Consider the following 57,671-nt stretch of genomic DNA (forward strand, 5'->3'; position numbering starts at 1 on the left):
AGGAATTCTCGTTCTTCGGGCTGGTCATCGAAGAATTCCTCCGCGTACTCGAAGTCTTCCGCGGCCAGGTCATAATCCTCATTCAGTTCTCGTTTCAGGAGGTACCGTTCAAATGCAGCTTGTTCATTGCTCCCAGCGTTGCGGAGGAGCGGGTTCTTGCTCGTGTCGTCGAGTTCATTGACGTCATCAATTTCACGGGAATTCTGGAGCGAATCCCCAATCTCGTCCACCTGCAATTCTCCAATCGTCTTCTCTGTGTCCACACCTGTCTTTTCGAGAATCTGGTCTTCGTTCGGATCGAGGATGTTATTCTCCTTCCCGACGATGAGCGCGATATCGTTGATCTTTGCTTGCAGGCGTTTCAACAGCTTAATCGCTGCTTCGATGTCGCCATCCGGGTAGAAGTTGTGGACGTGTTTTTCAGCGGTACTACCGATCCGGTCGACTCGCCCGACACGCTGTACAATCCGCATCGGGTTCCACGGCAGGTCGTAATTGACCACCACATGGACGTCCTGAAGATTAACCCCTTCACTCAGCGTGTCAGTGGCCACTACGTACTGTAGCTCTGAGTCCCCCGACTCCGAGAGCGTTTGCTGGTAGCCCGACGCCTCGGGGGCAAACCGCTGGATGATGTCCTGCTTGTTCTCATCGCCCCCTTTGACAACTGCGCTGTTCGCTTCAGTGAGCGGTGCGTCCGCGTTGTCACAGAGAGTTCGATAGACGTAGTCTGCAGTTGCCCGATACTGAGTAAAGATGAGCACTTTTTGATCGTGACTAGTGAGGACATCTGCAAGCCGGTCGATCTTCGGATCGCGGAATTCGCGCAGTGAGAAAATAGCCTCGTAAAAGTCACGTGTGACGGAATCTACATCGCTCAGGTCACTCTGTGGATAGAGAACCGGATTCGTTTCTTCTTCAGGTACGTCTGGGAGGATGCCAGCATCGTGTTCAGCGAGCCATTGGCGCGTGGAGACCGCGTAATCGCTCACATTGCCCGCATCACGGGCGACATCACCGATAAACTGCGAGAGGAAGTATGAGAGAAGGGTGAGGTCCTCCCGAATGTACATCTTCACCTCGCCGATGGTGGCCTCTGCCAGTTCGTCTCCTTCTGTATCAGCTCCTTCTTCCGCTTGAATAGCGGTGGTATCGAAACCGAATTCTTCGAGTGTTTGTTCGAGATCTTCAGCAGCGTCCGCCCCTTCGACAAAGTCACCAAGTTCAGAGTCATCCCCCCTCTGAATAGTTCGGAGCCTATCGATGTCTTCGTCCTCGGGGAGTTCATCAAGAAGGCCGAGAAGCTGTCGTTCGCTCTGATGTAGCGTCTCTATCGACTGGACAAAAGCGTACGTTGATGATTCAAGCCGTTTAAGCAGATTCAGCTTGTAGAGAGCTTTCAACGTGCCCCCTGCTTTCGGGTTTTTGACTGTTATGTGGGGAAGGTGGAGAGCGTCCATCACGTCGGGGAGCATCCGATATACTGGCTGATAGGCCGCCGGAAGAGAGTACTGTTGCTTGTTGAGTTTCGGCGGCTTGAAGCTCATCTCGAAGTCCTCCGTGTCCTGAATCTGGTCTTTGACGTGCTTGCGCGTCCGAAGAACCATCACTTCGTTCAGAATATTCGAAATCTCAGAGGAGTGACGCTGAAGCTGTTCAGTGATTTCCTGCTGTTCGTCGTCACCAACCTCCTCTTTCCCGGCAGCGATGCGTTTTCGCGTCTCAGAGAGCTCGATGTATTCGTCGAACGCATCAAAGTCCAGTGATGCTTTGTTCCGGAGTTCTTCCGGGCTGGTGAACAGACTGATGAGATTCTTCAGATCGGTGGCGCTGTTGTTGATCGGAGTCGCAGTCAGCATAATCATCGTCTTTCCGCGCAGCTGTCTGAGATTCGCGTGTCTTCGCGTCCCCTTGTAGTCGTCATCGTGGTCTGGGTTCGGTCGCCACTTCCCGTAGTTCCGGAACCGATGAGCCTCGTCGATAAGTAGGACGTCGAACTCATCCTTGAGGTCCTGGACCTCGCCGTAGGAGAGATTCTGGAACTTGCTGATACTCATTACATCAAGATGCGTGCCGTCTGCCTCCAATCCGAAGTACGGGTTGCCATCTTCGTCAGTATCGTCTTGGAGGAGGTCTCTCCACTGATCAGTCAAATTTGCCGGGACGATGAGGAGACAGTGGTCACCCCGTTGACGGTAGTCGTGGAGGAGCTCTCCGCCGATGAATGATTTTCCGAGACCGACGGAGTCGGAGACTATACACCCGTTGAACTGGGATAGTTTCTCTTTCGCGCTCTCGTAGCCGAGTTTTTGGAAGTAGTACAGAGGACTATCCCGAATGTTGACGTTCCCATTCAGTTCGTCATAGGCAAGTAGTTTGTAGAGTTCAAACGGTTCGAGATAGGTGCCCAACTCATTGGTCGACAGCACCTCATCGGACTCATCCTCCTGCTGTTCCTTCCAGTCCTGGTACTTACTGCTATTCTCGATGATTCGAATAATCTCCTCACTGAAATCCTCAGCGTTCGCCCACTGGTTGTCATACCAGTCTTCGAAAGCCTCTGCTTCGGGACGGTCCTGGCTTGTGAGGTTCAGTTCGATGTTGTTCTGGTGTCCACTGGCGGTGAAGTTTGAGGACCCAACGATTGTTGCGCAGGGACGTGTGTCGCGGTCGTTGTCAGTTGCCCAGTCGTCATCGTCGTGGGGTGCTCTGAAGGAGGCTCCTTTAGCGTGGAAGTAGCCGTTTTCTGGATTTCGCACACGGACGCTAACCTTGTCTTCTGCTATGAAATCTCGGAGCCGATCAAGGCGACCCAACTGCGCGTTGTTGAGTTCTTCAATACTTTGTTTAACCTCATTTTTGAGTTCGTTTCGTAGACTTTGACCCTCCCCGATTTCATCTGCTGTGCTGCGATTCGTTTGCCGACCCATCAAGATGCGAATCGGCGCATGACCGAGTTCGTCTGGGTCAGCTAGTTGTTCAAGATCGTCCCGATATAGATCAAAACCAGAGAGATAGAAGTACCCAGTGGCGATTCTAGCCTCTTCGATTTGAGGGATGATTTTTTTGTAGACATCTTCGACTGTCCGGTTGGCGTTATCGACGAGAGGAGGGAGGGAAATCATCGTGCTATCAGTTGTAAATTGTACTGAGGCTTAACTATCAGGGAAGAATTAAGCAAGCTGAATTATTAAGCTCCAGTTCAGACTGGAAGGTTCGTGACAGCGTTTGGAGCGGCTGTGATCGCAGTCCCGCAACTGTAAAACCGGAGTTAATCGGTGTTCTGGTAGAGCCGGTAGCCGCTGACAGTGCAGCCAAGAAAGGCGATTCCCTCCCAGACCAAGATCTCGATTAGTCCGGTGGTGACAGCACGCCGGACAGAGGTGATTCCCCAGAGAGCAGTAGTTCGGCGGAGACTCATCGCTCCAACTGTTTTGATCGCTTCTACCGGTGAGACGCCGAGGAGAGCTGATCCGGTGAGGGTCAGCACTATGAGGAGAGCGATTTGCTGCCGGCCGAACTCAAAGAAGTTTCCGACAGCACTACTGAGATAGGTGTTGATGACGTACCGAATAGAACTCAAGACACCGACCATTTCTTACCCAGATGATTTCAGACGATAATGAATAAACTTTCTCACGGATACAGGGTTCTATTAGCCGCCGACCCCTTTCTTACTTGCAATCCAGAGGATCAGTGCTTCGGGTGGGTACTGGATTCGGAGGCGAATCTTGTGAAGGAGGCCAGCACTTGATTCTTCCTTGACCTCATCGAGTACAGATCGGTACTGGGCCCGGCCGATCTTGGAAATGGTAAACAATTCGGCCAGTGTTTCGTCAATCCAACAAATTGCCACGAATGGAAGTATCGCAGCGATGGTCGTTCCGATTCCTACGACCAGATATACAGGAAGCATCACTGTAGAGGGAGCTGACTGAAAGGCTGTAACGAGTGTGCGTGGGAAGGCGATTATCCCGGCAAAGAAGAGCAGACCGAATGTCAAATAAAACGACCAGAATAGAGTTCTCCCGATGAATCCCATTTGGTCGTGGCCGACTTCGTGGAGGAATACGTAGTCGACAACGTCTTCTGAGAAGTCCTCCTTGGCCTGTTCGTTTATTAATAGGGTGCCGAGCGGAGAGTAGTCGCCCATCCGTTTGCTCTCGTCGTGGAACCAGTACACGGTCCGCGAGATCCCGCCGGCAGTGTATTCTCCGGTCTCGGTGACACCTCCCCGGTTCTTTGCGTATAGTCGAGTCAGTACGGACTGTATTTTCCCGAACATGGCCACGTAGCACCGTCTTAGGGAATATATATGAAAAGCTAGTATTTAAGCGAACTGTCGGGTGATATCCGGAGTCCTAAGTTCTCGTCTACAGGAGTTGACCACCGTTGACGTAGAGATATTTGGATGGATGACCGAATTTCGCTACGAACGGAGTTGATCTGAGTTGGTAGCCGATTCGGAGGATGTCTACTATCGGCATGACGGCGTTGATATGGTGGTCCTGTCCTATCCGGAGGTGACCGTGCGCTGTTCGGTTTCTCAGGTTGCCGTCGGCAGTTTCTCCCGTTTTCTCGTTGTACGCGTATTCGAGGTATTCCTGGAATTCATCTCCTGCGTGGGTATCGATCTGGGAAATGAGTGGTGTAAGTGTTCTTGTTCCGGTGCCACCGGCCATTTGCCGGACCACGTCGTCTCCGAGATCGTTCAAGAGTTCGTAAAGGGTTGATTCGAGTCGAGGGATGCTGATGTGGATGGAGGCGGCGTATTCTTTGTCGAAAAGGTAGCTGACGGCGTCCGTAAGGTACCAGATGGTGTGGTTGGAGAGTCCAAGGATCGTGTTTAGTAGTCGGAAGAAGTCCTCTTCTCGAAGCCATCCTTCTTCAATCAGTCTGATGACCGCTCCGGAGATCACTACGTGGGATTCGAGTAGGTCTTGAGCGTAGTCCTGAGTGATGTCGTCGTCAGGACCGACCTGAGTGAGGTGGCCTGACAGCTCCGGATGAAGGTTGTCTACGTGGTTGATGAGCGAGAAATGTTCCGAATCCTGTTCACCAAACGGTGGGAGCAGCTCGAATTCGTTTACAAGCCAGTAGAGTGCCTTCGTGGTATTGTCGTGTACTGCGATATTTTTGAAGATGTCCTGAAGGGTCTCGGACTGTGCTTTCAGCGTTCCTGGAGCGGGTTTCTGAATTTTCTTCCCGGAGTTCTTCAGCTCTCGTCCGCCTTCCCGGATTGAGTCCTGCATCTCGTTCTTCCACTCTACCTTTTCTTCGTCGTCCAGAGTTGTGGATACGATCGGATCGCGAAGGGCCTTGTCGATTATATTGCCTTTCAGCAAGGCGTCTCGCTCGCCTTGTGTTTCAACATATCGCCAATACTCTTCTGTGTATCTCCGTTTGAGGCCGGAGTCATCGATATCGAGTTCTCTTCCGATTTCGATAGCTTTTCCCAAGAAATCGCGGCAAGCATCCTGATCGGTGACATTCTCACCCAGTTCGTGGTCTTCATGTCTATACCGGTTCGCACGGACGATGCAGATCACGAAGAGCCGTTGTAGTAGACCTCTATCGAAGGATTTGCCTGGGTCCGTATGTTCGAGTACGAGGTCTATTGTTTCCTCGAATCCGCTTCTTGTGCCTTTCTCTTCTTCGTAGTATCTGTCGTCCAAGAAGTCAACGGCAGTGGAGAGTTCAGATGAATTGTCGTGGGAGAGTTTGGCTTGGAGGGCGACCAGTTCTTGGAGAGACCGGACGATGATCGAATCGTGTCCTCGCTTCCATCCCAGATGGAAGGATTTACTGAGGAGGTGTTTCGCGGCCCGTGCGTGGTCATAGGATCCGTTGTTAATCTTCCACTGGCGTAGGGCTTCGATTGCTGCTATCAGTGGGTGGAGATGAGAGATCGGGCCCAAGATTTCGGGGATTTTCTCGTTCGCTGTTTCAGAGTTGTCGTCGATGAATCCGATAAATATCTCCAAGTCGGTGGTGAAGCTGAAGGCTTCTCTGGGGTCATCTTCTGCATTCTCCCAGTGCTCCTGTATCGTGTCTATAGAAGGCACATAGACGTACATCAGCGGTTGATTGTCGTTATATCTTTTGTAGGTACGGTTCGAGATTTTCTCGGTATGACCTTCTGTTTTTAAAGAGCTGCTATTCCTGCTCCCCAGAGTCAGTATCCCCCGGTAGTCGAGTCCCAAGCGACCGCTGTTTATCTTCCTGTACGTCTGGTTCTTGCACTAGTTCGTTCATGCTCTTGCTGCCATATTCCGAGGCAACTTTCCGAACTCGGTCGCGCGTACTCTGGAACGAATCATCCAGATAGGACTTGGTACGTTCGAATCCACTCACGTATCGCTCTCCCTTCTCCGTTTCTTCAACATCACGGGACTGGCCCTCTTCATCGACCTTGACGATTCCCATGTCGATGTATCGCTTAATCGTTCGCGAAAGCCCCTCGTCAAATGGGCCTCGCTCTTTGAGGATAGTGTCGACGTCAGTCTCCCCAGGCTCACGCCGATAGCGATCTATCAGTTTGTGATACTTTCCCCGGCCTTCGATCTCCCCGCCAGTCTCGTGCAGGAGGAGCAACTCTGGGTGATGATCATCGTCGCTCATAGGTATTCATCAAGAGTCGTCGCTTCAGTTCTGATACGATTCAACTGAATTATCTGTGACTGATCATCTTGGAAATGAGATTGAATCCGATCAAGCGGAGACGTCATAATGCACTGAATCTCTGCATCTCGAAGATACCGAGCAGCGGCGTCCTGAATGTCTGATTCGAGGTTCGTAAGCGGTTCGTCAAGCACCAACACCTCCCAGTTGTGGGCATCCTCATTTTCTTGGGCAAACTGCGCTACAGTGAGTCCGAATGCAAGATTGACCAGCCGTTTTTCACCACTGCTGAGCCGGTCATAGGGGCGGATACCCTCAGACCCCGTCCCAGGGAATTCCAGTTCCCCATCCGGTGTGAGACCGACTTCAGTGCCGAGACCCGGTGCGATTTCTTGATAAACCTCCGACAGTCGGTCTGTGAAGGTTTCTCGAATCTCTTCAAATGCTTCTTGCTTCAATTCCTCTATCTGAGCCTCCGCAGCAGATATCGATTCATCAATCGCGTTGAGGAGCTCTTGTCGTTTTTCGAGTTGCGTACTGAGCTCTTCTTTCCGAGATTTGAACTCCTCTAAGTCCTCTCGCTTCTGCGCGAGTTCAGTGTCAGTTCTTTCCTGAAGTTGGTCGATATCGTATCCTGCCTGCTTGAGTGCAGTCCTGACAAACTGGTTGAGGTCCTGCAGTTCGGGCTCTGATTCCTTGAGTTCGGTAATTTCGGCCTTGACCTCCGAGAGTTCTTTTTCCAGCTCTCCGATCTCCTCTTTCAGACCCTCAATTCGGTCGTCTGCACTGTCTACTTTCTCTCGAAGCTGCTCCCGGAGTTCGCTAAGATCACGGTCACGCCCACATTGAGGGCACCTGTTTGGGAGGCGATTCCGTGCGGTCTCCTCTTCAACTAGCCGTCCACACACGGGACAGGTAAATTCCTGAATGGCGTCAATGATGAGGTCATTGACCTTTTGTGTATATCGGGACGTGTCACTGAGTTCCCGCCGTTTCTGTTTGAGTTGATCCTCAAGAGACCGTCGCCGGTCATAGAGTTCGTCAAGTCGCTCTGCGACCTCGTCTTTCGCCTGAAGTCGAGCACTGATACTTTCAATCTCCCCAGACTCAATCAGCTCTCTGAGCTCCTCGATTTCTACAATCCGGTTCTGCGTACTAGAAATAGGAAGAGAATTCAGATTCTCTTCTAGTTGTCTGATACTCGGCCTCTCCTGCCCCCGTCTTCGAATCTCTCGAAGGTGGACTAAATCATGCTTTGCACGGCGATGTCGCTTGATTTTTGTCTGGTTCTCCGCACTGAGGAGCGCCCTGATTCGATTCAGTAGATCTTCCCCAGAGAGTGCACTGATTGGCTGGTTTGCCGGATTTGCGGTAATGAACTGAAGACTAACATTCTCCTCGGCTCCAATGTATGATTTTACACCCTCACCGGCGTTGAGGGATTGACCATCTTGTTCGTATGTATGTTTCCTATCCCGTAGCACTGCATCTGTGTTATCGAAGTGAACGTTCACCGTACTGTGTTGGCCGGATGTAACTCCGAACGTCCCAGACCGTCCGTACAACGCGTAGAGTATGGCATTGAACGTAAGCGTCTTTCCGGATCTGTTCCCGCCGGACAACAACAAGTCGTCGCCGGAAATCGTGTCTTCGGTGATTGTCGGGCTCTCATCAATAGCGAAGTTCTCGATTTCGAGTCTACTGATTTTCATAGTGTTCTTCGTAGGGGACAGACATCTGTTTTGCAAGCCGGTTCAGTTCGCGGAACGAGCGGACAGAGAACACACGTAGTATGATGGCAGCAAGCCCAACCCCGATAAGCAGGCCAAGAAGGTCGTTGATCACGTATCCCGTGGTTGGTACTGCTATTGCGAGAATAATCCCAGCAAGAATGGAGACGTGATGGCTGTAACCCTTCTCATCAAAGTCGTCTATTGCGTCTTTTACTTCTTGCTGGGCCGAGTCAAAGAAATCGCTTCCTCCGGTAATCCTCAGAATTGTTTCTGTGGATCGCTTCAGATTCCCTCCCGCCCAGAAGTCGTTGAGCCAATCATTAGCAACGACAACTGTGAACATCACAACTATTGACGGAACAGCGGCCGCCACGAGTGCTATTCGATCTGTCGAAATTAGGGGTACATCCCAGTATAGCAAGATGAGCAGAGAATACACGTATATCGCTAGTGCACCCCATCCTCCGTTCTTTATTTGAGAAGCAAGCCCCATTATGACACTGTTCTATCAAACAAAGCCACAGACAATAAAATGAATGGTAGTTGGTAGACAAGTCATCTGAGTCTAATAATAGTTCGTAAATACAAATCGTCTACATCTCTGTTGTTTCTACTCTGGTGTACTCGGGGGCAATCCACTGGGCACTTCTGATCGTGATTATCTCAGCAGGCTCAATTGAATAGACCGGCGATCTATACGGAAGACGCCTCTGGAGGGATTCGAGCTATTTGAATATTGTCAGGTAACCCGTGCAAGATACAAAGAATGTATGCAGCAGAGCAGATCAATTATTATCGTATTTGGTGAAGGCTTCCACCGGAGCAGGCTGGGTACTGAGATGTGTATTCTTGAATCCCGATTCGAATTTTAAACCATGCCCATGTGACGGTCAGATCCGATATGTCCAGCCCAAATCAGAGCGATAAAGAGAGCCCTTCGGATGTCAGCCCAGAAGCCGGGGCTACCGAGAGCAAGCAGCAGTGTGTAAGTGCCAGCCCGAAACCGTTGTGCGCTTGATTCGGTCTTTTTCAATCAGTTTCTGCAGACGTTTCTCGGCGGTGTGCCAGTCGACGCCCAGCTCCTTGCCGACATCCTGGGTGGTCACCGGAACGTCGACCCGGTCGACCACCCTGAAAGCTACTTCCGACATATGGGAGTACGGTAATCTAATCTTTAAATACGTATCCGACACGTCGGAATCACTGATCGCGTCTCACCAGGAGAAACTACCTCAAAGAAACGTGGAGTACCGTGACTAGTTTCGATTCAGTAAGGGTCTGGCTTCTCGTCGTCGGGATTGTTGGTGGAGTTGGACTATTCATCTCTTGGGAGCTGAGCCACCTCTGGGAACACCTCTTCGGTTACTCCTCGATAATGACCGTACTGACAACGATTACCGTTCTCTTGCTCTCCTATTTCTGCCTGAGTTACCTTGTCTCATCTGTTCTCTACAATCAAGAACTGAGTGCGAATTAGGTAGGCACGCCTACCGACCGGCTGTTTCAGCCAGTTTGATGAATAAAGAAATCGCGTTCACAACAACTGCTATGACAGTCTAAATGTTGTTTATAGCAATTCTATCGTCTGAGATAGGCTCTCAGAGTGTTAATTGATCCACCACTTCTGATTCATTATCTGAGTTGATTTTGTAACGCTCCCCAGCGTTGGATAGTATCATCATATGGACTGAATAATAATCGTAACTGTTCCATTGTGTAATTTATATACTCAATTGCTTCCATATCCCCTTTTGTTCTCTTGATAATCCAAACTAATTGAGGTAATATTCCTTGGTTTGTTCTTGAATCTATGTCACTCTCCATCCACGCGTCAAAGACAATCTCAAGAGCTCTATCTCCTTCTAATTCAATAAGTACTTCTGCTAATTCTTCGAATCGACCTGGACCATACCAAGAAATCAACAATCGTCTATGGGCGATAGTCTTTTTTAACAAGGATACTGCTGAATCATGTTCACCACGTTGTGCGAGTGACTTTGCGACGGGTGCTGCCACGGAAGGGCGGTAATCACGATATGTTATTATAAACTGTCTTGCTTCCAATAATTCATCTGTTTCGTATTCTTCAAACTCAGTTACGGAAGCAGGTTCCTCAAAAGAGTGAATCAATAGAACTTGATGGAGATCCTCACTGATCGGCTCCGGTTTTGGATCTGGATCTGATGAATAGTCATCCGAATCTTCTTCTTCTGTAATCGTATCCGGAATCGCAGTGCTATATTCCTCTGAAAGTAACTCTATCTTTACCGCTTGTTCTTTTGACAGACCTTCTTTCACATATTCTCCATAGTGCATAAGTTCCAATGCGTATCTCACTAGATCTCCCCAACCATGCTGATCAGCGATTATCGCCGCCCTTCCCAAATATTCAGTATTTTTTGACGAATGAGATCGGGATCGTCGCCATTTCTCATACAAATATAATAACCCTTGGAGCTCTGAATGGTATATCCCTTCAGGGTTTCTTAGTCTCCATTTTCTTAATCGTCGCGACGTACCGAGATTGTGAACGGTTCGAGGTACAGTCTCGTACTCAACCGCGCCATTTTCGAGCAGTATTGACAAAAATTTGAATTCTAAGTGGCTTACACTATCGCCATCAGTAATAGTGTGTAAGAGGTCAGCCCAGTTAACCAGTTGAATTGCTTTTCCAAGATGCCCTTCCCAATCGCCATCAACGGCTTCATCAAGCCCATCCCAAACATCAGAGAGGAACGTATCTTTATGGTAACCGTATCGATACGACCTCTCAATAGCTTTATTGAAGTACTTTTCCGCAAGTTGTCTCTGATCTTGGTGGGCCGCTCTATGAGCTAAATCAAGGAGCTCACGGCTAATTGGCTCATCGGGTACTGCCTGAATTAGATCTTGATATTGTGCTTCCCAGATAGCTGGTAATTCATCTGTTGATTGGAGGTGGTCATGATGATTCAGAAACCCCCTAGCAAGCGTGTCTACGAGACGATTTTCGTAATTATTTGTATCTGCGATTTCTAAAACACCGTCTATTTTATCTTCAGAACCTGATTGTGATACATTCGAGAAATCTTTAATTAAATCTTGTAAAACTGACCGGTATAACATATAATTCGGGTGATTGTCTTCAGGACGCTTGAGTTCCTCGTTCTCCAATATTTGCCGTACTTCGTCAAGCGCATGATTAACCCAGAATGATTCTTCCTCTGAAGAGGAACGAGTGACTGCTGCTCCACCAATGGCTGTAAATTGGTGGAGTCGTGGTCGTTGCTCCGACATTTCTTCGACAAGCTCCAAGATTTCGTCCGGTTCATGATTAGTATCAGCTAACACTGCACCAACATAGAACGCCTCACTGTGCTGTGGATAATCCTCACGGTGGTCCTTTGGTTTAGCAAATTTCCGGTCTTGAATCTCAGCGAGGATCTCCTCTTCATCGTATCCACACAGTAGGAGTGTACGTAAAGCAGAACATGATAGCCCCTCAATGGACGGTACATCATCCACAAGTTCTGTTTGCCATTCTTCTGGAATTCGATGCCAAATCAATTCACAAGCCTCAAGTGTTTTTGAAAGATCATCAAATAACCATCCAGGTGGGTCCGGTCTCTCTTTTAATACATCGGTATTGTAGCTTATTGCCCGAAAAATCTGATACGTGAAGTGTTCATTACTTTTTTCGGTAACAAACACTCGTGCGTGTTCCCAGAACTGGTCAGGATCTAGGTTTTTCACAGCCACTTCGAAATATGCTTCAGGATTCCAGTCACGCGGCTTATCAGCCGCTTCCCAGTTCTCATACCAATCTTGAAGCCAAGATTTGTCCAGCTCCTCAGGCCACTCTTTGGTAATTTCTTGCATTGCTTCCAGCGAAGCTTCACTCCCAGGGGCCTCATCTCTCAACTGATTAGTGAACTTGAACGCTCTCCTCTTATCGCCAATTGCTCGAAAGTATTCTAACCGATTGTCAGCATAAATATCCAGCATGCCGTGAGTTGTTGCCCCAAGGATTGTACAATTGAGGGCAGTTTCATAGTCGATCACACTCTGTGCGCCCTCAAGCGCCAGATTCAAACTTGAGGTTATTTTATTGATGTGAACACCCTCCCGCCACCAATGAAATACATGCTCAACGGTTGCTAACTCACGGAGTGATTCAAGCCCAGGACCCCGTTCGGCATGGAATCGCAATGCGTCCGTATTAGATGCGGATTCTATTTGTTCAGCTAAGTAGTAGTCATATAGAGATTTGTGAATCTCTTCTTCTTGACCCGAATCCAATTTCTCTAGAATAAATTCTCGAAAACTCTCGTGGAAGATCCGATAATGGTCTTTTTCGGCTTCCTCAAGGGTGTGTGAAAGCACATTTTCATCTAGTTTGCTTTTACTTTTCATCCAAGGTAGACTAAGAACATCCACAACGACGTCAGCATGTATCGCAGTTGACCTCGCCGCTTGTAATGAGAGAACATCGCGCAGATGAGGATTTATTGGAGACCAGATCTCCTCATAGTATTCTTCTAAATCACCGCTCACATTTGGTGCTTCTTCGATAGCATTCCGAAGTCCTTCATCTAGATCTCCCCCGGAAGTTTCAGCTTCACTGAGAAGATGGGACAATATCACAGGGAGCCCTCCAGAAACATCTTCGACAGAAGATATTAGAGACTCATCGACCGAAATTCCATTTTGAGTGTAGTATCTTTCAATTTCTTCACTTCCCCACGTGGAAATCGTCCGGGTTTGATCTATCCTCAGAACTGTATACACCTCATCCGATAGTGGTCTCCCGACAAAAATTGGGATAAGTGGATCCGGAAATTCCAGTTGTCCGAGCTCTTCTATGACTGTTCCTTCTGTGTCAGATTTGGTGTTGCTACCAGCAGGTTCTGGTAGGGCATGGTCAATCCCATCTATAATAATCACCACGTTATGGTTGTTAGAAGAGCACCATTCCGTTACCTTGTCCAAATGCGATTGAAGATTGTCTATTCCAGTCCAAATAGGCGCGTTATTTTCGCTGAATACTTCAGGAAGTTTCCGGTGTAACTCTCCAGCTAATTGATCTCGGAACCAACTTGGATCAATTCGATCTTCAGCCTGTGACGGATTATCGTCCGGATCGTAAAGATTGTATCTGACTACCTTAGTACTCTTTAATCCATCAACCGAATTGTGTAGTAATTCCAGTCCAGTTGATTTCCCGCTGCCCGCGACTCCCTGAATGACCGTCCGGCCATCAATATCGACTAAAGATTCTTCCAATTGCTGAAACCAAAACGGTAGGATGCAACCTTCGTCAATGGATAACGATTGAGGATACCTCTTGAGAGACGGAGCAATATTGATCTCTTCCGAGATCGACTTTCGTGTTAGTTTGTGTCCCGGATCTTCTCTTGCTCTTGTACTCAACGTTATAGCTCTCAAAATCAGATCTGATGGAGTATTCACGCGAGGATTCTCTTTTGTCGCGTGGATTGGGGAGACATTTTCTAATATTTGTAAGAATACCTCAGTTTGCTCTAAACCGTGGAACGGGTCACTTCGATGTATCTCATCGATTCCTGGTGCATCAAAGATGAATTCAATATCAATATCCTCATCTGCCGATCCCAAATCCCCTTCTAATTTTTTAGTTTCAAACTCCAAATCTCCAAACAATACCAAATCGCTTGACGTATCGGCTAACTGTATATCTGATTGGCGAGGAGGATTATAGGATGTAAATACAATGAATCGAGATCCCTCATTGATCTCATTTTTGCTTTTAGCGCACTCAACTAATTCTTCAAGATTAAGCCGACCAGAACTGCTATCATCTAAATCTGTCCCGGAAAAGGTATAATCAGGCCCATTTTTGACTTGGAAACAAATTGTCTCCTCATTTCTGTGTAAAATAACGTCATCGAATTTATCATTTCGATCTATGGGGCTCGGACTCTCGATCTCAACTGCTTCTGCTTCATCAAACAATGCAGATAGGAGACACATCCCCCCAACAATATCTTGATAGAGATAGCCTCGCTCCAGACCCGCCAATCCTTTTGAACTCCCGACCATCCTGAATTCCTGAGATTGACTATAATCTTGATTCGTATGGTCATAAATGCAAGTGTCTCTAATACCGACCTCACCTGCCCCTAGGTAGTTGTCCCCCTCAGAACTATCAAAATTGTAGACTATTTTGGGGAGTATAATTTGCGCCCTATACAATCCGAAATTTTAGATAGTAGTTTTACAACTTCCCGTGAATAAAGATATCGTATTCACAACAACTGTTATCGGTGTAATTCTTGTAAATTATCTCTGTGATAACTGCCTTTTGACTCTGGATCTGCGTCATTCGATTTCCGTGCGTGCGTCTCGATTAAGAGCCAGTGGCTCTCTCTAAAGAGCTCCAAAGACAGGCTGGTCGTGATTATCGCCGGAATCAGTGCGAAAAAGCGACTGACTCTTCTGACGGAGAAAGCTGCTTTGCGTAGAGTGAGCGCCGTTAGCCCTTTCTCTCAATGTCGCCCTGGCGTTCTACTACATCAGCGAACGCGACGTTTTCTCTTACATTCGTAATCTCCACGGTCACTTCCTCACCGAGAGAGGTGTCACTCACAATGACGACAAATCCACGCTCGACGCGAGTAATACCGTCGCCTTGGTCGCCAATACTCTCAATCTCGACAGTCCGTCGTTCACCCTCTTCAACCGGCGGGTCCGACTGGGCTGGACGACTGTCCGAATCTGACACGGTAGCATCGTCACTATCGCCGTTGGCCAGTCCCGGTAGTAATGCTACGCGATAGGTTTCACAGCCTTGGACATCGCCAGTATCGACTTCGCCTCTCGGAACCTCAATAACGAAGTTCCCATCGTGCTGCTCAATCTGAGCCGAAAAGAGAGTAAGTAGTTCAGTCGGAATCTCCATACGTAGGTTCTGTAATTTCTTTCTTCGGTATACTTGACTCTACGGTTCGAGATTTGTCGAGAAGCGCTTTATGAAAATACCCGGACAGGCGATACGAGTGTCGCCACTGTGGCCAGACACTTCGGACGAGGCAAACTCATTGTCCGACCTGCCAGACGGACGAGGATCTATGTAGAGCAGTTCGGGAGTTGGAACCGAGCCTTAGAGGCAACCAAATATGACTCGAATCCCGTCTACTCTGCCAATTCGTGCGAATCTGCGGGGATGAACTTTCTGTAAGAACACTACTCTCTCGGATTGACCGGAGCAATATATTCATTCTTCCAGGAGTCACCCTCTCTCCATTGCCAGTAGTAATATCTATAATTTGCATCATTTGTCTTCTTCGTGGTCTTCACCGTGATGTAGGCTCCACCCGGAACATCGCTGTAGTCCTCGGGATCGGTCGAGATATCTCGTTCACTAAGCTCTTTAAGCTCCTCCTCGTCTACTTCTTCCTCAGCTCGACGTTGTTCCAGTTCTGCCTCTCGCTGTCCTCGTTTCCACTCGGCAAGCTCACTTGCGTAGGCCGCTACCGTTTCCAGCCGTTCCGGGGACTGTTTCTCGAGTGGCTCGCGAAGATACTTCGGGAGGTCCGGAGTCGGGGGCCTCTCTTCCATAGTTACCCCACGAGGCGAATACACTTTGAATTTGTGGGGTAACTCGGGCTCACTCTCGTTGTACAGGCACTCTTGCGACTCACAGTAGAGAATATCAATGACTCCCCCTCCCCTTTTGCAACTTGAGCTAGGGTGAGAGAGTGAGAAGAAGTAATGGAGTATAGAGACGCAATCTGGCTCATACAGCGAATTTAGGAAGTTGAAGAGCTTTACTAGCTGATTTTAGTGTTGTTTCTTATTTGGAAAAGATTTAAATATACTAGACTTAAACAATTCCGTAGCATTCAGAAATAACATCACAAACAACAAACAAGTTGTTGTTTTTGGAGAGTCTCTCTAGTTTTATTTACTGTATCAGTATGCATCCGTACCTCCTGTTTTTACTGGTCTAAAACTCTCTAAGTGCCCAAACAACTTTCTTGGCACCTCACTGTATACCTCGCAACTGCTCACTAGCTCAAGTTGCAAAAGGGGGGAGGGGGTTGGACTTTCCTTCTCATCTTGTACGCACTCTCTACTTGCACATGGTGGGAAAGCTTCTTGCAATATGCGCCGTTACCAGATAGTAACATGGTTGAGGAACTTGGAGAACAAAGCGAGCGGCCGTTGTCGATAACGGACCAACTCACAAGTGAGTATAATACTGTCTTCAACAACAAGGACCTCATTGAGCCGGACACGATCGTCGACGAGGACCGCATCGTCGGCCGTGACGAACAACTTAACAGGGTCATCAATATCATCAAGCCAGCACTCCATGGTGACCAACCTGAAGATATGTTGTTGCGAGGCCCGTCTGGAACCGGGAAGACGCTCATCGCAGGGACTGTTGCGACGAAGGCAATTAAAATCGGAGCCTCTCGCGATGTTCAGATGGAATTCGTCGAGGTAAACGGTAAACACAAAAAATCCGAGCACGAAGCTATCCATCAAATCACTCACGCTTTCGAGCGTGAACTTGACCTGGAGTATACTTCCAAGACAGGTGTCTCGACGAGTTCACGTTACGACCGTCTGTTCGACATCGTCGACGAGTATCTCGATTTTGGCATCGTCATCCTTGACGAACTGGACCTCCTCGTTGGCGACAGCCGCAATAAAGACGAACCTCCTGCCTTCTCCGATATTCTCTACAAATTGTCTCGTGCCAAGCGTATCGGAAAGATGGACAGCTCATTTACGCTCATTGTGACCACCAATAGTCCGAATAGCCTCATGAGTGGCCTTAATTCACGGACGGATAGCACGTTCAATCCTACTGAAGTTTCCTTCGCAGATTACAACGCCAACGAACTCCGAGAAATTCTCAGCCACCGCCGCGACGCCTTCTACGAGGATGCTCTCGATGATGATGTTATTCCATACGTCGCAGCGGTTGCCGCCCAGGGAGAGGGCGATGCCCGATTTGCAATCGATTTGCTCCGAGAAGCAGGGAACATTGCGAACCGCCGCGAGATGCAGACTGTCCACAAATCTCACGTCGAGGAAGCGAAAAACCAGGTCGAAAAGAACTATGTCGTTGATGTCATTGAGAACGTCTCCTTCCAGAAGCAGGTGTCACTCTTTGCTGCGGCCGTAGTGAACCTCTACGGACAGACCGAACTTGGACGGTCTGACTATCTCACCGAAATGTCGGCGCCAGCAACTGTGGCGCACACGTTGTACAACTGGATCACTGACCACGAAGACATCGAACAGCGCTCGAAACACAGCTTCCTGCGGTGGATGCGTGAACTCGACACCTACGAGGTCATTGAGCTCAATCGAAAAGGCCGTGGCAACGAGATGGGTGTCTTCGCTGAATATATTTTCCATAACCTCTCTGCAGAGGCAATGGTTGAGACGCTCGCTGACAAGGACAAACGGTTTGCGAACGTCTTGGAAGATGAGGAACTACTGAAATCTGTTGTTCAAACGAATCTCAAAAACTTCTGAAACCGGTTTCGCGTTTCTCTTCTATCTCAATGCCTCATTCATTCTCTGTCTCAAATATCACTGACCGGCTCAATTTGCAAACGGGGTGTGATCGGAAACACCTCTAACTGAGAAGCCACTCACACCACTCGAAAATCGACTTTCATCTCCTAGTCACTCAACTTGCAAACGGGGTGGGTGGGTACTTTGATACTCATCGTGAGAACTGCTATGCTCAATTTGCACATCGGGTGTGTAACTGATTGCAGAAATCGATTGGCACCTCAAGTTGCAGACGGGGTGGATTGGTACTTCGGCCTCTAATGAAAATCACCAATCGCTCAATTTGCAAATGGGGTTACGACCGATCTTGCGATCACGTAGTAGCTCAAGTTGCAGATGGGGTGGGTGGTGACTTTGAGATTCAACGATTTTACATATCCGCTCAGTTTGCAAACGGACCCCCCTACTGTATACTGATCAACAGACTCAACTTGCAAATGGGGGGTGTGTACTGTGTAGTATCTAACAACCTCATCTTGCAAACGGGGTGTCCTCATGGTTGATCGGATCTTCATCAGTGACCTATTATCTAAGTTACCCCACTTATCAAAGTCTGATCGGTTTTGTGGGGTAACTAACCGCAATGGATCTCTCTTTTCCCCGACTAAATCTCACTGGAACCCGACGGCAGAATCGTCGTCTGAAGCAGAGCCAGTCCAGTCGGTATCGCCAGAACGGACATCGGGAGTTCGGTTAGAGGAGGATGACCCACTGGTCACATCGAGGTCCTCGACGCTTGGGAAGTCTCGTAGAGAAATCCTGTCGGCATCTCGCGTTGCCGCATTCCGCTTCGCTTTCGTGACTACTTCTTCGATATCTGCACCACTGAGACCGCGACTCCGCCTTGCGAGATCTGCAAAACCATCTCCCGAGAGTTCGTGTGGAACCCCCTGCAGTTTTGACTGAAAAATCGCGTGACGACTCTCCTCCTCGGGCAGACCAATATCGATATGCGTGGCTAATCGTCCTGGGCGAAGAATCGCTGGGTCGATGTCTTCGGGGCGATTCGTTGCTCCGACAACGATGGCCGTTCGATCGTCTGCAGTGAGGTGAACCAGAAGTTCGCTCGTAATCTTCCGGTCTTCAGCGTGAGCTCCGCCGGCGCCGACATCGCGACCGCCAAGGAGATGTTCGGCCTCGTCGAGGAAGATTAAGCACGGGCCAACCGACTCAGCTTCTTCGAACAACTGACGAACTCGTTGTGGGCCCTCGTTGATCCACTTACTCGTGATGTCTGCAGGACCCAGCTCGACAAATGGGACAGCAAGTTCTCCAGCTAGTGCCCTAGCAAACAGTGTTTTCCCCGTTCCTGGTGGACCATGGAGCAGAACCCCTCTTGACGGCTCGATTCCGAAACGGTCGAAGCGTTCGTCACCTTGAATTGCTGCCTGAATCGGCTGGAGTACCTCATCTGTGAGTCGCTGCTTGACTTCGTAGTACCCCCCGACGTCGTCGAAGCCAATTTCTGAGTTCGCCCAATCGTACTCGAAAGCTTCGCAGTTAGCTGCTTTCGCTGGTGCTCTGGACGGGTGAGAGTGGTGCAGACTCTCGTCTGAACCCGTAGCATTCGATGAGCCAGCTTCATCCTGAGCGGTCTCATTCTCTTGCTGGATTTGTCTGAACTTTTCGTAATCGACGCTCGGTGTTATATGGCGGCCCATAGCATAGTAGTACCCGTTTTTTCCACGCGGATTGTAGTATATCACTGAGACAATCGAGGCGGCAACAACGAAGCCGAGAGCCGCTTGGATCCGAACGTCTGTTGGAACAATAGCTGTGAGGTAGCCAAACTCTGGAACTGGGAGAGAGGAGGTGGCCCACGAAACTGCCTCGACAAAGAGCAACAGTATCGCGAACATCTGATAGACCATTGCGAATGGGTAAAGTCCGATGGCATCCACTGATTTGAACACAGGCAGGCCAATTCCGCCTGCAATAAAGACGATTATAATCCCGAGCCCGAGTGCAATTACAGCGGTCGGTGGAAGATTGAGCCAAGGAGCGACTACCCACATGTGAATAAGCGCTAACGCCGACCACCCGATAATAAAGAACAGCCGGTAAATGCTCCGTTTCTCGTGATCTCGCTCCATGAATCGGTAGGTCACGTACTCAACAGTGACAAATATACCGAGGAAGATGACGACGGAAAGTACGGTGTTGAGGAGTTTCATCGGCTCATGGGGATTATAGATATGTACGTTGAGCGCGTTTATCGAACGACGCGCTCACGGGTTCTACACACACTCTATGCCGTTACTACGCTATAACGTCTTGCTCTATAGGGGTGACCAAGATCGAACCGCCGTAGCTCCAGATATGCTTTCATTGCGTCTCTGATTGCTCACCTCCATCGTCCTTCTCCCATGGGGGGTCAGAAGCCTGGATCGATCCCTCTCTTTGGGTTGCCCAGTCAATGTCGTCTTCGTCTGCTGAATCAGCCAGTTTGTCGTTTCCAGGACCGATGAGATGTGTACCGCCACGCTTTCCCATATTGTACGCTGCGTAGGGGCTTTGAGTCATCGCTCCTGCAAAGACGATTCCCCCGACCTTTCCAGCCTTGAGTCCTGTCTTCCCGACTTGTTTGGTTGCTCGCCCGGTCGTGATCGCAGCTCGTCCTGGAGCCTTTGCCGCAGTCTGTGCGGTCCTAATCTGTTTTACACTCTTAGCCGACTTGGAGGCATCATCTCTGAGTGTCACAGCCTGTTGACCAAAGCTTTGAGCTCTGTCGTTAAGATCAATCGTAACTTCCCCACCAGATGTGCCCTCGTAGGTCACTTTCCCTTCCGCGTCTGGAGTCAGAGTTGAGACTCCTTTCGCTGGCTCTTCAGCTCCCGTGAGAATTCCCCGACTGGATGCCTCAGCGATATCGAATTCACCGTTTTGGTACGCCTCAGTCAGGAAGTCGCGGTTTGCATCTGCCTCGTCGGCGGCAGCAAGATTCTGGTTAATTGCTCTTCGATGATTATCGATACTCTCCGATCCAATTGCTCTCCGAGCGCCACCCAGTCCACTACTCTTCGCCTTCGAACCTAATTTCTTCGCGGCTGAACCAGCTTCCTTCGCGTGTGAACGTGCCGCGTTCACGCCCGGGGCACCAGAAATCATCCCGGCGACGGATCCCTTTCCTTTAGATATGAATCCGGGTGCGGAATCGACACTGTCCTCGACAGCCGATTCACGCGTCCCTAGCGCATCCGAGATACTACTTCGCATCGTGCCACCGATGGTAGAGTTCCCAGTCGAGGCGGATGGATCAGACGCGGTACCACTGCTGCTGGCGGTACCGGCTCCGCCACCACTACCACCACTCGCCGCTCCAGTTCCAGAACTGGAGGCACTGCTAACAGCCGCTGAACCAGCGCCGGCACCGACAGCAACTGTTCCGACGCCAGTGGCTGCGATTGCGGCGGCCACTGTCATGGTGAACGCTGCGTCAATACCGAGTGGCTGGCCGGCCCAGCCGATTGTCTTCCAGATCACGACGAACAGGATGATCGGGAAAATCAATGCGAGCGCTGCTGAGACATAGAACTCAGCAAGGTCTCCGCTCGGAGCCAATCCACCTGTTGCAATCACGTTGAATACGCGCATTACGAGTGCGATTATCGGTCCCACCAGCAACGCGTAGACACCCATGCGGAGCCACGTCGAAGCAAAGCCACTCACAGATCTCATCGGGCCCCAGTTAGCATACCAGAGGACGGCGAAGAAGGGTGCTCCCACAGCAACTGTAACGATGATGAACTGCCGAAGTACCAGTAGCAGGGAGGCGACAATCGTTCCGATGAACATCAGCGGGACAGCTGCCAGTAGCGCCATCGTTTCGACCCCCATCCCAAACGTCGACCCCCATTCTCCTCCGACATCTGCGTTGAAGCTAAGCAGAAATGAGTCGGGAGCGAGTGCATCAGTGATGACGTTCGATGCCTCGATGAGGAATCCAAATAGTGGCTGCGAGATTGCGATGAAAAACAACACCGCGACTAAACGGGCAACCATGTTCCAGAGGGACGCTTCCGAGTCTTGACTGAACGGCATCGCAATCAACCCAGCGGCGATAAGAATCGGCAGTAACGCTATCGAGAGTTCAAAGACACTATCCCAAGCGCCCGTGACTGCCTCACTCGTCATGATTGCTGGATCTATATTCAACAGCGGAATCATGCCGTAATCGAACATGGCATTGAGCGTGTTCAGCAGACTCGTGTGGAAGAACTCGACGACCGCTCGGACGATCGCGTCGGGCAGCCAGCCCAAATCCAGCACATCAGCCATTGTACCCCTCCCTTGGAATCGGTGTATTTCCGGTTGACAGGCGATCTCCCGTCCACTGTCGGAACATCTGGCTCATCACGCCTCCGACGCCATATCGTCGTCATCTGCGTCTTTCGGCTTTTCTGGATATTGGCTATCAGGGTCGCCGATATTGGGTTCCATTTCCACTGTCAGTTCCTCCTGATAGTCCGCTTCCATCGCCATCTGAAGGTCCATATCCCGATTCATCACGTGTGGAAGGTCGGTCATATCGAGGTCGTCGTGAAGGTCGATGTTACGGGCATGACTCTCCCCCTCGGCGATGTCGACGCCCTCGACGCCCGCGAGCCAGTCCCACGGGTCGAGCGCGTCATCGAGGACCGTGTGTTCGAACGGTCCGCTCCGAATTTCGAGCCGTCGGCGACCGTGAACACTCGTCGCGAGCAGACACTCCGAGTAGTCGGAGTCCTGTCCACGGGCCGCTGTCTGGATGAAGCGAATCTCGTCAGCAGATAGCCCATAGTACTCGGCGGTTTCCTCCGAGACGGATTCAGCGTAGAACAGACACTTCACGTCGCAGTTCTCGTACACCTCGCGGCGCTCAGGCGTCCGAACGAACTCGTGGGCTGTCTGGCTCATCAGCGTCAGTCCTGCCTCGTAGTGGCGGGCGTGTCGGATGTAGAGGTTGATCAGGTCTCGTGCAGCTGGTCGTCCCAGAAGGTAGTGTGCCTCGTCAAAGGTCACATCCACCTTGTACGGCGAGCGCTTGGCCTCGAGGTACGCCCACGAGAGCATCGCATGCAGGATGAGCGGCATCTCGCCTGTGTCGGCGAACGAACTCATGTCCATCACGACTAGCCGCGAGGAGAGGTCGAGGTTCGTCTGCCCGTTCAGATTGTGGTTGATACCGCCGGGTTTGAACGACTCAAACTTTGGCTGGAGTGAGGTCGCAAGCGCGACGTGGTGTTCGGTCGGGGAGACGATCGTGTCCGAGAACGGGACACCCTTCGCAGCCGTATTACTGTCGGATTCCTCATCGAGTTCGTCGTCGAACACACCGAGGGCTCGGAAGTGTTCGACCTCTTCGTCGTCGATGACGCCGGCCTCGGTTGCGGCTTCGATACCGCCGGTCGCGATGACGTTAACACCCCGAATCAGGTCGTCGATGATTGGTGACTCGTTGCCGTACGTGTCGAACTCTCCGAGGATGATGCCCTTCGAGAGATAGGCGTAGTGGGCTGCCTGAATCAGGATGCCCTCCTCGCCAGCAGACATCCCGTCACGCTGTTCGAGGTGCGTGTTCAGCATCTCGATGACAGACCGGATCGTGAGAGCATATGTGTCCTCTCCGCCTTCGTACTCGGCCTCAGCAGGCGGCGAGATGTCCAGCGGATTCACCGTGTAGTTCCCACCGAAACGGATTACCTCGCCGCCCAGCGACTGAGCGAAGCGCGGATAGTCGTCGCCGGCGGGGTCGAACAGAATGCACTGGACGTTCGGATCGCCGAGCAAGCGACGGTAGATCTCCATCTTCCGGAAGTAGCTCTTACCCGACCCGGTCTTACCCGAAATTGCCATTGAGTGTCCCGATAGAGCGTACCGGTCGAGGATGACCGGCCGCTTCGTATCGTCGAACCCGAACAGGACACCCTCTGGGTCGTAGATAGAGGGTTCGACTAGATTGAAGAACGTCCCCAGCGCTTCGAGCTGGATCGGATGGCTGTTGTTGATCGTGTCGGTGGCGAGTGGTGCGACGGAGCCCATCGCATCCAATTGTTGGTGTTTCACCGGACTGAGGTCGACGTCCTGTTCTGCGAGGATGGCTTCGACGCGGTCGAGCATCTCGTCCAGTTCGTCCTGGGTATCTGCGACGAGTTCGAGATAGATCGAGACATCGTAGAGCTTGGTCGTCCCTCGGATGGTACTCTGCAGGAGTCGCTCGAGGTCCTGTCGTTCGAGTTCGTCCTGGTAGGTATCCGTCCGGCCGCGTTTCTGCTTCACCGCGACCGAAGTAACGGCTTGCGTGTACCGTTTCTGGAGTTGCCGACGAACGTCCTTTGCGGCCCGTGGCCGAACGTGCAAAGAGAGTCGCAGATCGACATCTGCGAGCGTGAGTGGGACGAGCCACCCCAGTCCAACCTTTCGGGGGAACGAGGTGACCGTCAGAATCTGTGAGATTCGGTCATCACGGATTTGGAACTCCGGATAGTCCTGTATGACTCGCGGTGCGATGAGTCGCTTGTCGAGTTCGCCACGCTCTTTCATTGTCTCCATCGGCGTCGCGAGGTCGACATCGTCGGCCTGGAGCTGATAGGCCGCCCATTCGATGTTCTCGGTCGTCGTCTCCTTGCCGAGGAGATTCAGGTAGTCGAGAGCGTGTTGTGTTCCTTCACCCGACAGGCCATCTATCGGGAGCCGTTCGTCACCGTCTTCCGGTGCATCGTTACTGAACGCGTGCGTGATTCGATTGATCATCTCTTACCCTCCGGCTCCGGTAGAGCCAGAGTAACCGCCTCCCGGTGAAGCCCGGGTAGCTCAGACATCTGCCTCCTCCGTCGGAGATTCGTTTTCCTGACTGTCGTCTATTGTCCCATCCAGATCCTCGAAGTGTTCGAGAACGCTTCTGCGACCGCGCACAGCGAGCGCAACACCGACGACGAGGAGTAACAACCCAACTGCATAGACCTCGATTACGAACGCCGTCGACGCCGTCGGCGTACTATCCCACTGAGAGGGGTACGCCTGACTGAACAGGTAGACTGCAACAGCGGTCACGCCGACACCGACGAATCCAACAATGGTCGCTCGCTGGCTCGATGGAAGTAGGACAGCAAGGCTCAGCAGGAAGGTTGGAAGGCTTCCCGCTGCGAGACCGAAGGAGGCCTCGCGGACGGCCCAGTAGGACTCAGACCCAGGTTGTCCGCTCCCGAGGAATACTCCGAGTGCTGTCACTGCGAATAGGAGGCTCGCAGTGAACAGCCCAACACCAGCGTACACCGATAGCGGCGAGTGATAGTTCGTTCCGCGACCGATGGGACCGACGGCTCTCGCGTACCAGGCGAGAATTCGTGAGTTGTCGACCTGTTCGACGTACTCTGTCTGGACCCGCCCCTCATATGGGAGGTCGCCTGTCGTCTCCGGTCGCGCCTCGGGATCCTCGTCTGGTTCAAGCAGTGTCGCTTCTCGATCAGCGCTGTCGAACGCTTCTTCGAGATCCAACTGTTCGCCCGTCGCTGGATCACTCAGTGTCTTCTCATCGGGCTGGGTGAAGACGCTATGCTCGAAGGAGATCGGTGGCTCCTGGCCACGATAGACCTGATAGAGGACATCAAGAACATCCGCTCGATTATCGAGAATCGAGGTTTCGACGCGAGTCCGGGGGAGCTGTGAAGCGACTCGCTGTACGCGAGCCCAGACCTCGTCCAAATATTGGTCTTCGTCGTCGACGCTCTTCGCACTACCACCGAATGGGAGTGCATCCGCAACCCCGTCGAAGCGACCGCCCTTGTCGTCCTCTCCTTTCATGACCGCGACGGCAACGAAGAATCGACGATCTCTGACATTTGCGAGCTCGATCGTTCGGTCGAGCCACTCCGCGTGAGCCACGCGCCCGTATTCGAGGAGCGTTGAGTCAGCGACGTGGTCGATATCTGTCTGAGGAGTCGTGCCCGTCGCAGCGACGCCCCCGTCAGTGGCGTGATCCTCGACGACGTCGTCGGATAGCTCTTCGCCGTCCTCTGCGGGGATGGCTGTCGCTTGTCCCGTCGGCGCTCCCAGCGCTTGCGGACCGATGAAACGTTCGAGGTACTGGTCCCCGTCGAATCGGGTCGTCAGCGTGAGGAACTGCGTCGGGAACTGCAATCCCCGCAGGAACGTCATGTAGGAAATATAGAGGCTGGTCCGTCGCTCTTCCGAGAGGGTCAGCCACTCGCGGGGATCGATTTCGACGAGCATCGTGTATGCTGTCGGCGTCTCGATAATCCCGCCATCTCGGACGTTCTCGAAGTTGAGCAGGTCGAGCGTGGATTGCTCGCCACCACCTGTACTATTCTGTAGATTCATTCCTCATCTCCCGGCGCCGGACTGTCAAAATCGGGTCGCGTTGCATCGAGGACACCTTGGTAGGCGAGATCTGTTCCACTGCCACTCGCTGCGTGATCTGCCCATCCCGGCGGTCGCGGTTGGGTGAGCCAGTCGTCTTGGGTCTCTCCAATACCGAGATCGCCATGTTCCGGGTCAGGGTGGCGCCAGACGTAGACGTTCGATCCAGTCTTGAAACGGAATACAGCATGTGCGTACCGAAGCGGTCGCTGGCCGGGCGGCGTCTTAACGAATATCAACCCGCCGATCCCGATACCGATGACGAACAACGGGAAGGTGAACAACAGCGGGAAACCAACCGTGTATAGGACGGCACACGGCGCTAATGGGATTGCCAGCGATTCTGCGAGCCGTGTAATCGAGAACCCGAGGAACTTCGACTCTAGAAGATTGCTCGCGACTGGCACAGGGTCGGGCATCTATTCACCCTCCGCGTCGTCACAGGCTTGCTCTTCGGTCGGAAGCACGCCGCCGTCTTCTAATCGCTCGGCTCCCTTGATCAACATCCCGCGCCAGTTGACGCCATGATGTTCGCGAACCGCGTCTAACTGGGCGAACTGCTCGTCGTCCTTGATGATAATCCTCGTCGACGTCATCGCTCCACCTCAACCGGACTGAATTCATCCACGGATGGGCGTTCGTGATCGACTCCGTTGTCGAGCGTTCGCAGCGCCCCCCGTGAATCGAACAGTGAGGCAGCCCCATTTTGATCCCCAACAGAGCTATCTGGACTTTCGTGTCTGCCAGATTCAGGGAGTTCCTCGCTTCTTTGACTGTCGTGCTGGTGTGACCGATCGGTCGTGGAGGCTTGGGAAGATGCTGTCGCAGCATCGCCTCTATTTCGAGCGGTGAACCAGTTCTCCCGCCCTTCGAGGCGCTTGGCCCCTTGCATTAGCATCCCACGCCATTGCACGCCGTACTTGTCTCGGATCGCTCTGAGTCGGTGGTACTCGGTCTCGTTTCTGAACCGAATCTCGATTTCAGGCATTCTCGACTCACCACCCTCAGCTGGCACACTCGACTAACGAGTCGGCACTCAGGAGCGAAAGTTCGATAGCAGTCATGACTGGTAGCAGCGTTCCGGATGGAAGCGATAGGACTGCCCCAGTTGTGGGTACTGTTTGGTAGTGCATCACACCAGCCATCGGTGAGGCACCCATTTGTTTATTTCAGGAATGCGTATGGCGTATTCCTGCGCACAGCGCACTGTTGCGCCAGGAGCAAGCGTGCGATTTCCGCATTCTTGGAGAACTTTTCTCACGGTACTGCCTCCTCGATAGCGATGACTATGCCTACACCTTCACCCCTTCACCTCCTGCTGCCGTTCGGTGGCGAACTTCCTGATCTGATGCTCCCGGTTACGGGACCACTGACAATCCCACTGGAACGATTCCACATCGCTGGTGATGTTTTAGGCTCATTCGCAGGCCTCGGTTGGCTGTATCTCTCCGCATTCCAGCTGTCGAGTCCGGAGACAATATTGGCAGTCGTCGATTTCAGCTCGATGCTGGATTTCCCGCCGTGGACAGCGACAGTATTCGTCTACGCCGGCCTCGTCCTGCTAGTACTGGGTATGATGGCCTGGCTCGGGAGCCACAGCCTCTATCGCCGTGCGTGGGGTCGACGGCTCGCGATGTCTGGCGGCGGACTGTTCGTCGTCGGGACCGCCTTTCGGACGTTCGTGGACCTCTTACAGTATGTCCTCGGGTAACTCTCGTGAGGGCCGTTCGTCTGATTCGAAACTACGCCAAGTAGCCCGTGATATGAAACGACTGAGGCAGCTTTTAATCCATTCTGTCGGGACATTCGCGAAGAAACGGCTCGTCGTCGCCGGCATCACTTTCCTCTTAGTCTCCAGTGCGGTCATTGGAGCAGCGGCAGGCGATCTACTCATCCCCAGTCCAGAACCTGGCGTCGAAAGGGACTACGACGACACGTTTCGGGTATTGGCGAGTAACGACCCCGACCCTGGTCGGGGATCCAGTGTCGTTCAGGTCTACGAGTACAGCGAGAACGGCACGATCAGCGAAGTCAACCGGACCGTAGGTACCCAGCCGGTCCAACTCTGGGACTCGAACATCCAATCACGCGATGCACTGCTTATCGCGAACGAGTCCGATATGTACCAATCCGGCCTCAGCGGATTTGTTCAAGTACCCTACCGGGACCAGTGGACGCCCCTTCGAGACTGGTGGGGAGGAGAGTTCCGCATTCTCCCAATCTATACTGGTGACCCGAGTCGAGCCACGAGTAACGACGGCCAGTACACCGTCGAAGTCCGACACCCGAACGGCTGGTGGAATCCGGTGTACAACGCAGATGTCGAACGCGTCGACGGCGAACTCACCGTCACGAATACAGACGAGGCGCTCGTTCTCTCCTCGTACTACAGTACTGTCATCGACCGCAAAATCCAGATCATCGAGTCGCTGCTTCAACACTCCGAAATGGCACCCAGTGACTCTGCAGCGCGAAGTACCTCTGTCGTGCCTACACAGAACGGCGTGGAGGTATTCCCAACCACCGACGGCGCGGACGTTGACCTTCAGTGGCAGTCGGGCTCTCATTCGCTTGTCCGTGATGCGTATGTCGGCAACATCGACGTTATCCCCGGTGTCTGGCACGACGGTCGGTACGTCACCCAGAGCCAACAACTCACTACGTATATCCCGTGGGATTACCGCATAGAGGCGCCAGCTGATTACAGCGAGAGCGGAAGCTGCACCGTCACTCGTCGAACCGAGGAGGGGAACACGACGGTTACCTCCAACGGCACCGCCTCGTTGACTCGCTGGGCCAATTACCGGATTATCGACTCGAACGCGTCGGTTGTGAACGTCACAGCGGGTAATATCAGTCTGGACAGGACCCAGCCGGGAATGTGGACGACGATGAATTACACAACCTCTCGGCCACGGCACCTCCCGCCAGGAAACTACGACCTCACTGCCACTCTTCGAATCGAGGTCGAGATGGAAACTCACTACGGCGTCTCTAGTACGGAGTGCTCCGAGTGGAACACGCGACAGACGGTCAACCGAGTGGTCGAACTCGAATACTCTGTCCCCATTGAAACGGTCAACAGCGACGACCTCTCTATCGACATCCAAGTGTACGACCGACCGGGCCGAGATATCGTCGCAGTGAACTGGAGCGGCGAGCAGGGTCTCGCGGCCGGTGCAGCTGCCTGGGAGGATATCGAAATCCAGATCGGCGAGAAGACAATGTACGTTACGGCGCCATGGCGATTCTACTCCGTCGCTCGGAATACGCACGTCGAGGAGCGAACCCAAAGTGGGCTGACTCAGGTCGAGGCCTCACACTCGTACGACGGGGCGTACCCGGCGATGCTTCGATATCGGATGAGTCCTGCGAGCGTAGGCGTTCTCGCTGAACAATCTGCAGACCAGCGTATCTGGTGGGAGACGACATACGCCGCTCAGAACCGATCTGTTCCGGCAGCGTCGTTACCGAGTACCATCGTCGCCCCCGAGAATACGGAGCCGACCTACCTCTACGACCAGTACGCAGGTATCCTGAAAAGCATGGACCGCACGATGGGCGAGACGGTAAGTGCTCAGGCGGGCGACGTCTGGGGGCTCCCCGTCGATACTTCTGTGAACGTCGTCAGATATCAGGCGTCGGAACTCACAATCACGATGAATCATAGTGCCGGGACGGCCGAGGTGTTCCTCTCCGATTCTGCAGGGAACCCAATCCCGAACCGACTGGTGAGTCTCGATGGAGCCAGCGTACAAAACGTGACGACGGATGCGAACGGACGGGCAACAGCCGCTGTCTCAGGGACACTGGTTCGTGTTCACTTTGCGGGGGATGACTGGCGCGAGTCTCGTTCCTCGTACTACATGGAGGCTCGCTCCTATGGCGTCTCGCCCGCGTCATTCGTTGCAGGGAGTACCGACCTCTTTGGCTATCTCGACGCGGCGATTTCGAATACGGTCGTCTTTGTTGAGTGGTTGGTGCTTGGAATCTTCGCACTGTTCTGGATGCGGTTTATGCGTGAGAAACCTGCTTGACGGTGTTTCTCTGAACTGAGATTCTTTTAGAATGTCTGGGGCGGTTCGACTACACTGACACGTCGACGAGCCGATCGCTCAGTACAGCCCAACGCTTACACAGTCCAGTCGTGAATGGGAATCGTGGGAGATTGTTTCCCTGAGCTGCCCGATGTCTGTCCTGACTGCGGTGCAGTAGACGCTTACACGAAGCGATTTGTGACAGGCGGAGGATGGCGACCAGTATACCGATGTGAGAACTGTGGACATCGGCACACGCCGCAGAAAACAGATTAGCGGTCGATTGGCACACGTAGTTACCGTACAGCGAAAGTCTATAGCACTCCGCAGAAAAGTTGACAACATGCTTGAGCAAATACAGACAAGCCCTCTCTTCAGTCTTCGTAGGGGGGTATTCACGTACACCCTCGCATTTCTCATATCTCTCAGTGATCTGTGGTTCACCAATATTCTCGGAATTAGTACACCAGAAGAACTCCTCGTTCAGACACTTCTTCACGGAACAGGTTTCTATCTCGGTTTTACTCTCGTCACCTTGTTTAACATACCAACTGAAACCACAAGCTGAACAACTCGCAAGCCTACCGAACGGTTAAATCATTGTAGTTCGGCAGAAACCATCTGTGTGATCGTTCTATGAAAGACCCTTCTATCGAACAGTCAGATCCCGTAGATGCCTGCAAAGACAGAGAATAGAGTTCCTCCCATCGAGACGCCAATCATCACCAACCCCCAGGTGACTCCGCGATAGCCACGAGTCGAGGTTCGACCGGATTTTGAGCCACCAGCCCACAATGCAGCCCCTAGCGAAAAGCAAGCCAGACCCAGATAGGACAGGATTCCTGACGCTGCTTGGGCTATTGGGAGAAGTCTAGAAGTCCCGATCGCCCCGTAAGGCCAAGTCGATGGGAGAAACCCAGTCCCTCCCATGATGAAGGCTACGAGATCATAGAATGCGTTGATACCGAGGATTGCGACGAGAGCGGCGGCGGCTCCGATCATCATTCCCCGATAACGGATTGACCGCCGTGAGTTTGATTCCGTGGTGAAGAAGCCGATGATTCCGACGACGAGGAAGATCATCGCCAGATATCTGGCCGTCACCTCTGCGACAGTGAACAGCCGAAACGCTGGGTCAATGAGTTCAGAGACAGACGGCATTGTTCCTCCTATTCAGTTACTGGGAAGCAAAAACACTCAGAATGTGCGTAATCCGCACTTTCACACGATTGTAGGGATATCTGCATTTCAATGCAGGTCGTGCCATTCAAAATTCATAAAACAGATACTGATAAATACATCCGAGGAGTAGAATCACATTGCGGCAGATGAGTACACTAATCAGTATAAAACCAACCAGAGTGGACTACTGAAGGCCTTAGGAGGGTGCGGTAAGTCCACGGCGTTCTGAAATGTTGGCATCCCGATTCCGGGATTGCTGAACAGTGTCTGTTTGCCGTTGATCTTCTCAACTAGCGTAGCCCTCGCCAACGGTTCCGATATCGTGGCCTTGCTGTGGAATCTCCTGGTATTCGGGCACGTTAGTTCAGTTGCTCTTCTGCCTGCATTGAATAAAAATAGTAAAATCATTCAGTTCCACTTGACTTGCAGGATAGCTGGCAGTTATATGGGTTGACCAGACATGGTCATGTGGACACACTACCCTTCACTCAATCAGCTCCCAGCCCAGTGTGTCCATTCAATTGTCAGAGGCAACCAAGTGGCCCCTCCTGACTCCGAGGGGCCATATTACGTCTGTACTGACCGAACATGGGGAGTAAATCAACACTCTGAAAACCATTCTGTGGTGTCTTCTGCGAAACCTCAAAATTCGGGATGTAAGTCGCGTATCGGCCGATGACGGCTGTCCCCCACTCTGTCGATGGCAGAATGAGGAGCTAGACGCGACCTCGTTCGAACGTTCTGTACTGCGCGTTGAGTTCTTCAGCCGAGGCGAACTCTATCTCATCGAGCAGTTCGTTCACTGCTTGGTCGTAGGACTGTCGGTCGAGGAGGTTTCGGTTGCTGTACGCCCGAAGGCGGTCGCGCGTTCCTTCTTTCACAGGAATCGAGTATCGGCTCATCGCGATTGTCCCCGCTGGCTGTTCAGCCTACCCCTTTTAGTGGTATACGGCATGGTGGTCACTCTTGTTCGACTACAGATCGGGACCGCAACTACTTGCTCAATCTGTGTGGGTATGTACCAAGCATAACTGTTTCGCTTAATGCCCCCATAGAACGCATATATTGCCGAAAATCTGCGCACCTGTGCGCCCGCCGCAATCTTGCGGCCGCTGTAAGATTGCGAAAGCCGCATTCCTGAAACTAATATTATAACTTCCAGCTTACGCCCGGTGTGCAATGACGAACCAGCACACTACAGCCCCTGACACAGATTCGAATAGTATCCGCCGTTTCCGGCGAGTCCGTGAATTCGAGAGCCTTCTCGTCACCGCCTTGCTCTCGCTGATGTTCTTCGTCAGCCCAGCAGCCGCACAATCGACTGGCCCCACCGGTGGGTCCGGTGGTTCTGTCGCTGGCTGGGAGACGATTCTTACTAATCTCTACGACGTTGTCTACACGACGCTCCAGTACGCTGGCCTCACTGTACTGGTACTGGGAATCATCGTCTGGCTCACTGCCCGGACGAACTCTCAGCGCTCCGAGACGGGAATGAAGCTGACGCTCGGCGGCGGTGCAATGGTCATCGCGTACTTCGGCCTCGGCGCACTCATTTCCCTCCTCGAATTCATCGCAGGGTGAGCCCGACGGCCCCAGAACGTGATTCCTTTCGAGGCGCCTCGTGACCGGATTTCATACCGCCGTTGCGGTGTACTCCATCCATCGAGACCAGCGCTTTGTCTAGTCGGTGGAACTGCTTCCCGGCTGGTTGCTCCACAGCATTGCTCACCGTTTCTGCCGTGACCCTCTTTCCAAACATGCACACACTAACCCACAATCCGCTGTATCGCCGCCTCAGCCAGCTACTCGCTGCGCGAGAATTCCCTCGACTGTGGTCGCTGATTCCCCTGGAATGGTGGTCCTCATGACGAGCGAACCGGGACCGTACCGTCGGTCTGGCTCTGGGGAGCATGAACCACGGCTACCAGATATCGATGATTCCGAGATCCAGAACGCGGTTTCGACACGTATCCACGGTCGGACGAGTGACAACGTCGGCCCAGACGGGGATGATGCAGACGCTAGTGGCGGAGCCGACGAGAGTCACTCAACCACTTCCCCGGTCGATGAACCAACCCAATCGGACGGTGATTTGGACGGGCCCGATTCTGGTGACTTATCCGACAACGCTGACGATGATGGGTTCCGTCCGTATATCAAAATCACGCCGGCTCGTGAGCAGGTAACGCCAGACCACGTCGTCAAGGGACTCTTTGGCCTCTACCGGGCTGGGAGTGGCCGAGAGATGCCGTTCCATCTCGAACGCCGGCTTTCGTTTGTGAGCACACAGCGGACGTTCGAGTTCCTGATTCACAAGCCAGCAGATACCCGCCGATTCGACTTCTACCTCGGCGTTCGGCCCTACGAGGTCGAGGCTCTCGAACACCTCGCAGCGAACGTCCGTGCGATGTATCCCGAGAGCTTCCACTTCGAAATCGTCCCGTTCGCCACGACCGATATCTTCGTCGACGACGTCGAGCCCGCTGGTGCGACGCTCGCGGACCTGGCCGCGTTCGAAGGTATCGACGAACTCGTTGAACTAGACGGCTTCGAACCAGACCTTCTCGACACAGCTGAAGATACTGGCGACGAATCTCGACGTGGCGCGAATGGCGACCCGACGCCGCCGGCGATGGTACGCTGGGAGGGCGTTGAGACGAAGAACAACGACTGGATGACGTTGCTCTCGCAGTTCAGTGAGATCTCAGTCGACATCGAGGATTCGTTTCGGTCACCTCTGAGTGTTCTCCTCGAACAGGCCACAGAGACGGACGAACCGTTTGTCTTCCAGGCCGTCTTCACACCTCGTCGTGACTGGACGAAGGAAGCAGAGGTCCAGAAACGGAATCTCAAGATGGGGACGACTGGTGTCTTCAGTTCGTTCAAGCAGGAGGCAGCCGCGATGCTCCTTGGTACATCGGAAGAAGAGCGACGGCAGCGTCACCGGCCCGATACTCCTGAGCAGATCGGGGGGACCATCTCCGGCGGCGGGGACGGACAATCAACCCGACACAGCCGCATGGGACAGATAGACCTGAAACAGCCGACCGTGACGTTCGACGTCTCCCTACGAGCGGCCGGCGAACCGAGCATTGTGAACGGTATCACAGGAGCATTCACTGCTCTCAGTGGTCCGTACTACGGCGTTGAGGGGGCGAATGTCGGCCACGTCGGGCGTGAGTTCGATGTCTTTTGCCGGTCGCGACTGAGCACGACGAGTATTCGAGAGCGTTTCCAGAGCAAGAACCCGATCATCGTCGCTAGCCCGGACGAACTCGCCAACTTCGTTACTGTGCCCAGCACGGGCGCGCTTCCGAAGGCAAGTCGTGGTGCGTCTGGTGGCGCTCCAGACGCTCGATCACCGCTGACCGCGACCGACGAAGAGTTGCTTGCGGAATTCGACTCGGGGATGTGCATCGGTGAGGCTGAAACGGCATCTCCCGACCGCGACAACATCCCCATCAGTCTCACTGCCGAGCAACTCACCCATCACGTACTCAGAGCGTCGACGACGGGTGGCGGGAAGACGACCGCGATGATCAACGACGGTCTCAGCGCGTACGATCAACTCGACGGGCCGACATTCATCTTCGACAAGAAGGGCGGCAGCATGGCAACAGAGTACAAACGAGCGCACTTCCGGCAGTTTGGCGACCTCGACGACATCGTCCATCTCCCGGTTCCAGGGCCGAACGGCGAACTACCTGCGTTCCCGTTCTTCGACATCCGCCCCCAGATCGCGGCTGGCATGAGTCGTGAGGCAGCTGTTCAGGAGAAAATCGACCGCTACAACGAACTACTGGAGTACGTCCTTGGTGACGAACAACACAACCAGGCGTTCGTCGCACAGGAGATTCTCAGCAATCTCATCGGTGCGTTGTTCGACCCGGTGTACGGCCAGGATGCGTACGCCATCAGCGACCTCCTCAATGCGGCCACGAAGATGCAGACCGAGCAGACGATTCCCGAGGTCAGCGATCCAGAGCTTCACGCGACGCTCACGCGCCACTTCAGTGCCGAGGAACGACGGTTCGCCACGTCGATCGACGCCGTTCTCAACCGCATCACGAAGCTGAAAGAGCGAGATTTCATCTGGCGAATGCTGAACTTCGTTCCCGAATGGGACGGTGAAGCCCAGCGGTATGCTGACGAGCAGATGCTGCTCGACCTCGATGGGCTCCTCGATTCGAAGTCGGTCGTGCTGATCGATACCGGCGAGTTCCGACCCGCGTCGAGTAATGTCTTCACGGTGCTGATGCTGGATTATCTCTGGTCGTGGGTGCGACTCCGAAAGCGATGGAACCGGACCGCTCTCGACCCTGCCGACGGCTACTGTGTGAACCTGATCATCGACGAGGCCGCACCGATTATGCAGTCCAGTCTCGTCCGGGACGAGATGATTCCTGACGCCCGTGAGTTCGCTCTCGCGTTCGAACTCATCGTTCACTTCCCGGAGCAGGTCAAACGTGACGCACTCGATACGCGGGCCTACAAGGAAATCCTCCGCAACATTAACACCAAGCTCATCGGCAAGCTCGCAATCGACGACGAGCTGGCGACGACGTTGTTCCACGAGGAACTCGACCCCGTCGCCCTCTCGAACCGGATAGCGTCACTCCCTCGTGGTGAGTGGCTTGCACAGTTACCCGACACCGGCTTCATGACCGACACACCGGAACTGGTGACACTCAAGCCGCTTCCCGTCCCGGACGGACACAGCGACGGAGAGGAGCCGGTCGACGCGGGCACGTACAGCCCGACGGCAGAGATGACTTTTCAGGAGGCAGACGAACTCCAGTGGTCACGTACTCGATTCACGTATTGTCTCGTCCCCGGCGTCAACAGCCCGCCGGATGCCGCCCAGCGTGCAGCCCGCTATGGAACCGGGCCGATGAACAGCGCGACAACTGAACGACCTCCGATGCCTCCGGACGGAGACCAGAATGCTGAGCAGCCCGACTCCGAAGAAATAGACGAGCCTCGGAACTCGGATGAACAGGACTCTCAGGTGGAGCCCCATCCCGACTCTGCTATTGGCGGGGCTTCCAACGAGTTCGGAACCGTTCTCGGAAACGGCTCGCCATCACAGGATCACTTGGATGAGTCGAAGGAGAGGGACACCTCCGGAACGGAGGGCCCTACCGCAGATGCCACACACCACGTCTCTGATCTTCCAGCGACACCGGGGCCTGCGAAGAATCTTGACCGGATAAGTGACCTGACAGACACAGCACGGCAGTTCCTTCGAGACGTAATCGCGGGGATCAACGGCGAACTGGATGGATACGACCTGACACAGTCGATGACCGACATCCGGGATGCGATAGAGGGAGAGGTCGACGAAGAGCAGTTGGTGGAAGACGGATTCCTCGAAATCCAGCGCGTGTACGGTCGGAAGTACTACTACGTGCCTCCAGCGGGACAGGCCGCAGCCAACAGGACGATCTACGCGGGCCGGAACAACGGAGACCTTTTCGAGAAAACGGCTCACAAGGTCTACGTTGAGTACATCGCTCGCCATCTGCGAAACCGGGGACTTCTCGTCGAAACCTATTACGAGCCGATGGCCGGCGGGATGGTGTTCGACGTTGCCGCGTTCCTTCCGCGTGACGACGGAAGCCGAACGCTCGCGGTGATAGCTGAGGTGGTGACGAATATCCGTCCGGAATTGATGGTCAAACACTACGACGATCTCGCGTCGTTCGAGGGGGTCAGGAAGATGTGGGTAGTCCCGCATACGGACGTCGCCCACGAAATTATCAGAGCACTGGCCGATGCTGGACGCCTTGAGAACGTACCCCACAAAACTACCAAGAACTATGCACGTCTCTCAGAGGAAGCGTTCGACAATCCCCGCGAATGGCGATTCGTCGGCGGTCGCAATATCATCGAATCAGTCGACCAAGTCGAGGAGGATTCCGAGGGATGATGATCTGCGTCACTAGTTGGGCGCACCGGGCGCTCCATAGAGTCTCTAAAGCGACCTCCTGCTTTCCTGCGTCTATCGATGAAACACCTAGAATAGGTCTTGGAAGGAGAGGGAACGCAGGTCCGCACGAGCAGCGCGCAGTCATACGGTTTTGGGCGCACGGGCTCGTTTCGGAGAGGGTACAGAGTGCACGGCGCCGCACTGAGGTTTATCGCGGTGCCGAATCGGCCGTGAATACGACAGAAACAGTTCCCCGTTCTATCCATGTCCAGCAGTGAAATCGACGAGCGTCTGATTCCAGATAGATTGGCCGAGTGTGAGCAATGGATTTGCTGGCAAGAGGTCGAACGTGATGGGAAGCCAACAAAGGTTCCGATCAAGCCCTACCACACCAATGGAACCCCGAACGCCAGTGCGACGGATCCTGCAACGTGGCGTGGTCTCCAGATCGCTCTTGAGTTCCACCAGAGCGACCGTGTCGATACCGATGGGATTGGATTCGTCTTCGCACCTAAGACATCCATCGTTGGCGTCGACCTAGACGACTGCCGTGAGCCTGATACTGGCGACCTCACTGACTGGGCTAGTGACATCGTCGAGCGCCTCGATTCCTATACCGAAGTGTCTCCATCAGGACGCGGTGTTCACGTCCTTCTCGAAGGAGAACTTCCGCCGGGTCGTAATCGGCGTGGTGATGTCGAAATGTACGACGAGGCTCGGTTCTTCACCGTCACGACCGACCACGTTGACGGGACACCTGAGACGATTGCTCGCCGGCAAGACGCACTGCTCGGTGTCCACTACGAATACGTTCAGACATCACCCGATTCGGATACTGAGGCAGTTGACCTCGACCAGGCAGTCGACGCGGCAGCGGAGACTGGAAACGAGGTACGGGGTGGCGGATCTACTGGCGATGGACCCAATGGAGAATCCGATGATGGGAAACCACAAGCTCTCGGTTCGAAGTCGAGTCTATATGCTCGCTACGGACTCGATTTCCCGGACATAGAAGATCCGGCGCTCGAAGTCGCCCTGCACAGTTCCAGCGTAGATGCCCTTCCCGATGATCCTCCCACTACACTCGACGAAATAGCTGGTCCAGGTGTTGACCTCGATGATGACGCACTCTTGGAGCAGGCGATGGCCTCGAAAAGTGGCGACACCATCGCGGCTCTCTACGATGGAGATAAGGAACTCTGGGCATCGCCCGAGAGCCGATATCCCTCGCAGTCGGAGGCAGACATGGGACTGTGTTTCTACCTGGGGTTTTGGACCGGTGGCCATCCCGAACGGATGGATCGCTTGTTCCGAGATTCCGGCCTCTACCGGGGCAAGTGGGATCGGGTCCACTTCGCGAACGGCGCGACCTATGGGGACGTCTGTATCTCCCGGACGCTCCTGACTATTGATGACTACTACACACCGCCAACGAATCAAGAGCGTTCAACACCTGACGACCGAGAGGAAAATCTGGATGAGGCGCCAGCCTCGGAGGCGTCGATTCATGATACTGGTTCTAGTCCCGTTGGTACCGGAGCCGTTGACGACGCTCGTCGTTTAGCTGCAAAGGTACAACGTCAACAACGTGAGCTTGAGGAGAAGCGTGAGCGGATTGCAGAATTAGAGACTCTTCTGCGTCAGTATCGGACCGCTCTAGGGATCGACCCTACCAGTGAGAAGACTCTCCTCAGAGAACAGGGGAACACAGACACTGCCACCGGAAACGGTAGCCGAAGTCACTCAATACACCAGTCCTCGACTGAACGAAATGGTGACAGTGAATCCAACGACAGTGCCGAGCTACATTCCAATGGCCGGGGCAAGCACGACAGGGAGAATACGGCTGCCGATGACGGTCTCCCGTCTCGTGAAGAGGTTAGTGGGGTCTCAAAAGAGGGCAACCCATCCTCGAGCAGACTACTCGACCGCCTTCGCCGGCGACTATCTTGAGACGCCGTTATAGTTGGCTACTCTCACTGGATGGAACATTTGGCATCACGTGACTATGGCTGCATATCGACCCACAGTAGTTCGGTAATGGGTGGCATTTATTTATCAGTGACTTGTGGTTCTATCTCACCGTCTAGCTTTACTCATGAAGGAAGCCCTGGAACTACTTTGCACGGGAGATCTTCACCTCGGCCGTCACCCGAGTCGGATCCCGGATGATCTGGATAGTCCCGAGCTGTCGCCGAAAGCTGTCTGGCTGTCGACGGTCCAGGAAGCAATCGACCGGGATGTCGATACGGTCGTGGTTGCTGGTGATATTGTTGATCAAGAGAATCGCTATTTCGAGGCGTATGGCGCGTTCGAAGACGGGGTTGCACAACTCGACGAAGCGGGGATTCCAGTCGTCGTGGTAGCCGGGAACCACGACTTCGACGCCCTCCCTGATATGGTCGATAACCTCGACTCCGATACGCTCCAGTTCCTCGGGAGAGAGGGTCAGTGGGAACGCTGGACGCTCGAACAGAACGGCGAGCCGGTAGCACACTTCGATGGCTGGTCGTTCTCGGCTGAACACGTTTACGAGTCCCCACTCGAAGAGCACGAGCTTCCGACGACCGATGACGCGCCCCAGATTGGCGTACTTCACGCCGACCTCGACTCGCGAGGAAGCCGATACGCACCGGTTCTGTCCAGCGAACTCCGCGACACCGCAGCAGATGCTTGGCTACTCGGTCACATTCACAGTCCGGGGATCCGGATCGACTCGCAACCACTGGCGTTGTACTCGGGGTCGCCGCAACCCCTCGATCCGGGTGAACAGCAGGCCCACGGCCCGTGGACGATTACGATACCCGAAACCGGAGATGTACGAGCTGAACAGATCCCTCTGGCATCCGTTCGATACGACCAAGTTACGGTCGACGTGTCCGAGGTAGACGACCCACAGGAAGCGACCGCTGTAATTTCGGAGGAGATCAAAGACCACGTTCGAGCCGAGCTCGATACGAGGTCGCTGGAGCTCAGCCTCGTTCGCGTTCGTCTAACTGGACGGACGGATGCGCACTCGGCGCTCGTCGATCAGCATCGATCGATGGAGCGTGACCTCGGATTCCGGGAGGGGTCGGTTTCGGTCCGGATCGAATCGATCGATGTCGATACCCGGTCCGCAATCGATCTTGAAGACCTTGCAGAAGGGGACAATGCAGCTGCGTACCTCGCTGACCTCCTGCTCGAAATCGAGAACGGTGATCCTCACGAAACCTACAGCGAGGTGGTTGACGACTCGTTAGCAGCGCTACGGCAGACTCATAGTGCGAATGCGTACAACCCGCTTCGACGCGAGACTGAACTCGAGGATCCGGACGACGCTGACGCTATCGAGCATCTCGAACAGCAAGCACGGGTGCTGCTCGATACCCTACTCACTCAAAAGGAGGGGAAGGCGTGACTAGGGACCCGATCTGCTTCGAGGAAATCCAGATCGTCCAAGCTCCTGGGTTCGAAACTGGCGGCTTCTCTGTCGACGACCTGTGCTCCGGCATCAATGTCGTTCACGGGCCGAATGCAGCAGGAAAGACGACGCTCGCTGAATCGCTCGAATGGCTTTGCTGGCCTGAGACCGCCGACGAGCGTGCATCCCTCGTTGGGCAGCTCTCGCTGAATGGTGAGGACTGGCGAGTCGAAGTCGACAATGGGCGCACGAGCTACCAACGTGACGGCCAGGAGGCGAATGGTCCGAGCCTGCCTCCGGCCGATCAACGCGACCGCTACCGTCTCTCCCTCCATGACCTGCTCCAGCGGGACAATAACAACGAATCGTTCGCAGAGATAATCGAGCGAGAATCGGCTGGTGGCTACGACCTCTCCGCAGCATACGACGAGCTCGGATATTCGGATTCTCCGAGCCGAGCCAACAGGAACGTCGTCCAGAACGCCAAAGGAGCGATTCAGGAGTTGCGTGAGGCGCGGAACGAGGTTTCCGAACTCCGCAAAGAGCAGAACGAACTCTCTCGGTTACGGAATGAACTGGAGGCAGCGCGTCGAGCACAGGAGCGCTCTGAACTGCTCGAGCAGGCGATCGACTACGCACAGGCGAGGAACAAACTGGAGCAGGCTGAATCGAGACTCGACGAGTTGCCCGATATCTTAGATTTGGTCGACGGGGACGAAATCGAAAGCGTTCGATCCCTCGAAGATGACATCGACGAATGGACCGACAAAAAAGACGAGGCCGAGAAAACGAAAACGGACGCTCAAGAACGGCTTGACGAGGCTGACCTTCCTGAAGAGGGCCTCCCGACAGGCCGTATCGACCATCTGAAAGACCTTCGCGATGACCTCGATTCTGCGGAGGACCGGAAACGCGATCTCCAGGGAGACTTGGCTGACGCCAAACAGCAGCGAGAAACTGCACGAGAGGACATTCCTTTGGAGGTCAATACCGAGGACCTCGTTGACTTGGAGCCCGTCACGTGGAAGACTGTCTCGAAGTTCGCACGAGAGGCCGAGGAACTCCAGTCCGAGCGTGAAACCCGGCAGGCCGTCCAGCGACTACTGGAGGACAGAGAACATTCCGGGGCTGACTTACCTACACTCCAACGATCTACTCGCTCGTTGGAAGAGTGGCTGGCTGCCTCCGAATCTACCGCTTCGAACGCCGGTTCGGAAGCATACCGTATCGCAGTGTTCTCAGCTGTTTCCCTCGCCTCTACTGCCGTCGCGTTGGGGCTTCTGGTAAATCCATTGCTGTTCTCCATCCTAGCCGTAGCTGTTGGTATCTTCTGGTATGGGCGTCGTGCTCGCTCACAGTCGGCAGATGGGAGCGATTCACGGAACTCTCACCGCGAATCGTTCGAGAAAACGAGCTTGAAACCGCCGGAGGCGTGGAACCAGGACGCGGTTCGGTCCCGCTTAATGGAACTGTACAGCAAAATAGCAGAACATGAATTAGATAAGCAGCGTGCAGATTGGCGTGACACTTTAGCAAGGGATTCAGACACGCTCGAACAGAAAGAACAGGATCTGGAGGAAACGCGTGCCAAACTCCAAGACCAGTTAGGCGCCGCGCCAGATGCGTCTGATGTCGAACTCGCCGTGATCTCCAAGCGAGTACTCGACTGGCAGGAAGCCCACGACGAGGTCGAAGGACTCCAAGAGAGCATCGACACCGTCGACGAGCAAATCGAGACCGCCCGCGACGAACTCCAAGCGAAACTCGATCCCTACGGCTACGACGACATCCAGAGTTCCGGTGAGACGACCGAGACCATCCGGAACCTCGAGAACCGCGAACAGCAACGCGAAGCCGCACAGCGGGACCTTGACCAAGCCACCGGGACGATTCAGGAAGCGACTGTGAAAATAGATGCTCTGGAGGCCGAACACGACGAGATCTTTGCGGATCTAGATCTCGATTCCGATGATCACGATCGGTTGGAAGAGCTCTGTGAGCAGGTCGACGCATACGAATCGGCTGCGGAGGATGTACGAGAGGCCGAAATCCGGGCGAACACGGACATGGAAGAAATCGAAAGCTACCCGGGCTTTGAACCAGACCTCAAGGAGCAAGAGATTGCTGACCTCAGAGAAGAGCTCCGTGAGGCGGAACGAACTGCAGAAGATTTCGACGACCTGCAGTCACGGATTGCCGATATCAAGGCAGAGATCCGGCAGGCGAAGTCCGACGATCAAATTGAAACGGCGCTTGCGGAGCGCGATAGGGCGCTTGATGATCTGAAAGATCAACTCGAGGACGACTGTGCTGCGATGGTCGGTGACGTACTGGTAGATCACGTTCAGGAGGCGACGATGGAGACGAGTCGCCCTGACGTCTTCGAGCGTGCTCGAAAAATCCTGACGACGATCACTCGCGGCCGGTATCGGTTGGACTTCGACGAGAACGACGCGGAGTTCCGTGCGTTCGACGAATCCAAACAGAAGGGCCTCTCGCTCAACGAGCTTTCGAGCGGTACTCGGGTGCAGGTCCTGCTCGCCGTCCGAATCGCCTTCGTTGAACAGCAGGAACAGGGCGTTCGGATTCCACTTCTCCTCGACGAGACGCTCGCAAATACCGACGATCGCAGGGCGAAGACCATCATCGAGTCGACGATTGAACTCGCTCGGAACGGTCGGCAAGTCTTCTATTTCACCGCACAGGGCGACGAAGTGGCGAAGTGGACTGCTGCACTGGAGAGCACGAACGGCGTCAACCACGAAATCATCGACCTCGCAACCGTCCGTGACGTCGACGACTCTGTCCATATCCCTGAGCTGGAATCTATCGAATCATTCACTCCGAAGGTCCCTAGTCGAGACGGTCACGACCACGCCTCGTATGGGGACGAGCTCGAGGTGGACTCGTTCAATCCGCACCGTAGCGCGGGGACGGCGCACCTGTGGTACCTGGTCGACGATGTCGAAACTCTCCATCAACTCCTGGAGCTCGGGATCGGGCACTGGGGGCAGCTGAATAACCTTCTCCAGTGGGGCAACGGAGACCTCTCCTCCGTTGATTCCGACCAGATAACAATAGTAGAGGAGAACGCTGCGGCGCTGAACGAGTTCGTCGACGCTTGGAAGGTTGGTCGTGGCGAGCCCGTTGATCGAGAGGTTCTCGAAGCCTCTGGCGCTGTGAGCGGTAACTTCATCGACGAGGTCACTGCCCTTGCCGAATCGGTCAATGGGGATGGAAGACAGATCGTCGAAGCTCTGCACAATGGCGAGGTAAACCGTTTCCGTAGCGGGAAAGCGGACAAGCTGGAAACGCACCTCGAAGAGAACGGGTACCTCGAACCTCGTGATACGCTGGATCAGGGCCAGATTCGTGCCCGGGCTATTGAGCGCTACCTCGACGAAGGCGTCTCTCGTGACGAGGCTAAAGACAGGACCGACGAGCTGCTTTCACGCTTGGGCGAGGCCTGATTCTCTGACTTTGCTGATTACATTATTAGTCGATCCAATTGATGTGTGCCGCTCAGAGAACACATTCCACACTCGATCTGAACAACGTTTCACCCCTTCAACTCTCGGTAGAGGTCAAGACACAGTTTCAGAGGAACTACTGGGCTGCTTCATCGATGGCCCTAACAAACTCCTCAGCGTGTTGTGATCCGATCAGAACTGCGCGCCCCTTGGTCCGTTCAATCCAGACCCCCCGATTGCCCCTAACGTTGTATACGATTTTCCCGGGCGCCCATCGAATCCCCCAGCCGCCGAATTCACGAAGTGGCCCGTACTGTTTGGATTCGTACCGCTCGATTTCCGACCACGAAATGTGACGGAACGTACGGTGAAGCGGCCACATTTTGAAATAGATACCGTCGGCTCTAACTTCGGTCTGGAGACGAATACTGTAGACTAGTCCAGCGATCACGACGACGATGGCGAACCCTCCCCACGCGATAGGCCCTAACACAAGCATCAGAAGTGCGATCCCCCCGAGAAGTACCCAGATCCACGGCTGGCGAAATCTCTGTACTTCACGAAACAGTGGGTCGCGCTCCATAGGTGAGTCGTACAAAATAGTCGCTACGCGGTAAGGGTTCCTCCGGACAGCAATATACAATGTGCCAGATTTGCGTGTGATATGTAGCACAGCCGGAGTGCTTTCTCATTTGTTGGGGGAGAATAAGGCTGATTCTCTCAGACTGCTCTCAGATTTCGTGGCCTGCTAGCGACTGAGTCTGGGATTTATCATACCCAAGGGGATGAGGAGAATCAGAGAGGGAGCGACGAAAACACATCTTGATAGCGAATCAGTGTGTCTCGAACGCTTACTCCAGTTCCTCCTCGGAGAACAACGATGTCCAGTACTGTTGCCCCTGACCTGCAGAATCGTATCCAGACCATCAGCGACGCATTTGCGGAGTTCGACGAGTCTCAAGTTAACGATGGAAGTGACCCGACGTTCGTCCTCGACCAGCGCGATATCGAGGACCAACTGGAGCGGATGTGCGCCTACCGAGTTCCGGTGAACGAGGCTGTTCGAACCGTCGTTCGGAAGGCCTGCACCGATGCCAACCTCGACCGAGACGATCTCACTGACGACCTCGCCAAACTGGCTGGCTACGGCGGCCGTCCCCAGAAGGCCACTCGGACGATGCTCAACAGCATCGATGAGGCCGACAAGTGGGTCGACGTCGTCGCTGAAGTCGTCGAACTGTGGGAGCCCCGGAGCGAAAAGATCGCCCAGGTCGGACTGCTGGGTGACGAGTCTGGCCGACTCAAGTTCGTCGCGTGGGCCAGTGCCGACCTGCCGGAACTCGAAGAGGGTGGTACCTACAAATTCGACAGCGTCGTCACCGACGAGTACCAAGGTCGGTTCTCGGTGAGTTGCAACTCCGCTACCTCGATCAGCGAGACAGACCATTCCGTCGAGGTCAGCGACGGCACGACCGAAGTCGTCGGGAGCATCGTCGACGTCCAGGAAGGTTCGGGCCTCATCAAGCGCTGTGGACAGGATGACTGCACTCGCGTTCTCCGGAACGGCCGATGTGCCGAACACGGAAAGCGTGACGGCGACTTCGATCTCCGGATCAAAGCGATCCTCGACGACGGGGAGCGGTCGGTCAGCGTGCTGTTCAACGAGGAAGCGACGGAAGCAGTCACCGGCATCTCGTTGGACGATGCGACGACGATGGCGATGGACGCACTCTCGACTGATGTCGTCGCCGACGAGATCAGCGAGCAGCTCCTGGGTCGCCGGTTCCGGCTCGCCGGCAGCGTCTTCGGGACCTACTTCCTGGTGGACGAAGCCGAAGAGACCGACGCTGTCTCAGCCGGGTTCGATGTAGGTGCAGTCGCACCAGCGCTCACGCAGCGCCAGCCAGCTACGCGGCTCTTGGCTGATGAGCTCAACGCGACTACGCATACGTTCCAAGAATCCGACGAAGAGCGCGCTCCTGTGTACGGCCTGACGCCAACTGGGATCGGCATCAACCGGGTGTTCGTCGTCGGGACGCTTACTGAGACGGCTGATGTCGGAAACGATTCGGAGTACTGGCAGGGGAAAGTGTTCGCAGCTAGTTCCCCCGTCTACGTCTACGCCGGTCAGTACCAGCCCGAAGCGATGGCAGCGCTCCGAGCAGCGGAGACTCCCACCTACGTCGCGATCGTCGGCAAGATTCGGACCTACGAGTCGGGAGATCGGGTCAACGTCGCCATCGAGCCAGAGTCGATAACCGAGGTTGATGAGTCGACTCGGGAAGCGTGGGTCGCTGAAGCGGCGGCTCAGACCAGTGGTCGGATCGAGGCGTTCGAGGCAGGGGAGGCCCCGTTCGGTTCTCAGGCACAGGACGAATACGGTGAAAGCATCAGTGATCTCCGAGAGGCCGTCGTCGCTATTGAGGACGGCAACTCTCACGACAGCGAAGTGTAGACGCGGCCGTTCAGAATCTGCTTCTTCTATTGCCCCCTCAGATATATGTTGCTCTGGCTTTGTTGAAATACTCAGAAGATGATATATTCTGCCTCAGCGGGGTCAATACAGTGAACTCAAATATCAGTCAACCTGGTGACTTACCCGCCACCTGTCAGGAACACCGTACGAGATACAGAGCATATATTCAGCAAGCAGCCAATCGACTGAGTTCTCCTGTGGGGGTAGTCGGCCGCGTGGGCGTTGCCTTCGTGCCCCTGCTTCCCGCAATTACGATCGCGCAGTGGCCCGCTTCGCCCCGATACCGAGCGCAACTACCCCGACACCGGCGACACCTAGGAGGAAGATCCGCAGGACAGCACAGAGCCCCGCCAGACACCGTCTCTGTGAGGCGCGGACGAGGTAGTGGGTGTCGCCGTCGCTGACGACCGTGACACCGGCTGTATCGGTGCCGTACTCGAACTCCTCGGGCCATCGGTTCGTGCGGATCGTTATGTCCTCGCCGGCCGCCGCTCGCCCTTTCCGGAACACGCTCTGTGCCTCCGGGTCGAGTTCGTCGTACGCGTACACCGCCGTATCGCGCTCACTCGCGTTCGCGGCGGTGTCGGCATCGCTCGCCATGACGTGCAGTCGGTAGGCCTCGCCCGGCACTGCCGTGTACAGCCACAGGCCGCCGACGAGGGCCAGCACGCCGAAAGCGAGGAGGATCAGGGACCTTGAGTCCATTGTCCGCACTCGTCACACCACTGTAAAGTGCTTTCTGCCCTCTGGAGGGCGGTGTTTAGTTAAGCGTGAAAAGTGAGGCGGATGACGAACCTCCTCTTTTTCGAACTGTTTCAGCCACGTCGAACCAGAAACAGGTCACACACTTACCGCGCCCAACGGCTACTTCTCAGGAGTCTATTAGAAAAGCCGTGCAAGACTTAGGGGGCGCACGTATCGGTTAAGATAGGGAGATTGCTCAGCAAATCGTGTACGTCGATGAGGGAGTACCGTCTTCCTGAATCATCACATATGCGCCTCCATAACACTGATTCGTCTTGATAGTTACCTGCCCGGTTTCATTACGCGCAGTCCAATAGATCTGAAACGTCTCGATACCTTCAGGAGACGCTCTATCGGTGTTGTAGACCTCTCGATCTTCGTCGGGGTCAAGTACATAACTCTGATTGTGAACGGTCTCCCCCGTCGCATTTCGTAGAACAGTAATGTCGAACGATGCGCTCTCATTGCCATAGTTTTCAAGATACACTGGATGATCTGAGGCCGGTTGTTCCGAAGCGGGAGTCCCCAAACATCCAGTTACGAATAATATCGCTGTGAAAGCACAGAACGCCTTCAGCCAGCGGTCACGCATGACTTGAGCATATAGTAATCAGCATGAATACTTTCTGTTGCATACGCAGACACAGTGAGCGGCTGTTTCACACCAGAACCTGTCTGAAGAAGAGGGTTTCAACAGAGCCGATGCTCTTTACAAACTCAATATATGCTCGTCCTTGAGGAGTCCATCTAGATATGACAGGAAAGCGTAGTATCAACGCCACCGTTACCCCACAAAATTGCCACATATTTGGTAGTGTGGGGTAACTACACTGTCTACAATTGCTCCCGTTCAGGTGTTCGGAAAGAGGGGTTAGATTTCTGAGTCCTTAGGGGACTCTGGTTGCTACAGTTCGTTACGGTTCAGTGGTTACCTTCCTGCCAGTCATCGTCTCCGCATCAGACGTTCCAACGCTCTCAACGTTTTCCTGTGCGAGCCACCAGTCAGGTGTCCAGTCCGTCACCGGGAACACCCAGCTCTCAGAACCCCGCCAGTACGCAATGGGATTCTTCGGCACTGGTTTGCCAATCGTCTTTGGGCCAGTTCGCTGATGGCGTCGGTGCTGTCGTGACTTTTGAGCCGTCGCAGCATTGAATGACGGTTCGTCACGTTCCGATTCGTCACTTGCGCGTTCGAGAATCGTGAGTTCGCTGTCTCGACGAGTCTCGAAGGTGGCTTCGTTGCCGTACCACCCTTTAATGACATTCTCAACACGGACAACGTCTCCGACGTGCAGTTCGGGGAAGCGGTGTGAGCGGATGAGCGTTCGACCGCCGAAATCCGTTGGATCTGGCGTTGGTCGCGTCTCATCCCACTCGCTTTTCGCCCAAATTGCAAACCGTATCGTCCCGGTCTCGTCCTGAAGTACGCCGGCCTGCTTGATTCCGGGGTGAGTGTTCTCGAAGAGGATCGAAACACGACCCTGCGTGGAGAACCGTCCCTTCGTCTGTGCAGTCGACATATATCGGACGTTGCCGATCTTCTGGACGTTCTGGGGATCGTTCGCTTCGTCTTCGGCCTGTCTGAGCAGTGCATTCGTCGGCTTGACGCCACGGTTGACCCGCTCTGCGAGTGCGAGTGCAAGCGTCAGCGGACTCTTGCGCACCTCATAGACCTTCTCGAAGTCGTCACTCAGGAGTCGGTGCGCCATCGCACAGACTTCCTCGTGTTCGTCGGGATCCAGCTCGAGCAACGGGCGAAGGCGGTCCTTGTGGGCCTGCTTCGCTCGTTTCTCTCGGGCCTCAGCGAGTTCAGCCGCGGTGGGCCGGGTCGAAGCGAGTTCGTCGAAGCGGTTGTTCAGCCACTTCGCGTGACCGACTAGCTCGACGTCGTCGCTCAGTTCGCCAGGGTGGCAGATGCCATCCGTGACTTTGCGTTTCTCGGCCTCCAATGCGAGTGATCGCTCGATAGACTCCAGAGAGCTGCCTGCGAACTGCTCGGGCTCCGTGACCAGGTCACCGAGACGGACGTATTCGCCATCGGGGAGCAAGACCTCCAGATCGGCGGTCTCGAGTCCCGTGGTTGTCTCCGTCCGCTCAGCGTGGTCGTGGGTCTCTGCGTCGTCCGGTCGGTCGTACGCTTGCATCCGGCGGTCGACAGCTTTCGAAGTGGGTGTCGACGGCGTGTGTGCAGTCGTGCGGCCGGCGGATTCGTCGAGGCCACTGGCGACACCAACAACTTGTTCGCCGGTCGGATCGACGAATTTCGAGCTGGCGTTACCAGGGTTCCACGATGCGAGATCGCCTGCTGAATCGGGCTCGATGAGCGCGTCAGCGGGCTGGCCGTTCGCGTTCGTTCGGGCTCTCATGAGCTGTCCTCGTTCTGGGACGATGGGGTCGCCATCAGACGTGTACCCGTACAGTCCATCGACGGGTTCAGCACGCGTCCCAAAGTCCGTCTTCGCTGCCGTCCGCTCCGTGTAGACGTCACCATCTCCGCGCTGTTCCATCGCGACCTCGGGGTCGATTCGGGAGTCAGCGTTGGATGGGGCGTCGATGAGCGCCCAGAGAAGTCCTGCCAGTCTTGCGACCAGGCGAGTTCTCGTCGTGGGTTCAGTGGCGGAACGGCGCTGCTCTTGGTCTTCCCGGTAGGCCCGGAAGTACGGAGAGCGACCGTCTTCAGTACGCGTCGTTGCGGTCCCATGTTGATCGTTCGTCTGCTTCGTCGCCTCTATCGTCGCCGATAGGTTCTTATCTGCTGTGTTGCTACTCTTCATTGCATTACCTCAATGCAGCGTGAGGCTCTGGTCAGCCTCACATTCTACACTGCGTAGCGGAGCATAGGTATATCGCCGATAGAAGCTTCTAATTCGATGTTTTCGAAGGAATACCCACAGTCACCCCACACTCCAATTCCTGTTCGAACTACGTATATTGTCCTTCGAACTGCCCTCCATTGTTACCCCACAAACTACCATCTGTCCTAATCTGTGGGGTAACACTCTCCGAGATTAGAACCGAATCCCAGGGCAAATCCATTAATGTGGAACCAGCCACTACGAGATGGCACGAGGCATATTCGATGACTGGCGACGAAGATACTCAGACGAGTTCGCTCGAAGCGTTCCTGAGCGGGTCTGGTCTCGATCCAGAAACGCTCGGTGAGCCCCCACTTCGAGATGGTGAAGACCCGCTACTTTCACGCGACCGTGTCGAATTCGAGTCTGGCGACGAGTAGGTGGGTAATATGGACGGGATGGTTGAGTCTCTCGAAATAATTAGAACCTGACAGAGATGTCGTGCGAGATATAGGGCTCAAGTCGGCATGACCGCTCTGTTTCTTGCAGCTGCTCTCAACTGGATCACCTGCTCACTATGTATGCGTATCGAGTGTCGAGAGGAGAAATAAGCGATCGCGAAATTAAAAGTCGCCGTGATTATGCGGGCAGGCGCACGACGTATGCACGAGACCGGTTTTGTCAGGCTCGATTTGTTCCTGAAAGGCTCGTATTGACTGCATTCCGCCCCAAGGGTTTATCAGTATGAATATGATATGAATGTGTATGAGTAAGGGCGAACGCCGGAAAATCGGGAAGCGAGGGCAAGTGACGATCCCCAAAGAGCTCCGCGAACGGTTCGGAATTGAGGGAGGAGACGACGTCTTGATCCACGAAGAGGCAGGGAAACTCGTTATCGAGCGGCCAATCACTCGTGAAGAGTTGGCTGAGGGGTACCGCCAGCGTGCCCAACGGACCCGCGAACTCACCGACGAATTGGCGGGCGTCTCGACAGAGGCTAATGAAGACCTAGGCGATGCCCCAGAGTGGTAGTGAATGGGCACGTCTGTCCGTCGAGGAGATGTCGTTATTGTCGAACTCGATCCGACACAGGGGTCCGAACAACGGGGAACACGCCCGTGTCTCGTCGTCCAGAACGACGTCGGGAACGCCAACGCCCCGACAACGATCGTTGTTCCGTTCACCACCTCCTTCGGCGAGCAACTCTATCCGTTCGAAGTGCTCGTCCCAGCCGAAGAGTGTGCCCTTCGGGAAGACTCAGTCGCGCTCTGTAGCCAGATTCGAACCATTTCTACCGAGCACCGTATCAACGAGAACCTTGGCTCGATTCCGCCCGAACGGATGGACGAGGTCGATACCGCACTCGAATACAGTCTCGGCCTCACCGAAATATGAGAGGGAGTGGCGAGCGCTTTCGTATGTTTTCACGTCACGGATGTTGTCCCTGCTGAATTCCGTGTGACTGATACAGAGCGTGTATGCAGCACGGGCGTGTCTGTGATTTCGTCACCAACGGCCTGAAACGACTGTTGCGTATAATCTACGGATCGTTCTGGAACTGAACTCCCTCAACGCCTGCTGCAGATTTATACTTGAGAACATGCTACTGTAACACAGTAACCGGAGGGTCCGGATGAGTAGCAACGATACGAAATACGTCCAAACTGAGTTGAACGAAGAGGAGTACGAGCGATTTCGAAAGCTCGCTGAGGAACACGGACTCTCTCTCAAGGAAGCCGGTCACGAGGCGGTGTTAGAGTGGATCGAACGTCAGCAAAAGGCTGATCCGAAAGATGCAGCCTTTACTGTTCTCGACGACCTCGATAATTCGTCCCTCCCAGGGACAGCACACACAGACACCAGAAAAGAAGACGATCTCGTTGAGGAGTGGCATGGCAACGATGAATCGTTTGTTCTCCCTGAGGAGCCCTCCTCAAACCCCTAACTTCGATGCCCGAGATGGAAATTGATCACATCCTTACGTACGACCGACATTACGACACCTTCGACGTGACGACGCTCCCCTATCGGAGACACGAGTGAGAGTGATGACTGCATCAACGCCACCGCTGCATCCGATGGAACGCGAACAGCTTCGGGCTGCGTCGACGCTTGTCGTGACAGTCAAATCGTCCGACGAGTTCCACGAGGACGTCACTGCCGACATCGAATCACTGGAACACGGTGATTCAGTGGACGCAACGTCGACGCTGTCGTTCACTAGCTACGACGACCTAATGGAGACGCTGACGCCGCGTGTCCTCGATCTCATCGAGGCTATTCGCCGGGAAAAACCGTCCCGTATCAACGAGACTGCCCGAGTTGTGGGTCGAGACGTAAAGAATGTCCACGAGGAACTTAGTCGACTTGCTCAGCTGGGAATCATCTTCTTCGAGGAAGAAGGACCGAGCAAGCGCCCGGTCGTCTGGTTCGACGAACTCCTCATCACGCTCTCGTTCGAACCTGAATCTGGGGACACAGTGATTACAGCATCGGAGGGGAGATATGACGCTTGACGAGGCAGTCGAAGAAGCACTCTCCCGGTACGATATGTCCCGAAGTGAGGAAGCCGAAGAAGCTGGCCGAATGGCTGCGATGCTGCAAGATTGAAAAGCGACTGTTTACTGGGGTTCGACGACGTCGTCACACTCCGGACATTCTGCCCAAACACCTGTCTGTCCCTCGGTGTTCTCGTACTCGATGAGTAGCCAAGCCCGTGTTATCTTGGTCGCGCAGTCCGGACACCGACCCAGAACGTCATCGTCAGGTGTCATGCAAAGGGAGTGGACGGAGCGTGTGACATGTTCCGTCCATACGATGCTGTGGGCCCTGATATTGTAAGACTTGTCCGAGAGTGTGTGACTTGCACTCTTGGTTAGATTGAACTATCTTATCTTCAACTAAGATAGGTCGAACGACTTTTATTCCGCAACCGAAATCCCTCTCCTGAATCTTCGGAATAGGGTCTAAGGGTCTGATTTATCGACCCTGAAAGGGGTGAGGAATAGAAAATGCATATGCTCATAAGAGTACTCGTCCCTGCAGTCGACGGCTCGGAGGCGGTTAGTACAGCTCGGTACGCACTCGACCGCTTGATCGGAATCGGTGACGGGGCTTCGACGGCGTTCGACTACTACAAAACGCTTGATGAATCGACCGCTCGGTATCGAGATCATCCCCGCTACGGCGGCCTCAAGCCAGCCCTGTCCCTGCAGTCGGAGACGGGAAGGCAATTTCTCGAAGACGCTGTCGAAGCACAAGAAGCGTGGTTCCATGAGACACTCGACAAACTACGAGTGAAACTCGAGTCCCTCGATTCTGAGTCCGTGATGGACGACATCGAACTCACTCGGTTCGATTGTTATCGGCTCGGTCAGTTCGCTGGCCCCTCTGTGTGGATCTACGACCGACACGGCGCCGGTCTTCGCTCTCGGTCCGCGGTCGAACAGCATCTCGAACACAACGGTGAAGACGAGTTCTGGGTGGTCCCCGCTGATGTCCACTATTGAGCCTTCGATCCAGATTTTATCTTCGACGAATCGGCGCGGGTCGTGTACTTCGGATTCGTTCACTCCGGAGTTCTCTGCGGAGGTTCGATGAGCTTCTATGCCACAGTCGCTGGGTACATTCAGTACCGGAGCCAGACGTTCCTCGATGCCACACTCGACAAGTTGCGATATGGAGGCTGGCTCGACACCGAGAACCGATGGAGAACTGACGGTCGGCCTGGAGAAGACGCCCCTTCATCCTCGGTGGATCTGGAGAACTTGCTCCTGGTCGTTCCGTCAGATCTGTACCGAAATCTCGCTCGGATTTCGACCAGCCTGTTCGTCGGAGCAACTGACGGCGTCCTCGTGATTAGCTCCGTGGATGGCTGCTTCGATGCGTGGGTGGAACGGCCACTTCCTGCAGCCGCTGCTCCAGATCCCACGACAGATGCGATTACAAGTATCGAAGCAGTCGATCTCGAAGCGTTTGCTCGGGAATACGACCTCGGTGTGCAACGGTTCGAGGCCTCGACTCCTGGAGAATACGCAGCTTGGCAGAAGCAGGTTCTCCGGGTATTTCACCGCGAATTCGACCCAGAACTTCCATCCAACCTGACTGGCCCCGACTTCGAGTAGTCTGCTCCCAGAGCCCTCCCTTCGATCAACCATGTCTACAGATTCATCCAGCGTCGCGACGGAACACACTGAACAGCCTGAGAAGAACGATGTTGAGACGCATGAACGACACACTTCTACGACCGACCAATGCCCCGAGTGTTCTGAGGTCAAGCTTAGACGAGATGGTACTGAGAGGTACTGTCCTGAGTGTGGGCTCGTCGTCGACGAGGACTGTATCGACTACGGTCCTGAATGGACGCCATACGACACCGAAGAGCGACATCGCGTTGGTGGGCCAGTGACGAATGCCCGCCACGACTGGGGCATCTCTGCGGAGATTGGCTGGTACCGTGATGCACGTGGGCAGCAGCTACCAGCCGCAAAACGTCGGAAACTGAACCGGCTTCGGCGATGGGACCGCCAAGCCCAGTTCGAAGGGAAGGCAGAGCAGAACCTTGCGCATGGACTTTCGGAAATCCGGCGGATTGTCGGTTCGCTCGACCTTTCCGAGAGCATCTGTATGCAGTCGTGCGCTCACTATCGGACTGCTGCGAACGAGGACCTCATCCGTGGTCGCTCGATCGAAGCTATGGCGGCTGCCGGCGTGTATGCAGCCTGTCGATGTTCGGGACTCCCTCGGACAATCGAGGAGGTCGGAGAGGTGTCGACTGTCTCCAGAGAACGGGTCAGCAACGCGTACAGTGTGCTGAATCACGAACTCAATCTCCCGGCAGTTCCGATGGCTCCCGTTCAGTATGTCCCACGATTCGCATCGGACCTCGGTCTCTCACGAGAAGTGCGCCAACGCGCCCTGAAGTTGGCCCGAGAAGCGTCCGAAGTCGGTCTCGGGAACGGCTGTCGACCAACCGGTGTTGCCGCTGCTTGCGTCTATGAGGCTGCTCGGGAGGCTGACGAGAAAGTCACCCAAACGAGTCTCGCTGAACTCGCGAATGTCTCCGCTATGACGCTCCGGGGGCAATGGAAGAGACTCCAATCGATGCTCGAACACCCAGCGGACTCAGGAATGGAGGTACACGGATGACTTCTTGCGGTGAACGGTCATTGCCGCCGGTCACCAACGCGGAGTGGACGATTGATTTCGAGCGGGCGGGATGGGCCCCAGGTGACGAATGCCCCAACTGTGGTCACGGGGCGGTTCATGCTATCGTTCGAGCAGGCGTACTCTTCCATGACGACGGAAGTTGGGAGTTCGACGAAACTCTGGCTGTATACGAAGCGTTCTGTCCGTCCTGTGACTGGCTGCCGCCGGTTTCGATGTAGCACGAACTCGTCCACAGCGGGGTAGACGTTACACAGGCAGTCTGTAAACAAAAACCCAGAAATATATTTATACGAACTGAATATATCATTTACAGAAATGCTGACGAAGGCCGGCCTTGCGCTGCTAGACGCGCTTAGCGCTGGCCGTGAGTCAACGCCAAACGAACTCGCGACCGAAACTGAGTATTCCCAGGACCATATCTACGACGTCCTCGATGAATTGCTCGAGGACGGCTTGCTCACCGAAACCCGTGGTTCGAAGAACTGACGTCTCGTCCGAGTGACTGACCATCCAGTCGTCGAGGCGTATCGAGATCTCCGTTCGAAGCTTGGCCACGTCGACTGGACAGGGATACTCTCACCAGCGACGTTACGGGTGTGCTGGTATCTTGGCGAACCACGTCGAGCGACCGAGATCGCAGACCGACTCGACATCACCAAACAGGGTGTCCACAAAGCGTTGTCACCGCTCAAGCACCGTGCAATGCTGTCGCCATCTGGGCCCGAATACGCGTTGACTGATGACCTCTCGCCACTGCTGAGGTTCGCACGAGAAGCCGTTACCCACGAACATCGCTCGCGAGTTCGAGAACTCGCTCCGAGTGCGACTGTCGAGTGGTGCGACCCGAAGCGGGCACTCGTTCGCGTCCAAACGTCGGAGGATACATCCGCACTAGAGTCAGCTGCTGACTGGCAGGTGACTGGACTCGCACGATTGCAGGAGTACGGTCTACAGTTCTTCCTTGCTGGTGAACCCGCATTCTGGTACGCTCCGGACGAAGACCTCATGCCCTCGGAGGTCGTGTGCCACACCCTTGTTCTCGATAGCGGGTCGCGACGCGTCAGTTATTCGATGCTGCTGATCAAGAAACTAGATATCGACCAAGAGACCCTGATAGAAACGGCAACGTGGTACGATCTGGAGACAGCGGTGGCCGCGATGTACCGACCCCTTCACGGAGAGTTCGAGGTTGCTGACGACCTCCCAGTGGTCCTCCCGAGTGAATCAGAATTTACTGCCCTCAAAGAGCAGTACGGTGTCTCGTAAGTGAACCACGGATTCTGTAGCTCAACGCGACTACTGTCTGAAGCCAGTAATACCTGATTGCTGGTTTTGCTGCGTCCTGTGCCATATCTCGGCTAGCATTCCCGAGTCGATATTTATCTTCTCTCAAGAGACTGAGGGGAAGGCGAGTTGACTCAACGATTGCCCGTCGGACTCGTGCTTTCACTCAATCGTGCCATAGAACCCTATGAGTATAGAAACATCCACAGACCGTTCTGACGAAGAACAGACTGAGAACAGCCGTTCAGATGCGTCCGCACAGCCAGAGACTGTCGCGGCCCCCTCCGAACAACTACCTAGTGTCGTCGACATCTCTGGTCTCGACACGGAACAAGCGACCCGTCTGCACGAACAGGGAATCAAAACGATCGAGGCTCTCGAAGCCGCTGACTCCGAGACAATCGCGGAGTTTGCAAACGTCAGCGTGGAACAGGCTGTAGACTGGCTGGAGCAAGCCCGAGAGCTCGAATCTGAGACAGAGGCAGAAGCAAAAGCAGATGTCGATACTGATGGGGAGGAAGCAACGGATGAGATTGCTTCAGAGCCGCCGTCGACGTTCCGAGCAACAATCCAGGCAAGTCCTCTAAAGGCCATCCTCAAAGCACTTCGGGCGAACGTCGACGAAGCCCGATTCAAGATCGACGAATCCGGGATTCGCGTCCGTGCAGTCGATCCCGCCAACGTCGCGATGGACGATCTCACTCTGAATCCCTCAGCATTCGAGTCGTACGATGCTAGTCCGGGTATCCTCGGTCTTGACTTGGACCGCTTCGCTGATCCCGTGAACCTCGCAAAGAAAGACGATCTGGTCCAGTTCAGTCTCGATAGAGAGACACGCAAGCTGGTTGTTTTCGTCGACGGCATCGAGTTCCGAATGGCTTGTCTCGATCCAGCGACCATCAGAGCAGAGCCGACGCT

The 57,671-nt window shown here is 54.2% G+C and carries 41 protein-coding genes and 2 pseudogenes (2 of these 43 cut by a window edge); 19 read left to right on the top strand and 24 right to left on the bottom strand.

Features of this window, described 5'->3' with window-relative positions:
- The 11 genes from D3D01_RS16475 to D3D01_RS16525 all read right to left on the bottom strand — a co-directional run.
- Positions 1-3,125, bottom strand: partial view of a helicase-related protein gene (locus D3D01_RS16475; protein ID WP_121512979.1) — the 5' portion only. Its footprint begins 679 nt before the window's first position; only the first 3,125 of its 3,804 coding nucleotides appear in the window; the start codon lies at positions 3,123-3,125; its stop codon lies off the left edge, out of view.
- Between the two features lie 146 nt (positions 3,126-3,271).
- On the bottom strand, positions 3,272-3,595 hold the full coding sequence (locus D3D01_RS16480) for a hypothetical protein (RefSeq protein ID WP_121512980.1): 324 nt from the start codon (positions 3,593-3,595) through the stop codon (positions 3,272-3,274).
- Between the two features lie 60 nt (positions 3,596-3,655).
- Entirely contained in the window at positions 3,656-4,285 is a 630-nt protein-coding gene (locus D3D01_RS16485; protein ID WP_199725413.1) for a hypothetical protein, read from the bottom strand.
- Between the two features lie 88 nt (positions 4,286-4,373).
- The gene (locus D3D01_RS16490) at positions 4,374-6,077 is read right to left on the bottom strand and encodes a hypothetical protein (RefSeq protein ID WP_121512981.1); all 1,704 of its coding nucleotides are present in this window, start codon (positions 6,075-6,077) and stop codon (positions 4,374-4,376) included.
- Positions 6,078-6,156: 79 nt separating this feature from the next.
- A complete protein-coding gene (locus tag D3D01_RS16495) occupies positions 6,157-6,621 on the bottom strand; it encodes a hypothetical protein (RefSeq protein ID WP_121512982.1) in 465 nt (154 codons plus the stop codon).
- Positions 6,618-8,333, bottom strand: coding sequence for an AAA family ATPase (locus D3D01_RS16500; RefSeq protein WP_121512983.1), 1,716 nt, complete (start codon positions 8,331-8,333; stop codon positions 6,618-6,620). The genes D3D01_RS16495 and D3D01_RS16500 overlap by 4 nt, the downstream gene beginning before the upstream one ends.
- Positions 8,320-8,847 (bottom strand): hypothetical protein, encoded by a 528-nt coding sequence (locus tag D3D01_RS16505; RefSeq protein WP_121512984.1) that lies wholly within the window; start codon positions 8,845-8,847, stop codon positions 8,320-8,322. The genes D3D01_RS16500 and D3D01_RS16505 overlap by 14 nt, the downstream gene beginning before the upstream one ends.
- Positions 8,848-9,316: 469 nt before the next feature.
- Positions 9,317-9,505 carry a hypothetical protein gene (locus D3D01_RS24170; RefSeq protein WP_199725414.1) on the bottom strand — a complete coding sequence of 63 codons (189 nt, stop codon included), beginning with the start codon at positions 9,503-9,505 and terminating at the stop codon, positions 9,317-9,319.
- 481 nt (positions 9,506-9,986) lie between these two features.
- On the bottom strand, positions 9,987-14,411 hold the full coding sequence (locus D3D01_RS23485; protein WP_147439940.1) for a hypothetical protein: 4,425 nt from the start codon (positions 14,409-14,411) through the stop codon (positions 9,987-9,989).
- A 433-nt stretch (positions 14,412-14,844) separates the two neighbouring features.
- Positions 14,845-15,270, bottom strand: coding sequence for a TRAM domain-containing protein (locus tag D3D01_RS16520; RefSeq protein WP_121512986.1), 426 nt, complete (start codon positions 15,268-15,270; stop codon positions 14,845-14,847).
- A 284-nt stretch (positions 15,271-15,554) separates the two neighbouring features.
- Positions 15,555-15,929, bottom strand: a complete 375-nt coding sequence (locus D3D01_RS16525; RefSeq protein ID WP_121512987.1) for a hypothetical protein — start codon at positions 15,927-15,929, stop codon at positions 15,555-15,557.
- Between the two features lie 570 nt (positions 15,930-16,499).
- Here D3D01_RS16525 and D3D01_RS16530 point away from each other — a divergent pair.
- Entirely contained in the window at positions 16,500-17,864 is a 1,365-nt protein-coding gene (locus D3D01_RS16530; protein WP_121512988.1) for a Cdc6/Cdc18 family protein, read from the top strand.
- 653 nt (positions 17,865-18,517) lie between these two features.
- Here D3D01_RS16530 and D3D01_RS16535 read toward each other — a convergent pair.
- From D3D01_RS16535 to D3D01_RS16560, 7 genes are all read right to left on the bottom strand, one after another.
- A complete protein-coding gene (locus D3D01_RS16535; RefSeq protein ID WP_121512989.1) occupies positions 18,518-20,080 on the bottom strand; it encodes an ATP-binding protein in 1,563 nt (520 codons plus the stop codon).
- A gap of 151 nt (positions 20,081-20,231) precedes the next feature.
- Positions 20,232-22,184, bottom strand: a complete 1,953-nt coding sequence (locus tag D3D01_RS16540; RefSeq protein ID WP_121512990.1) for a hypothetical protein — start codon at positions 22,182-22,184, stop codon at positions 20,232-20,234.
- A 75-nt stretch (positions 22,185-22,259) separates the two neighbouring features.
- Positions 22,260-24,638: a VirB4 family type IV secretion system protein gene (locus D3D01_RS16545; RefSeq protein WP_199725415.1), complete on the bottom strand. Its 2,379-nt coding sequence runs from the start codon at positions 24,636-24,638 to the stop codon at positions 22,260-22,262.
- A 60-nt stretch (positions 24,639-24,698) separates the two neighbouring features.
- A complete protein-coding gene (locus D3D01_RS16550; protein WP_121512991.1) occupies positions 24,699-26,225 on the bottom strand; it encodes a hypothetical protein in 1,527 nt (508 codons plus the stop codon).
- Complete coding sequence (locus D3D01_RS16555; RefSeq protein ID WP_121512992.1) at positions 26,222-26,683, bottom strand: hypothetical protein; 462 nt, start codon at positions 26,681-26,683, stop codon at positions 26,222-26,224. Before D3D01_RS16555 ends, D3D01_RS16550 begins: the two co-directional genes overlap by 4 nt.
- Positions 26,684-26,860, bottom strand: a complete 177-nt coding sequence (locus D3D01_RS23750) for a hypothetical protein (protein WP_158600489.1) — start codon at positions 26,858-26,860, stop codon at positions 26,684-26,686.
- Entirely contained in the window at positions 26,857-27,252 is a 396-nt protein-coding gene (locus D3D01_RS16560; RefSeq protein WP_121512993.1) for a hypothetical protein, read from the bottom strand. The genes D3D01_RS23750 and D3D01_RS16560 overlap by 4 nt, the downstream gene beginning before the upstream one ends.
- Positions 27,253-27,546: 294 nt before the next feature.
- On the opposite strand from D3D01_RS16560, the gene D3D01_RS16565 reads away from it, so the two are divergent.
- Both D3D01_RS16565 and D3D01_RS16570 read left to right on the top strand, forming a co-directional pair.
- Positions 27,547-27,975 carry a hypothetical protein gene (locus tag D3D01_RS16565; RefSeq protein WP_121512994.1) on the top strand — a complete coding sequence of 143 codons (429 nt, stop codon included), beginning with the start codon at positions 27,547-27,549 and terminating at the stop codon, positions 27,973-27,975.
- A 52-nt stretch (positions 27,976-28,027) separates the two neighbouring features.
- Positions 28,028-30,301: an Ig-like domain-containing protein gene (locus D3D01_RS16570; RefSeq protein WP_121512995.1), complete on the top strand. Its 2,274-nt coding sequence runs from the start codon at positions 28,028-28,030 to the stop codon at positions 30,299-30,301.
- 660 nt (positions 30,302-30,961) lie between these two features.
- Here D3D01_RS16570 and D3D01_RS16575 read toward each other — a convergent pair.
- Positions 30,962-31,462 (bottom strand): hypothetical protein, encoded by a 501-nt coding sequence (locus tag D3D01_RS16575; protein ID WP_121512996.1) that lies wholly within the window; start codon positions 31,460-31,462, stop codon positions 30,962-30,964.
- Positions 31,463-32,199: 737 nt separating this feature from the next.
- On the bottom strand, positions 32,200-32,385 hold the full coding sequence (locus D3D01_RS23490) for a hypothetical protein (RefSeq protein WP_147439941.1): 186 nt from the start codon (positions 32,383-32,385) through the stop codon (positions 32,200-32,202).
- A 277-nt stretch (positions 32,386-32,662) separates the two neighbouring features.
- On the opposite strand from D3D01_RS23490, the gene D3D01_RS16580 reads away from it, so the two are divergent.
- The 5 genes from D3D01_RS16580 to D3D01_RS16600 all read left to right on the top strand — a co-directional run bounded on the left by D3D01_RS16580 (position 32,663) and on the right by D3D01_RS16600 (position 44,285).
- Positions 32,663-33,064, top strand: coding sequence for a hypothetical protein (locus D3D01_RS16580; protein WP_121512997.1), 402 nt, complete (start codon positions 32,663-32,665; stop codon positions 33,062-33,064).
- Between the two features lie 283 nt (positions 33,065-33,347).
- Positions 33,348-37,412: an ATP-binding protein gene (locus D3D01_RS16585; protein WP_147439942.1), complete on the top strand. Its 4,065-nt coding sequence runs from the start codon at positions 33,348-33,350 to the stop codon at positions 37,410-37,412.
- A gap of 264 nt (positions 37,413-37,676) precedes the next feature.
- Positions 37,677-39,365 carry a hypothetical protein gene (locus tag D3D01_RS16590; RefSeq protein WP_121512999.1) on the top strand — a complete coding sequence of 563 codons (1,689 nt, stop codon included), beginning with the start codon at positions 37,677-37,679 and terminating at the stop codon, positions 39,363-39,365.
- A 145-nt stretch (positions 39,366-39,510) separates the two neighbouring features.
- A complete protein-coding gene (locus tag D3D01_RS16595) occupies positions 39,511-40,812 on the top strand; it encodes a DNA repair exonuclease (protein WP_121513000.1) in 1,302 nt (433 codons plus the stop codon).
- Positions 40,809-44,285 carry an AAA family ATPase gene (locus tag D3D01_RS16600; RefSeq protein WP_121513001.1) on the top strand — a complete coding sequence of 1,159 codons (3,477 nt, stop codon included), beginning with the start codon at positions 40,809-40,811 and terminating at the stop codon, positions 44,283-44,285. The genes D3D01_RS16595 and D3D01_RS16600 overlap by 4 nt, the downstream gene beginning before the upstream one ends.
- Positions 44,286-44,421: 136 nt before the next feature.
- Here the strand turns inward: D3D01_RS16600 and D3D01_RS16605 are convergent, their stop codons facing one another.
- A complete protein-coding gene (locus tag D3D01_RS16605; RefSeq protein WP_121513002.1) occupies positions 44,422-44,868 on the bottom strand; it encodes a hypothetical protein in 447 nt (148 codons plus the stop codon).
- Positions 44,869-45,210: 342 nt separating this feature from the next.
- Here D3D01_RS16605 and D3D01_RS25050 point away from each other — a divergent pair.
- A pseudogene (locus D3D01_RS25050) lies at positions 45,211-46,131 on the top strand (replication factor A); the annotation flags it as partial.
- Between the two features lie 879 nt (positions 46,132-47,010).
- Here D3D01_RS25050 and D3D01_RS16620 read toward each other — a convergent pair.
- Together D3D01_RS16620 and D3D01_RS16625 are read right to left on the bottom strand one after the other, a co-directional pair.
- The gene (locus D3D01_RS16620) at positions 47,011-47,466 is read right to left on the bottom strand and encodes a hypothetical protein (RefSeq protein ID WP_121513003.1); all 456 of its coding nucleotides are present in this window, start codon (positions 47,464-47,466) and stop codon (positions 47,011-47,013) included.
- A 953-nt stretch (positions 47,467-48,419) separates the two neighbouring features.
- On the bottom strand, positions 48,420-50,279 hold the full coding sequence (locus tag D3D01_RS16625; protein ID WP_121513004.1) for a hypothetical protein: 1,860 nt from the start codon (positions 50,277-50,279) through the stop codon (positions 48,420-48,422).
- A gap of 305 nt (positions 50,280-50,584) precedes the next feature.
- Between D3D01_RS16625 and D3D01_RS23755 the strand changes: the two genes are divergently transcribed.
- From D3D01_RS23755 to D3D01_RS16645, 5 genes are all read left to right on the top strand, one after another.
- Positions 50,585-50,740, top strand: a complete 156-nt coding sequence (locus D3D01_RS23755; RefSeq protein WP_158600491.1) for a hypothetical protein — start codon at positions 50,585-50,587, stop codon at positions 50,738-50,740.
- 325 nt (positions 50,741-51,065) lie between these two features.
- Positions 51,066-51,332: an AbrB/MazE/SpoVT family DNA-binding domain-containing protein gene (locus tag D3D01_RS16630; RefSeq protein WP_121513005.1), complete on the top strand. Its 267-nt coding sequence runs from the start codon at positions 51,066-51,068 to the stop codon at positions 51,330-51,332.
- Between the two features lie 3 nt (positions 51,333-51,335).
- Complete coding sequence (locus D3D01_RS16635; RefSeq protein ID WP_121513006.1) at positions 51,336-51,695, top strand: type II toxin-antitoxin system PemK/MazF family toxin; 360 nt, start codon at positions 51,336-51,338, stop codon at positions 51,693-51,695.
- A 238-nt stretch (positions 51,696-51,933) separates the two neighbouring features.
- Complete coding sequence (locus D3D01_RS16640; RefSeq protein ID WP_121513007.1) at positions 51,934-52,245, top strand: hypothetical protein; 312 nt, start codon at positions 51,934-51,936, stop codon at positions 52,243-52,245.
- A 103-nt stretch (positions 52,246-52,348) separates the two neighbouring features.
- Positions 52,349-52,816, top strand: a complete 468-nt coding sequence (locus D3D01_RS16645; RefSeq protein ID WP_199725416.1) for a hypothetical protein — start codon at positions 52,349-52,351, stop codon at positions 52,814-52,816.
- A 105-nt stretch (positions 52,817-52,921) separates the two neighbouring features.
- On the opposite strand, the gene D3D01_RS24175 is transcribed toward D3D01_RS16645, so the two are convergent.
- Positions 52,922-53,074: a hypothetical protein gene (locus tag D3D01_RS24175; RefSeq protein ID WP_199725417.1), complete on the bottom strand. Its 153-nt coding sequence runs from the start codon at positions 53,072-53,074 to the stop codon at positions 52,922-52,924.
- A gap of 243 nt (positions 53,075-53,317) precedes the next feature.
- Here D3D01_RS24175 and D3D01_RS16650 point away from each other — a divergent pair, with 243 nt between their 5' ends.
- From D3D01_RS16650 to D3D01_RS16675, 5 genes and pseudogenes are all read left to right on the top strand, one after another.
- On the top strand, positions 53,318-53,809 hold the full coding sequence (locus tag D3D01_RS16650; RefSeq protein WP_121513009.1) for a hypothetical protein: 492 nt from the start codon (positions 53,318-53,320) through the stop codon (positions 53,807-53,809).
- 87 nt (positions 53,810-53,896) lie between these two features.
- Positions 53,897-54,424 carry a hypothetical protein gene (locus tag D3D01_RS16655; RefSeq protein WP_121513010.1) on the top strand — a complete coding sequence of 176 codons (528 nt, stop codon included), beginning with the start codon at positions 53,897-53,899 and terminating at the stop codon, positions 54,422-54,424.
- Positions 54,425-54,455: 31 nt separating this feature from the next.
- Positions 54,456-55,448: a transcription initiation factor IIB family protein gene (locus D3D01_RS16660; protein WP_121513011.1), complete on the top strand. Its 993-nt coding sequence runs from the start codon at positions 54,456-54,458 to the stop codon at positions 55,446-55,448.
- Positions 55,449-55,784: 336 nt separating this feature from the next.
- Positions 55,785-56,735: pseudogene (locus D3D01_RS16670) on the top strand (MarR family transcriptional regulator).
- 205 nt (positions 56,736-56,940) lie between these two features.
- Positions 56,941-57,671, top strand: the 5' portion of a protein-coding gene (locus tag D3D01_RS16675; protein ID WP_121513013.1) for a DNA polymerase sliding clamp. The gene runs 376 nt beyond the window's last position; only the first 731 of its 1,107 coding nucleotides appear in the window; its start codon is at positions 56,941-56,943; its stop codon lies off the right edge, out of view.

The sequence above is a fragment of the Haloarcula sp. Atlit-7R genome (assembly GCF_003666065.1).
Classification (GTDB): domain Archaea; phylum Halobacteriota; class Halobacteria; order Halobacteriales; family Haloarculaceae; genus Haloarcula; species Haloarcula taiwanensis.

Bases quoted from the DNA above. Each gene is read 5' to 3' on its own strand.
- D3D01_RS16490 (WP_121512981.1), bottom strand. From the start codon at position 6,077: ATGTACGTCTATGTGCCTTCTATAGACACGATACAGGAGCACTGGGAG.
- D3D01_RS23750 (WP_158600489.1), bottom strand. From the start codon at position 26,860: ATGACGTCGACGAGGATTATCATCAAGGACGACGAGCAGTTCGCCCAG.
- D3D01_RS16560 (WP_121512993.1), bottom strand. From the start codon at position 27,252: ATGCCTGAAATCGAGATTCGGTTCAGAAACGAGACCGAGTACCACCGA.
- D3D01_RS16570 (WP_121512995.1), top strand. From the start codon at position 28,028: ATGAAACGACTGAGGCAGCTTTTAATCCATTCTGTCGGGACATTCGCG.
- D3D01_RS16535 (WP_121512989.1), bottom strand. From the start codon at position 20,080: ATGAAACTCCTCAACACCGTACTTTCCGTCGTCATCTTCCTCGGTATA.
- D3D01_RS16640 (WP_121513007.1), top strand. From the start codon at position 51,934: ATGAGTAGCAACGATACGAAATACGTCCAAACTGAGTTGAACGAAGAG.
- D3D01_RS16625 (WP_121513004.1), bottom strand. From the start codon at position 50,279: ATGAAGAGTAGCAACACAGCAGATAAGAACCTATCGGCGACGATAGAG.
- D3D01_RS16580 (WP_121512997.1), top strand. From the start codon at position 32,663: ATGACGAACCAGCACACTACAGCCCCTGACACAGATTCGAATAGTATC.
- D3D01_RS16555 (WP_121512992.1), bottom strand. From the start codon at position 26,683: ATGCCCGACCCTGTGCCAGTCGCGAGCAATCTTCTAGAGTCGAAGTTC.
- D3D01_RS16530 (WP_121512988.1), top strand. From the start codon at position 16,500: ATGGTTGAGGAACTTGGAGAACAAAGCGAGCGGCCGTTGTCGATAACG.
- D3D01_RS16520 (WP_121512986.1), bottom strand. From the start codon at position 15,270: ATGGAGATTCCGACTGAACTACTTACTCTCTTTTCGGCTCAGATTGAG.
- D3D01_RS23490 (WP_147439941.1), bottom strand. From the start codon at position 32,385: ATGAGCCGATACTCGATTCCTGTGAAAGAAGGAACGCGCGACCGCCTT.
- D3D01_RS23485 (WP_147439940.1), bottom strand. From the start codon at position 14,411: ATGGTCGGGAGTTCAAAAGGATTGGCGGGTCTGGAGCGAGGCTATCTC.
- D3D01_RS16630 (WP_121513005.1), top strand. From the start codon at position 51,066: ATGAGTAAGGGCGAACGCCGGAAAATCGGGAAGCGAGGGCAAGTGACG.
- D3D01_RS16575 (WP_121512996.1), bottom strand. From the start codon at position 31,462: ATGCCGTCTGTCTCTGAACTCATTGACCCAGCGTTTCGGCTGTTCACT.
- D3D01_RS16585 (WP_147439942.1), top strand. From the start codon at position 33,348: ATGACGAGCGAACCGGGACCGTACCGTCGGTCTGGCTCTGGGGAGCAT.
- D3D01_RS16595 (WP_121513000.1), top strand. From the start codon at position 39,511: ATGAAGGAAGCCCTGGAACTACTTTGCACGGGAGATCTTCACCTCGGC.
- D3D01_RS16495 (WP_121512982.1), bottom strand. From the start codon at position 6,621: ATGAGCGACGATGATCATCACCCAGAGTTGCTCCTCCTGCACGAGACT.
- D3D01_RS16545 (WP_199725415.1), bottom strand. From the start codon at position 24,638: ATGATCAATCGAATCACGCACGCGTTCAGTAACGATGCACCGGAAGAC.
- D3D01_RS16590 (WP_121512999.1), top strand. From the start codon at position 37,677: ATGTCCAGCAGTGAAATCGACGAGCGTCTGATTCCAGATAGATTGGCC.
- D3D01_RS16635 (WP_121513006.1), top strand. From the start codon at position 51,336: ATGGGCACGTCTGTCCGTCGAGGAGATGTCGTTATTGTCGAACTCGAT.
- D3D01_RS16540 (WP_121512990.1), bottom strand. From the start codon at position 22,184: ATGGCTGATGTGCTGGATTTGGGCTGGCTGCCCGACGCGATCGTCCGA.
- D3D01_RS16525 (WP_121512987.1), bottom strand. From the start codon at position 15,929: ATGGAAGAGAGGCCCCCGACTCCGGACCTCCCGAAGTATCTTCGCGAG.
- D3D01_RS23755 (WP_158600491.1), top strand. From the start codon at position 50,585: ATGACTGGCGACGAAGATACTCAGACGAGTTCGCTCGAAGCGTTCCTG.
- D3D01_RS24170 (WP_199725414.1), bottom strand. From the start codon at position 9,505: ATGTCGGAAGTAGCTTTCAGGGTGGTCGACCGGGTCGACGTTCCGGTG.
- D3D01_RS16605 (WP_121513002.1), bottom strand. From the start codon at position 44,868: ATGGAGCGCGACCCACTGTTTCGTGAAGTACAGAGATTTCGCCAGCCG.
- D3D01_RS16485 (WP_199725413.1), bottom strand. From the start codon at position 4,285: ATGTTCGGGAAAATACAGTCCGTACTGACTCGACTATACGCAAAGAAC.
- D3D01_RS24175 (WP_199725417.1), bottom strand. From the start codon at position 53,074: ATGACACCTGACGATGACGTTCTGGGTCGGTGTCCGGACTGCGCGACC.
- D3D01_RS16650 (WP_121513009.1), top strand. From the start codon at position 53,318: ATGCTCATAAGAGTACTCGTCCCTGCAGTCGACGGCTCGGAGGCGGTT.
- D3D01_RS16660 (WP_121513011.1), top strand. From the start codon at position 54,456: ATGTCTACAGATTCATCCAGCGTCGCGACGGAACACACTGAACAGCCT.
- D3D01_RS16505 (WP_121512984.1), bottom strand. From the start codon at position 8,847: ATGGGGCTTGCTTCTCAAATAAAGAACGGAGGATGGGGTGCACTAGCG.
- D3D01_RS16550 (WP_121512991.1), bottom strand. From the start codon at position 26,225: ATGAATCTACAGAATAGTACAGGTGGTGGCGAGCAATCCACGCTCGAC.
- D3D01_RS16620 (WP_121513003.1), bottom strand. From the start codon at position 47,466: ATGGACTCAAGGTCCCTGATCCTCCTCGCTTTCGGCGTGCTGGCCCTC.
- D3D01_RS16645 (WP_199725416.1), top strand. From the start codon at position 52,349: ATGACTGCATCAACGCCACCGCTGCATCCGATGGAACGCGAACAGCTT.
- D3D01_RS16655 (WP_121513010.1), top strand. From the start codon at position 53,897: ATGAGCTTCTATGCCACAGTCGCTGGGTACATTCAGTACCGGAGCCAG.
- D3D01_RS16565 (WP_121512994.1), top strand. From the start codon at position 27,547: ATGACTATGCCTACACCTTCACCCCTTCACCTCCTGCTGCCGTTCGGT.
- D3D01_RS16480 (WP_121512980.1), bottom strand. From the start codon at position 3,595: ATGGTCGGTGTCTTGAGTTCTATTCGGTACGTCATCAACACCTATCTC.
- D3D01_RS16500 (WP_121512983.1), bottom strand. From the start codon at position 8,333: ATGAAAATCAGTAGACTCGAAATCGAGAACTTCGCTATTGATGAGAGC.